Here is a 57,671-nt window from a genome sequence, read left to right as displayed (position 1 = left end):
TACCGCAGCAGCAATGGTACCACCTGCGCTATCTCCATATACTGCAACAGTATTAGTATCAACGTGCAATTCGTTTGCATGTGTCACAATATAATTAAGGGCCTCAAAACAATCATCAGTTACTGTTAATCCAGGATATTCGGGTGCAAATCTAAAATCAACGTTAAAGACTCGTAAATGAGCTTTTTGGGCGATATATTTACAAAAATTTTCATTTACCAAAACATTACCACCGATCCAACCGCCACCGTGATAGGCAATAAAAGCACCAATTTTTTCATCAGGATTCTTCAACTCTGGAGTATAAACACTGATTGGAATATTAGTCTTGTCAGTATAGATTTTACTGTTGATCACACCACCAGAAATATCTACGCCCATAGATCCCATATGGTCACGCCATTGAAAACAAAATTTAGCTGCTGAACTAGTCGGTTTTGGCCCTTTGAACCGTTTCATAATTTCAGATTCTGGCGCATAAGGACCACCATTATCTTGCATAAAGTGCAAATTAAAATCATCAACGGAATATTCGGCAACAACTGTAGGATCAGAAACTACTCTATTCATTATTCCATTTTCATCTTTTTTAAAATCCGGACTTTTACGTAAACGATTTAATTTATTGTAATAATCTTTTGTGGTTGGTGTCCAAGTTAACATAATAAAATCCCCCTCAATTTATTTACTATAATAATTTTAAACGATGCTTTAATAAATTTGGTATAATTTGCTTTCTATAAAGCATTGCAAAATCATAGTATTTTAAAAGCAAAATAAAAACAGCCAACTCTCATTAGGAATAGGCTGTTTTAAAGATTATTAGTTGATTTTTTTAATTAGTGAAAGACCATGCCGCCGTCTACAGTAATGGTTTGCCCAGTAATATAATCAGAATCAGGTCCAGCTAAGAATGATACTACAGCTGAAACATCTTCCGGTTTAGATACACGGCCTAAAGTAATATCTTTAGCGAAGGTTTGCATGCCCCATTCATCACTCTCACCAGCATTTTTACCAACTTCATGAGCAATATCTTCCATCATAGGAGTAATAACAATACCAGGAGCATAAGCATTGACAGTAATATCGTCAACAGCCAATTCCTTAGCAGTAGTTTGAGTAATCCCCCGAATTGCAAATTTAGTGGAACCATAGACAGTCAAATTGGGATTACCTACTTCACCGGCTTGAGAGGTAGCATTAATAATTTTACCGCCATGACCTAATTTCTTCATTGCAGCATGAGCAGCCTGTGTTCCCCAAACAACACCACCAGTATTAATCATAGTAACATTTTGTAATTGTTCAGGCGTAACTTCATCAATTGGAGTGGTAGGAGCAACACCGGCATTATTAACAATGACATTTAAATCGCCTAATTCATTAACAGTTTGATCAACAACTGCAAATACTTCGTCTCGATTAGAAACATCAGCAACTAATGAAATTGCTTGACCACCATTTTGCTTGATTTCATTAGCAACTCGATCAGTTTTTTCAACATGTCGACCCACTAAAGCGACTGCAAAACCATCATTAGCTAATCTTTTAGCAATGCTCTCTCCGATTCCTTGTCCGGCTCCAGTTACTAAAGCTACTTTTTTCATTATCTTTCTCTCTCTTCCATTGTGATTTTATTAACAATGGTATTGTATCACTTTTCAATCAATTGTCTGCATATAATTTTTATTATAGGCAGATATTTTCAGTATAATCATCATTTGTGTTTAATTAGTTTTATTAACCGGCTGCTAATCAACATCTTCTTTGTGAACAATTTATAATTATTTTAAATAAAACAATAAATAAAAAAGAGTTCTCAATGAGAACTCTTTTTTATTTAGTTGAATCCCGTTTCATTAGACCATAAGGAAGTAAAACATTTTTATCATCTAACTCTTCATTATCCATTAACTTGGTTAACATCCGCATTGAAACGGCACCAATATCATAAAGTGGTAATGTGATGGAAGACATCTTTGGTCGAACAATTTCAGTCAACTTAGTACCATTACTAGTAACTACTTCAAATTCGTCAGGCACCTTAATATCAGCATCTTGCATTCCATTCATGACTCCTGCTGCTAATTCATCATCTGAAACCATTGCAGCAGTAATTTTCATTGAAGTTAAGGCAGGTTGTAACAATAATCCTGATTTATAACTATTATTAGTTTCAAAAACTAGCTTATCATCAAAAGGAATTCCAGCACTCTTTAATGCCCGCTTATATCCTTCTAAACGATACTGACTGTTGATGGCTTGAGATAAAGGACCACAAATAAACGCAATTCGCTTATTACCACGATCAATAAGATTTTTGACCTCTTCTTGCACGGCAGCAATATAATCAATGTTAACGCTCGGGTTAATATTAGCTTCATCAACTGAACCAGCTAATACGATCGGAGTCTTAGTACGCTTAAACTCTTCTCTTAATTCATCGGTTATTTCGTTACCCATGAAAATAATTCCATCAACTTGTTTACTTAATAAAGTGTTTAACACTTGAATTTCTCGTTCACTGTTAGAATCAGAATTAGCCAAAATAATATTATATTTATACATTAAAGCCACATCATCAATTCCACGAGCTAATGATGAAAAATACATATTAGTTACATCAGGAATAATTACCCCAACAGTTGTCGTTTTCTTACTTGCTAGACCGCGAGCGACCGCATTTGGTCGGTAATCAAGTCGATCAATAACTTCTAAAACCTTTTTTCTAGTAGCTGGCTTAACGTTAGTATTACCGTTTACCACTCGAGAAACGGTTGCCATGGAAACTTTCGCTTCTCTTGCAACATCATAAATTGTAATCGTTTGTTTTTCCATTATGATAACCCTTTCTTTTAAGATATCATTCGTTTTCATAAATTTTCAAACCATTTTCAAATATACCAAAAACAACTTTCAAATGCAAACTGAAAACGCTTTCTTAGTAAAGAATAAACTATCTTTAAATTAGGTTCAAGTGAAACGAACTATAATTTATGCTATAATTATTTAAATTTTAAAAAGGAGTGTTAATCTGAATGGAAAAAATTGAACAGATTCAAAAATGGCTTGCAGAAAACAAAGGTGACTTTGCTTTAATTAGCGATCCGATGACAATCCAATATTTAACCGGATTTTATAGTGACCCAATTGAACGAGTTTTAATGTTGGTGGTTTTCAAACACCAAGATCCATTTATTTTTGCTCCTGCCCTTGAAGTAGAAGCTATCAAAGATACTGGTTGGACTAACCCAGTATATGGATACTTAGATCATGAAAATCCATGGAAGATGATTGCTGATCAAATTAGTGTTCGTGAAGTCGATGAAAAAGAAATCGCCATTGAAAAGGCTAATTTACCAGTAGATCGACTAGAAGCTCTCCAAGCTCAATTTCCTGCTTCAAGCTTCTCGCTTAACTTGACCCCTGAATTGGAAAAGATGCGACTTATTAAGTCAGCGGATGAAATAGAAAAGCTTAAGATTGCTGGTAAATGGGCTGATTTTGCTTTCCAAAAAGGATTTGAGGCTGCTCGCATTGGTGTTTCTGAACAACAAGTTGCCGCTGATCTAGAATATGCCTTAAAAGGTGAAGGTATCATGCAAATGAGTTTTGATACCTTAGTTCAAGCCGGTGCCCATGCTGCTGAACCTCACGGCGCTACTGGTGCTAACAAAATTCAAAATAATGAATTAGTATTGTTTGACTTGGGAACTGTTTGGGATGGTTATATTAGTGATGCATCTAGAACTGTTGCTATTGGCAAACCAGATGATAAATCATTAGATATTTACAAAGTTTGTTTAGAAGCACAACTGACAGCTCAAGCCGCTGCTAAGCCAGGTATGAAAGCATCTGATTTAGATAAAATTGCTAGAGACGTCATTGACAAAGCCGGCTATGGTGAATACTTCATTCATCGTTTAGGCCATGGCATGGGTATGAGTGAACATGAATTCCCTTCAATCATGGAAGGAAATGATATGTTACTTCAACCTGGCATGTGTTTTTCAATTGAACCCGGAATTTACATTCCAGGAGTAGCTGGTGTTCGTATCGAAGACTGTGTTTATATTACTGAAAATGGCGCTGAACCATTCACTCATACTTCAAAAGAACTTACAGTTGTTGACTAAATAAAAAAGGATTGAAATTAAATTTCAATCCTTTTTTTATTTACTTATATTACTTATTCGAATCAGTTTTATCTTCTTTAACTTCTTCTGCGGCTTTCTTTTCATCTAAATGTTGATTTTTTAAAGCCTCATCTGCGGTCATAACAATATCGTCTTCAGCTTTTTCAACTTTATCATCCACAATATCTGCAGATAATTCTTCACGAAGACGTTCTTGTGCAGCTCTAAATTGAGTTTGACTATCGGCATCACTATTATCAGCTTCTGCTTCGACCTTAGCTGCTTGCCAATCTTTAATTTGTTCTTTAGTAGAGTCGATTTGATCCATGACCACTTCTTTTAAATCATCTAATGCATCGCTAGCATAAAAGGCATAATCAGTAGCACGATCTTTTAAATCATTTGTTTTATTCATAACATCTTGTTGTAAGCGTGCCTTTTTTTCTGAATCCATTTTTTGGTAAGCTGCGTAAGCACCAGCCCCTAATGCTGCAATAAATAGTCCGCCAAATAATTTTTTACCCATGATTTATTACCCCTCTTTTTATTATTAGTAAGTACCAGTATTGTTTTTCTTAGCTCGGTGATTTTGGTACATACTCCAAGCTGTTTTGCCAACTTTACCAGCAACACCAGCCTTAGCACCAGTAGAAGCATTGTCTTTAACTTTTTGCGTTAAGTTTTGAGTAGCGGAATTTAAATCTGAAACACTTTCACCTAAATCAGCCGCCGCTTGAAAAACTGGTGTTAAAATATTAACTTTTTCATTCACATCTTTAATTAAGGTATTTGAAGTGGCCATAATTTGTTCCGTTTGCTTAGAAATAACCTCTACATCACTTGTTAAAGATTCCATCGTCTTATTAACTTCCGTCATTGTTCGACCAACCTTTAATAAGAATAATCCAATAAAAAATACTAGCAATAAAAATGCCACTGCCGCAATGATACCAGCGATTTGCCCTCCTGTCATTGCACGCCCTCCTTTTGTTGTAATTCAATATTAGCATAGCATTACAATTGTGGATTTACAATGAAATTGTTTTCAAAGAAGCTTTCCTATTAACCAATTTCTTTGCTAAAATTAAGAATAGTTATTTAGGAGGACCCAGCATGCAAAAAATTAATAAAACCGCCTCATTTAATTGGCATCAGTTTACCAAGTATTTTGATTTGGATAAATTACTAGCAAACCTAACTGAAAAAATCATTTGGATTGTCATTTTTTCCATTATGTTCATTATTTTGCGCCGTATTGGAAGAGCCATTATCAATCGCTCCTTCATTCGATATCGCCAAAAATATCAAGATACGATGGCGGAAAAACGAATTTCAACCTTTCATACTTTGACCCTTAATATTTTTTTATACTGCCTTTATTTTTTCTGGATTTACTCCATTTTATCAACGTTAGGCATTCCAGTCGGTACTTTAGTTGCCAGCGCTGGTATTTTTAGTTTAGCTATTGGGTTGGGGGCCCAAGGATTTGTTAGTGACTTGGTTAGTGGCTTCTTTTTGTTATTAGAAAAACAAATCGAGGTTGGTGAATATGTCCAAATTGGGCAAATTAAAGGTACCGTATCCGCTGTAGGATTGAGAACAACACAGGTTATTGGTGATGACGGTACCTTGAACTTTATTCCTAATCGAACTATTACCATTGTTTCTAATATGTCGCGCAACAACATGACTGCAATGATTCAAATTTCTATTTTGCCGGAAACTCCTATTAAAACTATTAAAAAAATCGTTCAACAAGTTAACGATGAAAATGTTCCTCAGTTTTCTGATATCATCGGTCAACCTAATATTATTGGTGCATTAACTCTGCCCAATGGTAAGCTAGTTTATCAGATCAATATTGTTACTAAAAATGGTGCTCAAGGAACCATTAATCATACTTTTTTGGCCCTTTATCTAGAAGCTATTAAAGCAGCTGGAATTAATTTACCAGCCAGTCCTACTATTATCTCATAACTAAATAAAAGGTACGCTTATTATAAATAATAAACGTACCTTTTTTATTTAGTAGAAATTTCATTGGGTTCAGCATGAAAATATTTATCAAAATTATGCGTTAAAAAATTAACCTCTTGCAAAATCTCTCGTCGAGTGATGATTCCAAGAAAATGATCATCTTTATCAACGTAAGGAAGGAAATTTTCGTCTACTAAATATCTTAAAATTACCTCTAAATTTTCTTTTTCATAAATCGTATGGACATCGGTTTGCATGATATCCTTCACCAAAATATTGCCCAATCGATCCGTATCTAATCCTTCATCAACCAGCATTTGATCGGTAATCATTGACAGAGAAATTAATCCTTTAAAATGATTATCTACATCTAAAACTGGGATTTTGGAATATTTAATTTTCGTTAGTACCAGAAATACATGTTGCAAGTTATTATTCTCATTTACGGTAGCAACTACGTCCGCCGGAATCACAATATCTCGATCACTATGATTCATAACCTCTTCAATTGGCTTATCAAGCATTTCTTGGTTCTCACTCCTTATTATATTTTAAATCTGAAAATGAAGTTCAGTCACGGGCATCAATTCCCGATCATAATACTGTATATCAGCAGTAACTAATTGATCATTTGATTCAACCACTGCATATGTACCACCTAAAGCTGCATATTGACCACGTGGTTGGGAAATGCTTCCTGGGTTAATAAATAGTATGCCATCTTCTCTAACAACGCTTAATTGGTGTGTATGTCCATATACAACCATTTTAGCTTTTTTCTCAATTGCTAACAGTTTTAGATTTAATAGACCATAATTAACGCCATAACGATGACCATGAGTAACAAGAACCCGATAGCCATTTTCGTCAAGCAAAATAGTTTGATTAAACTGGGCTATATCCATATTTCCTTCTACTAAATTCATCTGAGAAACCAGTGGATCAGAAAACTTCAATTCAGAATCACCGGCGTGAATAATTATCGCATCATTATGATAGTAATTGATAATTTGTCTAATAATATCTTGATCACCGTGATTATCACTTACAATTACAAATCTCATTAAAATCACCACTCATTCTTTGGACTTATAGTTTATTATCAACCATTAAAGCAATTGATTCAACAAATTGAATTAACAAGAGTCGGTTAATCCAAAAAGTATTGTATAATGTTTGTAACATGAATGATGGAGAAAATAAAATGGATAGCCAAACTTATAAAGATTTTTTAACTGATTCAACCGTTGCTCCCTTATTAGGGCAAGAAATGTTAAGAGACGACTTACTTCCAGCTTTATTGGGTAATAAGGTCCATGAACTATCATATTGGGCTGGTAAACGCCTTGCTAGATCGCATCAATTAAAGCAACTAGATGATTTACCGACCTTCTTTACTCAATTTAAACTAGGTAACTTAAAAAAAACTAAACAAACTAACACTGAAATCTTATGGCTACTAAATGGTCCAATCGTTGCTAGTCGAATTAGTCATGTTGAAGATATCGATTTTTACCTAGAGGCTGGTATTATTGCTCAAAATATTGGTTACGCTTTAAAATTACCGGCTGAAGCTCAGGTTGGTAAAATCAGTAAAGCCAAGGGTTCTGTCGTTATTGCTACGCAGTTGGGTAATGCTAATGACTATCGTAGTAGTATTAACGAAGTGGAATTAGAATTAATTAAACCTGAAAGTAATAATCAAGATTCTGCTACAGAAAATCAAAATAAAAAACCGATGGAATAAATCCATCGGTTTTTTTATTTAGTCTACATATTGACTCAAGATGTTTTTTAACTGACTCTTATCATGATAGCCAACAATAGTATCAACTACCTTACCATCTTTTTTAACCATTAAAGTTGGAATACTCATGATTCCAAATTCAGAAGCTGTTTTAGGATTAGCATCAACATCCATCTTATTGAATTTAACGTTGTTCATTTCTTCAGACAATTCTTCAACTACTGGAGATTGCATTCGACATGGACCACACCAAGTTGCCCAAAAATCAGTTAAAGTAACACCATTAGCAGTATCTGCCACAAAAGTACTATCAGTTGTTTCTGTAACCATAATTATCCCTCCTGCTTACTTTATAATAGTAGTTTACAGTAAATTTAAAATAAAGCAACTTTTAAGGTTACTTTATTTAAATTGTACAACAGTTGAGCCATCTCCACCCGCATTTGGTGCTGAATAACCAAACTTTTTAACCTGAGGATGACCTTTAAGATACTCAGTTACCCCTTTTCGTAAGGCGCCGGTACCTTTTCCATGGATAATAGTAACCGAAGGATAACCAGCTAAAATAGCTGCATCAATGTATTGATCGACCCGATTCATCGCCTCTTCATATCGTTGTCCCCGCAAATCAAGGGTTGTTGATAATCCTGAAGAACGGGTACGAGATACACGGGTGTGAGCAACTGGTTGACTATCTACTGAATTATTTTTCTCTAGATCATTTTCAGCAATCTTCATTTTCAAAATACCGATTTGAACTTCCCAATCGTGGTGGCCAGCCTTACGAATTAAAGTTCCTGGTTGCCCATATGACTTAACTAAAACATCATCGCCTTCATGGAAATCATGCTTGGCTTTTTCTCGTCGAAGGACTTTGTTTTTCTTAAGTTTAGGAGCTACTTCCAATGCATTAATAGCCCCTTTAGCATCCATTAATTCGTTTTCTTTCACCAGACTACTATTGGCTCGTTCCTGCTTAGTATGAATATCAGCGATTATCTGATCAGCCTTATCTTTTGTTTGACTGACAATTTCATTAGCCTGTTCCCGAGCTTTTTCGACCAATTTATCCTTATTATTCAAATACTTTTGGTATTCATTACTTAGATCGCCATGAAGTTGTTGGGCTTCATTTAATTGAATCTCTAGTTCATCTGCTTCATTACGTGCTTTTCTAGTTTGAGAAGTTAATTCATCAATCATATTATTAATATCTTGACTATCTTCATCAGTTAAATTACGAGCAGCTAGTACAACATCACTAGGTAATCCTAATTTTTCGGCAATATTTAAGGCATTACTTTGACCAGGAATACCTAATAATAATCGATAAGTTGGTCTTAATTGATCAAAATCAAACTCCATTGAAGCATTAATTGTATCCGGACGATTATAGGCAAACGCCTTTAATTCTGGATAGTGGGTAGTAGTTAGTAACTCACTGCCAATTTGGCCAACTTTGTCGATAATAGCCATTGCCAAAGCCGCCCCTTCTTTAGGATCCGTCCCTGAACCTAACTCATCTAATAAAATCAAACTACGACTAGTAGCCTGTTTCAAAATGGTAATGATATTATCCATATGAGAAGAGAAGGTACTAAGATTGGCTTCAATTGACTGATCGTCACCAATATCAGCAAATATTTGGTCAAAAACACCGATTTGACTGCCTTCTTGAGCCGAAATAAATAATCCAGCTTGCCCCATTAATTGTAATAGCCCTAAAGTTTTAATGGTAATAGTTTTACCACCCGTATTAGGTCCGGTAATAATAATAGTTCGATAATCTTTGCCAAGACTAATATCATTAGTAACCACAATATCTGGATCGATTAGTGGATGGCGTGCCTGCCTTAAATTAACTTGATTTTGAGAAGAAACGGTCGGCTCTGTACTTTTAGTATCGTGAGCAAACTTAGCTTTTGCATTGATAAAATCTAGGCGTCCCATTATCTGACCATTTCTTAACAAATCAGAGCGTACTGGACGTAACTCGTCCGTTAATTCAGCTAATATTTTACGTTCTTCAGCCCGTTCGGCTAATTGATCGCGACGTAGTTGGTTATTTTTTTCGACCACGTTATTCGGTTCGATATACAGAGTTTGCCCTGAAGCACTTTGATCATGAATAATGCCACCAAAACTCCCCTTGTACTCTGCGCGAACAGGTAAAACAAACCGATCATCACGCATTGTAATAATGGGTTCACTTAAATATTTAGCCGATGATCCCTTAATAAAATGATTCATAACCGTTCGAATATCAGTCTGAGTATTAGTAATTTGACGCCGAATGGCACGTAAATTACTAGATGCCGAATCTAAAACTCGCCCATCATCAGCAATCGAATTAATTAGTTTAGTGGTTAATTCAGGTTGTAATACTAAAGAATCCACTACCGATGGTAATACTGTTAATTCTATCTGTTCTGCTGTTAATTGATCAAAAAAATCAGTCACCGTTCGTGTAGCTCGCAATAATTTAGTAATTATTGCTAATTCTGTTCCGCTTAATGAAGCGTTAGCAATTCTTAGTCGTTTCATCATTGGTTGAATATCGGCCAATTGTGGAATAGGAATTTCACCTTTTAGTCTGACTACAGTAGCCCCGTCTGCCGTTTCAGTAATTAAATGCTTAACTTCCTTACTGGTCGTACTAGGCACTAATTTAGTAACTATTTCTTGTCCCTGATCGGTTACAAGATAAGCTTTTAACAATTGTTTTATTTTAGGAAATTCTAGTAAATTTAAAACTTTTTCATTCATAGGTAAATATCACCTCCATAATTTGCCAAATGATTTAAACCATACCTAAAAATTTGTGGTGTCTTGTCTAAGATAAATTGCGCTACTTCTGAATGTCTAATTGCTGCTTGCCAAGTTTCAATCGGCATTTGTGCAAAAATAAATAACAATACAAAAATAACTAAGTAAACAATAACAAAATTTACTGCGCCACCTAATAGACCATTCACCGTATTAATTACTGGTAATTTAGTTACCGGTATAATAACCTGTTTGATTAGCCGAAATACTTGCCAAATTAAACCAAAAACCACAAAAAACATAATATTTCTTAAAAAGAAGTTTAATAATGGTTGTTGTAAATTACTCTGGGTGTCGAGCCAATGTTGGATGGCGATATTGATCGGATGAGATAAAAAAATCCCTCCAACTAAAGCCACTAAGTAACCGACTAAATTCAACAGTTCAATAACTAGTCCAACTTGCATTCCGCGTCTAATGGCTAATGCTAAGACAACTAGAATTAAAATATTAATAATCAAAACTATTTATTCTCGCTCCTACCTTGTGTGGCTTTTTGGGTTTCCATATCTAATTGATTAGAAATTGCATTAAAAGCTAACAAAATCGCCCGGTCATCATTACTGGCACCAGGAGTTGCTTTAGTTAATTGTTCGAGTTGCTCATTTAATAATTTAGAAACAGCTTGCATATGCTCTTCGGTGCCTTCACCTACTAAGACATAATTTTTTTTACCAATTTTAGTCTTAAAGCGACGCTTATTATTGCCTGTCATTTATTTTCCTCCTTGAATAAAAAAGGACTGAGCCAACGTAGTTAGTCTCAATCCCCAATCATTTTTTTCGATAAACCGAGAGCTATTTCTCAGAGTCATCAGAATCGTCGTCACCATTTAAGAAGGTGTTCAAAACTGATTCGATCATATCCCATTCTTCATCACTTTCAATGGCTTCTAATTCGCCACCCTTAGGGTCACTAGGATTATCACCTTCTGGAAGTGCAAAAGCTAGGATTTCGATTTCTTCATCTTCGTCTTTTCCAGTAGGATAAACTAAGATGTATGAACGGTTATAGTCTTCAGATTGAAAAGTAAATAAGACATCATATAAAGTTTCGTCACCGTTTTCGTCTGCGATGGTAATTTGTTGTTGTACTGGTTCATCTGCCATAATAATTCCTCACTATCCTTGTGTTAGTTTTCCATGTCGGTCCAAATAATTCTGCAAAATTAAGCTTGCAGCCAATTTATCAATAACTTTTTTACGCTTTTTCCGAGAAACATCAGCTTGCTCTACTAACATTCTCTCGGCTTCAACAGTTGTCAAACGTTCATCTTCAAAGTCCACTGGCAAATTAAATAATTTTGTCAATTTATCTGCATAAGCCTTTGAAGCTTCAGCCCGAGGTCCCAAACTATTATTCATATTTTTGGGGAGGCCAACAACGAATCCCTGAATACCATGTTCAATCACTAGCTCTTTAACTCGATCCAACCCAAACACTGCATTTTCTTCATCAATCGGAATGATTTCAATGCCCTGTGAGGTCCAACCGAACGCATCACTTACTGCAATGCCGACTGTTTTTGAACCGACATCCAATCCCATTAACTTCATTATTCGCCTTTCCGATTCTTATCAGGATGATTTTCAATATAGAAACGAACTAATTCTTCAATAATTTCGTCTCGTTCATGTCGTCTGATAAGATTACGAGCATCTAAATTACGTGGAATGTATGCTGGATCGCCTGAGATTAAATAACCCACGATTTGATTATATGGGTTATATCCCTTTTCCTCTAATGCCTGATAAACAGTCAAGAGTGTGTCACGAACGTCTTTAGGTTGGTCAGCACCAAAATCAAAAAACATTGTCTTATCTAACGAACTCATATCATTTCACCCCTCAAACATAATTATCCTTGCTCTAATTTTAACTTATTGGTTCCTAAACTACAATTGATAAAATCAATGTAATCGTTATTTAATACTAGCCAACCAAGTATGAGCCTCGCTCATTGCTGCATCCAAACCTGCCGGATTTTTACCGCCTGCTTGAGCCATATTTGGTCGACCACCACCGCCACCGTTAATCTTAGGGGCAATAGCTTTAATTAGATCACCGGCCTTGATTCCAGCTTTAATCGCACTATCTGAAACTGCCACAATTAAATTAGCCTTATCGCCTTTGCCGGTACCCAATACTAACACGTCTGAGTAATTTTTATTACGCCAAGTATCTGCTAATTGTCGAAGTTGATCCATTCCTGCATCTTTAACCACTCCGGTAATCAAGGTAAATTCGCCAACCTTTTGCTTGTTATTGAAAATATCAGCAGCTTGTTCTGTAGCTAATTTAGCTTCTAAACTGTCATTTTTTTGACGAAGTTCTTTAATTTCATTTTGTAATTGATCAACTCTAGTGGACAAATCTTTTAATTGGCTAACTTTTAATTGGTTAGCAATCGCTTTTAATGATTTATCAGATTGATTTAGCAACTCATATGCTTCACTGGAAGTAACCGCCTCAATTCGGCGAACCCCAGCACCTACACCAGATTCAGAAACAATTTTAAATAAACCAATTTCATTAGTATTTTTAACGTGATCACCACCACAGAACTCAATGGAGAAGTCGCCAATATTGACTACTCGAACAACATCACCATATTTTTCACTGAACAAAGCAATAGCACCCATCTTTCGTCCAGTATCAGGATCCGTTTCCGTTGTCGTAACTTCAAGTTCTCTAAAAATTTGTTCATTCACTAAAGTTTCAACTTTAGCCAAATCTTCATCAGTAACTTGACCAAAGTGATTAAAATCAAAACGTAAGTAGTTAGGTTCTACTAGAGATCCTGCTTGTTGCGTATGATCACCTAAAATATTACGAAGAGATTGATCTAACAAATGAGTAGCTGTATGATTTTTTTCAATTTTACTATGACGATGACGATCTACTCGCAAAATATACTCATCGTCTGTAACCAGTGGCTTAATAACTTCCACAGTATGCAAGTTTTGACCATTTGGTGCATGTTGAACATCTGTCACTTTAGCCACTAATTCACCATTAGCATTTAAAATTTGACCTTGATCAGCCACTTGACCACCCATTTCTGCAAAAAATGGAGTTCTATCAAAAATGACTTCAGCAGTGCCATTAGCAACCGTTTCAACACGTTGCTCATCGGCCACAATAACTTCTAATTTAGCGCCATCAACGTCTAAATCAGTATAGCCGACATATTCACTAGGGTCCTTAATTTCAAGTAATAGATCTCGCTGCACTCCCATAGATTTAGCCCCGCTTCTAGCATTGCGGGCCCGATCTTTTTGTTGTTGCATTTCAGTGGCGAAGCCATCTTTATCAACTATAACTCCAGCATCGGTTGCAGCTTCAATCGTTAGTTCAAGAGGAAAGCCATAAGTGTCATATAACTTAAACGCTTCTGCTCCAGCAATAACACTGTTGTTGTCTGCCTTAGCACGCTTAATAGCATCATTTAATAGCTTTAATCCATCAGTTAATGTAGCGTTAAATCGTTCTTCTTCTGATTTAATTACTGAGGCAATATACTCGCTTTGTTCCAAGACTTCTGGATAATATGATTTTAAAATCTCACCAACAATGGGAGCGAATTTGTACAAGAAATCCTGATCAATTCCTAATTGTTGACCATTAACAATCGCCCGTCTAATTAGTCGTCGAATAACGTAACCACGACCTTCATTAGAAGGAAGAGCGCCGTCTCCAATTGCTACTGTAATTGCCCGTGCGTGGTCAGCAATAATGCGAAAACTAATGTCGTCTTTAGCATTTTTGCCATATGTTTTACCACTTAATTTTTCAGTTGCCTTAATAATGGGTAAGAACAAATCTGTTTCAAAATTGGTCCGAGCATTTTGGAAAATAGAAACTACTCGCTCTAATCCCATTCCCGTATCAATATTTTTTCGTGGTAATGGTTCATAAGTATCATCAGGAGTGTGATTAAATTGTGAGAACACAATATTCCAAACCTCTAAATAACGTTCATTTTCACCACCAGGATAATTTTCTGGATCATCTGCAGCCACGTTATTAAATTCTTCACCACGATCATAGAAAATTTCAGAATCGGGGCCGGATGGTCCTTGACCAATATCCCAAAAATTATCTTCGACTTCAATAATATGATCAGGTGCAACTCCAGTATCCAACCAAATTTGCTTAGCATCTTGATCCTTAGGATAAACAGTCACATAAAGTTTTTCTTTGTCCCAACCAAACCAATCTGGAGACGTTAGTAATTCGAATGCCCAAGGAATCGCTTCCTTTTTGAAATAATCACCCACAGAGAAGTTACCAAGCATTTCAAATAATGTTTGGTGACGTGGAGTCTTTCCAACATTTTCAATGTCGTTAGTTCGAATGCTTTTTTGAGAGCTAGTCATTCGCGGATTCTTAGGTACTACACTACCGTCAAAATATTTTTTCATTGTTGCTACACCAGAGTTAATCCAAAGCAATGTTGGATCATTGACCGGTATTAAAGATGCACTCGGTTCAATAGTGTGTCCCTTCTCTTGAAAAAAATCCAAGAACATTTGACGCACTTGACCGCTGCTCAATTTCTTCATCGAAAAACTCCACTCCTTAATAAATAAAACACCGTTACATTGTTATCCAATTAAATCGAATGACTCCGTTGTAACGATGCTTTGTTTTTATAAATTTTAGATTTTTATTACAGTAAACACCGATTAGATCAATAAAAGTATACTTTTAAAGCGGTTCAGTGTCAATAAAGTGCCTATTGATAACGATTTGAACTGCGCTTCTTTTGCTTTCGCTTAGCTCGTGATTCTTCCCGTTTCTTGATTCGACGATCCATTTCATCTTTGCGGGCAATATTTTGCTTAATTTTTCGTTTATAACCTGGCTTAACATGCTTTTTCTTTTTCTTAACCATTCCAATCATGGTTGGATCAAGCTTGTCATGTTTTTTACGATGGGTTTGACGACGATTACGATCATATGAATCTACTATTTCATGATTTTTGTAATCTTTAGCTGCAAATTTAATGCCCATTGCTTCTAATTCAACAATTTTTTGATCCTTACCAGGTTCATACAAGGTAATGGAAGTACCACTCATACCATTACGGCCGGTCCGGCCTACTCGATGAATAAAATATTCGAGATCATCAGGAATATCATCATTGATAACCATTGACACACCTTCAATATCAATTCCACGAGCAGCTAAATCAGTTGCAACTACATATTGATATTCCAAGTTCTTAACTCGTCGCATCAATCGTTTACGTTCACGTGGTTGAATATCACCATGAATGGTTGCAACCGTCAATCCTTGGCCTTTTAAATAATCGCTAATTTCAATAACGCGTTTTTTAGTATTAGCAAAAACTAACACTAAGTATGGTTCTCCCATTGTCAAAAGGCGATAAATTAATTGGTTTTTATCTCGCCCACGCGTAGAAATCAACCAATTATCAACGTTAGGATTAATTACCGTTGCTACAGGAATTTCTTCAATTAATGGATTAGTTAGGTACTTACGTAAGAAAACCCGCAATTGCTGTGGAACTGTTGCAGAAAAAATCATCGTTTGAACTTCTTTACCCAAATGATTAGCAATCTTATCCACAATATCCATAAAGCCCATATCCATTGTCATATCAGCTTCATCAACAACGAATTGACGAGCTGAATGGACATCTAATGAGCCATCCTCAATTAAATCCCAAATTCTACCAGGTGTTCCAATTATAATTTGTGGTTGTTCTCGGTGAAGTCGTTCAATTTGCCGTTTTTTATCCGTACCACCAACCATAGTAGCGATTCTAATATCATTATCAATATTTTTACGTAATGCTTTAGCTGCTTCGGTTATTTGGTATGCTAATTCCCGGCTAGGAGTAGTAATAACTGCTTGAACTTCTTTCTCAGCCAAATTTAAATTATTAAAAATTGGAATTAAGAAAGTATGGGTCTTGCCACTCCCAGTTGCTGACTGGCCAACAACATCTCTACCAGCTAAAATTTCTGGAATTAATTTAGCTTGGACAGCTGTTGGTGTTGTAAAATTAATGGCCGTTACGGCATCTAATACCGTTGGCTTTAAATTAAATTCTTTAAAACTCGTCATAAATTCTCCTATAAATTGTCTTGATATCGATCAACAACTATATCTAAATCTTCAATAAAACTGTCGATATCTTGTGATGATTCTACAATAGCCCCACTAGCTAGTGGATGGCCACCACCACCATATTTTTTAGCTAACTCATTAATTTGAGGTCCTTTTGACCGTAGCCGAACACGGAAAGTTTCATCTTTTTGTTCAACCAAAATAGCCCAAGAAACCACTTCTTTTAGGTTTCCAGGTAATGGAACCACTGCCGAAGTACTTTCATCGCCCAAATTAAATGGTTCGAGTACTTCGTTTGATAATACCACATAAGCAGCACCATTTTCATGAATAGTCAGATTGTTATAGACATAAGCAGCTAAGTGAGCCAATGGTAAATCTATTTCATCTTCAATTTGATTAATTGCGCTAGCATCAAAATCATACTCTGTTAATTTAGCTGCAATTGCAAACGTTCTAGACGTAGTGGCTGGATACTTAAAACGACCAGTATCGCCCACAATACCTGCATATAATACGCGAGCTGCATTATCAGTCATCTTTAGCTGGTCTTCAAACAGTTCATAAAAAACTGTAATTAGCTCTGATGTGCTAGAAGCCTCATCATCCACCCACATTAAATCACCAAATTGGTCATCATTTGGATGATGATCAATTTTAATTAACATTTTTCCCTGATTGTAACGATCATCAGAAACTCTTGGTTGGTTAGCAGTATCAACAACAATGACCAGAGCATTTTTATAAACATCATCATCAATTTCATCAGTTACGCCGAGCCATTCAAAACTTTTATATTGTTTACCAACACAAAATATTTTTTTCTCCGGAAAGGATGCCTTTAAAATTGCAGCTAGTCCCATTTGAGAACCAATTGCATCTGGATCTGGGCGTTTATGCCGATGAATAATGATTGTATCGTACTCTTTGATTGCACTAAAAATTTGCTCTTGAATTGTCACGTTGTCTCACTCCATCCACATTTTATCGAACACTTAAGTATACCTGTCTTAATCGTTAATATCAAAGATTATCGTATCAAAAGAGTTTGAGAGATAAATTTTCATATTCAATTTCATCTAAATTAGTAATTGTAATACCTAGTAATCTAATTCCAGCTGTAACTGCTGGCAAATCTTCTAACATTTCAGTTGCAATCATAGCAAAGTCATTAGCAGTATTTTGGATATAGTCATCATAAGTGGAACGCCTAGTTAAGGTTGTAAAATCACTATACCTGATTTTGATTACTAACGTCTTGCCATGCTTACGTTGCTTAATGACATCTTTTACCGTCATTTCTGCAATATGCTTTAATGCAGTTTCTACTTCTGTCACTGAGGTTAAAGTAGTGCCAAAAGTACGTTCCCGTCCAATTGATTTTCGAATTCGATCTGCTTGAACCGGTCGTAAATCAACACCACGAACTCGTCGATGAAGATAGTAACCAAACTTACCAAAGTATTTAATCAAATCCAGTTCAGAAAAGGCTAACAAATCTTCGCCATTATGAATTCCTAGTTCATGCATTTTAGGAACTGTTTTTTTACCTACTCCCCGAAATTTTTCAATCGGTAGTCGTTTTAAAAAGGCCAAACTATCTTCATGATTAATTAGCGTGAAGCCATTAGGTTTAGCATAATCTGAAGCCTCTTTGGCTAAAAATTTATTATAAGAAATCCCAATTGAACAGGTCAATTTCGTTACTTGATATATTTTTTGTTGAATTTCGCGACCAATTTTTACTGGATCATTTATGTTTAACTTGTTATCAGTTACGTCCAAATATGCCTCATCCAAGGCGTAGTATTCTACTACATCCGTATAGTGATGAAAGATATTATGAATTTGTTGTGAAACAGCTCGGTATAACTTAAAACCAGTAAAACGAAAAATGGCCTTAGGACATAATCGTAAGGCTTCCATAGAACTCATAGCAGAATGAACTCCATACTGTCTGGCCAAATAATTAGCAGTAGAAACGACTCCGCGTCCCCCAGTTTTTCTGGGATCTTTAACAACGATAAGCGGTTTGCCCTTTAACGAGGGATCTTCTCGTTCTTCAATTGCAGCGTAAAAAGCATCCATGTCTACGTGAATAACTACTCTATCTTGCATAATATAATCACCATTTTACGAACGTATGTTTTTATCAATGTCTAAAAAAAGAGCTGGATTACTCCAAGCCCTTTTTACTTAGTTTCAGAATCATCAGTTTTATCTTCAGTTGCTGGTTTATCACTATCAACTGGTTCTGATTTTTCTTCGGTTGGTGTTGTTGGTTCTGTTGGTGCAACTGAACGTTCTTTAACAGTGGCAATGGCATTCATATCAAATGTTAAGAAAATACCGTCACAATCAAGTGTAACTGTTTTTTCAGCAGTATGAATTTCGTCAACTACACCGTGCAAACGACCAATTGTAACAACTTTATCACCAACTTGTAGCTTTGATAGTTGTTCTCGATGTTGCTTGTCTCGCTTTTGTTGTGGTCGAATCATTAAAAAGTACATTACCGCAAACAAAACCAAAACCATGAAAATTGAATAAATCGAACTGTTCATCTTCTCACCCACTCTTTCCGTATAAAAATACTTTAACAAACTAAACGACCAACGTCTAGTACCTAAAAGTTTTTCGCGTTAGGTTTATTGTAGCCGTACATTTCAAATACTTCTTCACGTAATTCTAATAAGTTATCATCCATAATCGCTTGACGTACCCGCTTCATTAAGTGTAATAAGTAATATAGGTTATGATAACTTGCTAACCGCATTCCAAACGCTTCATCCGCCTTAAATAAATGACGAATATAGGCTCTAGTATAATTACGACAAGTATAGCAATTGCAATTATCATCTAATGGAGCAAAATCACGAGCATATTTAGCATTTTTAACAACTAAACGACCATGGGAGGTCATAACCGTACCGTTTCGCGCAATTCTGGTTGGCAAGACACAATCAAACATATCCACCCCGCGGATAACTCCATCAATTAACGAGTCAGTAGTTCCAACTCCCATCAAATAACGAGGCTTATTTTCCGGTAACAAAGGCGTTGTAAACTCTAGTACCCGGTTCATTTCTGCTTTAGATTCACCCACAGACAATCCACCAATAGAATATCCTGGAAAATCCATACTAACTAAATCAGCTGCTGATTGCCGACGTAAATCTTCAAAACCGGCCCCTTGAACAATACCAAAAAGAGCTTGCCAATCAGGATTTTTGTGAGCTTTTAATCCTCGTTCAGCCCAACGACTAGTTCGTTCTACTGAATGTTTTACATAGTCATAGCTTTCAAAATAAGGCGGACATTCATCAAAGCTCATCATGATATCGGGTCCTAAGGCATTTTCAATTGCAATGGCTTTTTCTGGTGATAGAAACATTTTTGAACCATTGATTTCATTTTTAAAAGTAACGCCTTCTTCAGTAATATTTCGATTACTGGCTAAGGAAAATACTTGAAATCCACCTGAATCAGTTAAAATACCTTTGTCCCAATTCATAAATTTATGCAGGCCACCGGCTTCTTCAACCAGATCCTCTCCTGGTCGTAACCAAAGATGATAGGTGTTAGCTAAAATAATACCAGCTCCCATTTCATCTAGTTCTTCAGGAGCCAAAGTTTTAACTGTAGCCTGGGTACCTACTGGCATAAACATTGGTGTTGGGAACGTTCCATGAGGAGTGATAATTTCTCCTAAACGCGCTCCCGTATGTTTTTCGGTTTTAATCAAGCGATACTTAATCGCTGGTTCCATAAATCAATCCTCCGTATTAATAAATATACATAGCGTCGCCAAAACTAAAGAAACGATAACGTTCATCAATTGCATGTTGATAGGCATTTAAAATATTATCTCGACCAGTGAATGAAGCCACCAACATTACTAACGTTGATTTAGGTAAGTGAAAATTAGTAATAAAAGCATTTACGACTTTCCATTCATATCCTGGTTTAATAAAGATATCAGTCCAACCGGAGTCGGCTTTAATTTGACCATTAAATTTACTACCAATGGTTTCTAAAGTTCGAATAGACGTGGTTCCCGTGGCCACAATGCGGCCACCAGCGTCCTTGACTTCGTTTAACGTCTTGGCTGCATCTTCTGTAAGTTGATAAAATTCACTATGCATTTTATGATCTTCAATATTTTCTTCATCAACTGGTCTAAATGTTCCTAAACCAACGTGCAGAGTTAAATATACTAATTTAATTCCTTTATCTTGAACTCGTTTTAATAATTCTGGAGTCCAATGAAGCCCCGCCGTTGGAGCTGCCGCTGAACCCATTTCTTTAGCATAAACGGTTTGATATCGATCTGGATCATCTAGTTTTTCTTTAATGTACGGTGGCAATGGGGTTTCCCCTAATTTTTCAACAATTTCAATGAAAATACCATCATATTTAAATTCAATTTCTCGACCACCGTGTTCCAATTCTTTAGTAACAACTGCCTTTAATTGACCATCGCCAAAGCTGACTTCGGTACCAACCTTGGCCTTTTTGGCAGGTTTCATCAAGGTTTCCCACTTATCACCTTCAATATTATGAAGTAATAAGATCTCCATGTGAGCACCAGTATCTACCTTAGTTCCGTACGATCTGGCTGGCATAACTTTAGAATTATTCATAACCAAAGCATCCCCAGGATTAAGATAATCAATAATGTCATAGAAATGTTTATCCTGAGTTGCCCCAGTTTCATGATTCATCACCAATAGTCTTGATTCATCTCGTTGCTTAATTGGTGTCTGGGCAATTAATTCATGTGGCAAATCATAGTCAAAATCTTCCAATGTATATTTTTGAGTCAACGTCAAACATCCCTTCTTATTTAGCTAAATCACCAGAATAGCCTAAATGTTCGTATCCTTTGGCGGTCACCATTCTACCTCTAGCCGTTCGTTTAATCATTCCAATTTGTAGTAAATATGGTTCATACATTTCAGCAATGGTTTCGGTTTCTTCGCCAATATTAGCGGCTAATGTGTTCAAGCCTACCGGACCGCCATTATAATAGTCAATCATTGTGGACAACAACTTGATATCCGTATCATCCAAGCCTAAATTATCCACCTTTAGTAAATTCAATGCATAACGCACAATTTCTAAATCGACGGTATCTTTATTGGCTACCTGCGCAAAGTCTCTAATCCGTTTTAACAGTCGATTGGCTACTCGGGGGGTTCCTCGCGAGCGTAATCCCACTTCTTTGGCGCCATCATCGTCAATTTCAATGGTAAAAATCTTAGCTGTTCGCTGAACGATTTTTTCTAAATCAGCAATATTATAGTAGTTCATGTGTTCAATAATCCCGAACCGATCTCTTAATGGTGCTGAAAGCATTCCTGCTTGCGTAGTAGCTCCAATTAAAGTAAATGGTGGCAAGGGAAAATGAACTGGGTGAGCGCCCTCTCCCTGACCAATAATAATATCGACAAAAAAATCTTCCATAGCTGAGTAAAGCATTTCTTCCACAATTTTAGGTAATCGGTGGATTTCATCAATAAATAAGACATCACCGGGTTGTAATTCATTGAGTAATGACAGTAAGTCACCCGGTTTATCGATAGCAGGTCCACTCGTTGTTCTAATGTTAACCCCTAATTCATTGGCAATTACCATCGCTAAGGTAGTTTTACCTAGTCCAGGTGGTCCGTATAACAAAACATGATCTAGAGATTCTTCTCGTTGCTTGGCTGCGGTAATATAGACTCCTAGTTCATTTTTGATATCAGTTTGACCAATGTATTGGGTTAGCCTTTGGGGACGAATAGATTGTTCTAACTTTTCTTCACCATCATTTATATTATCAGGTGAAATAATTCGCTCATCAGTTTCTGACACGTAACTCACCTTTTCTTATTTCATCAACAGTTTTAAGCCTAAGCTCAAGTATTCATCGGTTGATAGTCCAGTCTGTTGAACCAAATCATCTTTAATTTTGTTAACTTGTTTTTCTGAATATCCTAGTGCCGTGAGGGCTGCTAAAGCGTCATCAACTTCAGAAGTCACCTCAGCTTGTTGAGAGATATGAGGACTAGAAAATAAATCAGTCTCGAGGCTTAATTCGCCCAATTTACCTTGCAGATCCAAAATAATTTGTTGAGCTGTTTTCTTGCCCACTCCCGGAAATTTCGTTAAAAATTTAACATCTTCATTAGTAATCGCAGTCACTAAGCCTTTACGGTCATTACCAGCTAAAATAGCCAGCGCACTCTTGGGTCCAATTCCCGAAACCGCAATTAGCTTTAAAAATAAGCGTTTATCCTCTGCATCATGAAAACCGTACAATAGATTGGAATTTTCACTAACCGCTTGATACACGTAGATTCGTTGAACGTCTGCGCCAATATCAAATTTATAAGGATCTGGTGTATATACTAAAAAGCCTAAACCATTTACATTAATTACGATGGAATCCGGTCTCACATCAGTAATCGTACCTTCAAGAAATTCAAACATTTTATTCCTCTTTCTAAACGTATGTTTGCATACTTGATTGTATCATAAAACTTCTCCGAATTAGACCTATATTTAGCGCTGCTTGGTATCGTGAGCATCCTGAATGCGTTTAAACATTTTTTCAATTTCTAAATTAGAAATCTCAACTAACACTGGGCGACCATGCGGACAATTATAAGGATTTTCGCATTGTGGTAATTTCTTTAATAACGCCTCGGCTTGTTGACGATCTAAGTGATGGTTCGCCTTAATGGCTCGCTTACAACTCATCATAATGGCAGCTTTCTCTCTAAAAGCCGCCACTGAAAGTTGGTGATCACTCAAAACCCAATCAATCATTTCCTTAATAGTATCTTCTTCTTGCCCGGCCTTAAACCACGTTGGATGTTCTCGAATCACAAAACTATTTTGACCGAATTCTTCTAAATAAATTCCTAATTGCTCCAATAAACCGCGTTTTTCAGAAATTAATAAAAAGTCAGATGTGGAATAATCTAACACAATCGGTACCATTAGTCGTTGTTGATCAGCACTAACTTGACCAATCTGTTCTCGATAAAACTCATAATTCACCCGTTCCTGGGCCGCATGTTGATCCACCATGTACATCCCAGCCTCAGTTTCAGTAATCAAATAAGTACCATGAAGTTGACCAATATAATGAAGTGCCGGAAAGCCAGCGGTTTCTTCAGGAACTAATTCAATTTTATTTTGTAAAACAACGGGTTCAGTCTGGGGGACTGGAATTGGTGGCGTAGGTCTTAAAGCATTCATATTGGTAAATAATGCAACATAGTCTTCAAATTTTTTAACTTTTTCACTATTCAGTTGATCAGCACGCTGAATAATTACTGGTTCATCAAATTTATTAGCAGCTAATACATCTGACTGCAACTTCAATACTAGCTGTTCATCTTTAGTGCTAGCTTGGGGTTGAATTTGACCGTAATTAGTCACTGGAGATTTAGGTACTACCTTAGGAATTCTAACTTGTGGCGCCAGTTTAGCTTGAATAGCCGCCGTAATTAACTTACTAATCGCTTGCTCGTTAGAAATACGTACTTCTTGTTTAGTAGGATGAACGTTAACATCCACTAAGGCTGGATCGATATTAATTTTAATTACCGCAATGGGATAACGACCAACCATCAGTTTGGAACCATAACCATCCACTATGGCTCTAGTTAATTGATAGTTTCTAATATAACGACCATTTAAAATAATAGAGATATACTTTCTGGCTGAGCGAGTCACTTCCGGCAGACTGATTAACCCACTCACCTCAACATCCATTTCTGAAGTATTGACAGCCAACATTTTATCCATGACCTTATTACCATAAACTGCCGCCACCACTTGTTCCATATTACCTCTACCTGAAGTTCGTAATAACTCCTTGCCATTAGAGTTTAAAGAAAAGGATATTTCAGGGTAACTAACTGCAATTCGATTCACGATATCCGTAATTCGTGCTAATTCAGTACTGGGTGACTTTAAATATTTCAGTCGAGCTGGTGTGTTATAGAACAAATTTTTTACCATCACATTAGTTCCCTGACGCGGTGGTGCTACTGTTTGTGATTGAAATTGTCCACCTTTAAAAACCAATTCAGTACCGGCCATTGCTGTTTTCGTGGCCGTTTGAATCGTTAAATCTGAGACAGAATTAATACTGGGCAAAGCTTCTCCGCGAAATCCCAAGGTCTTAACTCGAAAAAGATCTCGTTGTTCACTGATCTTACTAGTAGCATGTCGTAAAAAGGCGGTTTTAACTTGATCTTCAGCAATACCATCGCCGTTGTCAATTACTTGAATTAACTGCGAACCAGCATTCAAAATGTTAATGATAATTTCTGAACTGTTGGCATCAACCGCGTTTTCAACTAATTCTTTAACTACTGATGCCGGTCTCTCTACCACTTCACCGGCCGCAATTTGGTCAGCTAATAAGACTGGTAATTCGTGAATTTTGGTCATTTAATCACCTGATTCTTTGTTTAACTTTTGTTGCCAACGATAAACCTGATTCATAATTTGCATAGGAGTTTTTGACATTAAATCTAATTGTTGCACTTGTTGGACTATTTCTAAATCTACATCACTAATAGGATCATCTTCAAAAAGTGATAATTGGTCTTTACCATGATTGCTTAACTCTGGCGTCGTCCCAGTATTAAGCTTAGCATCATCGGCCATCACTGAGATTTTTGGCTGATTTTCATCAACTACAGTTCGCTCGTTTGATTTTGCACCATTTTCCAAAGTAATTAAAATATCATTAGCTCGATTTAACAGGCTATCTGGCAACCCAGCCAATTTAGCAACGTGAATCCCATACGACTTGTCTACTGGACCTGGTTCCACCTTATGCAAAAAAACCAGCTCACCATTTTGTTCTGCAGCGCCAACATGCACATTTTGTAAATGTTGTAGTTGTTGGTCTAACGCTGTTAATTCGTGGTAATGAGTTGAAAATAAAGTTTTAGCTCCAATGTTATTATGATCAAATTCGATGATAGCCTGTGCTAATGCCATACCATCGTAAGTAGCCGTTCCTCGACCGATTTCATCAAATAAAATCAAACTATTTTTCGTAGCGTGTTGCAAAGCATTATTAGCTTCCTTCATTTCTACCATAAAGGTACTTTCGCCCGAAATAAGATCATCAGCAGCCCCAATTCTGGTAAAAATTTGGTCAAACACGGGTAATTTAGCTGAATCTGCTGGCACAAAACAACCAATTTGATTCATAATCACCGTCAAAGCTAACTGACGCATGAAGGTACTTTTACCAGACATATTAGGACCAGTAATCAATAAAATATTCGTATCCTGGTTCATAACGATATCATTAGGCACATATTGCTGATGTCCCATGACTTTTTCAACCACTGGATGCCGGCCATTAATTACTTCAATTTCGTGCTGGTCAGTTAATTCTGGTTTAACAAAACGATATTCTTCGCTAACACTAGCAAAACTTTGTAAAACATCTATTTCGGCAATAACATCAGCCAGTTCTTGAATACGTTTAATCGCGTTTTTGATTACATCACGAACTTTAGTGAATAATTCATATTCTAGGGTTTGACTCTTATCTTGCGCTTCTAAAATAAGTTCTTCATGTTCTTTTAATTCAGGAGTTGAAAAACGTTCTGAATTCGTCAAAGTTTGTTTACGTTGATAACGATTTTCTGGCAATTTATTAATGTTAGCCTTAGTAACTTCAATATAATAGCCAAAAATCCGATTATAACCTATTTTTAAATTGTTAATACCAGTTAGTTCTCGTTCTTGTGCTTCTAAATTAGCCATCCAGGTTTTACCATTTTGAGTAGCATTTCGATATTTGTCTAACTGATCATTAAACCCAGGCTTAATGACCCCTCCATCGGTTACAGAAATGGGTGGCTCTTCTACAATAGCTTCTTCAATTACTGAAACAATATCGTCCATCAAGTTAATTCGAGCATTTAGTTCATCAAAATGAGGCGTTTCTAAGCTATTTAGCGTATGTTGGATCAAAGGTACTTGCTTGAGGGATGTTTTTAATTGAATCAGGTCTCTACCATTAACACTTCCAAAAGCAATACGACCAGCTAGCCGTTCTAAATCATAGACACTAACTAAATCATTTTGCAGTTGTCTTCGTTCAAAATAATGATCTAATAATTCATTGACCATTAATTGTCGTTTTTCAATAACGGTTTTATCCATCAAGGGTCGTTCAATCCATTGTTTTAACTTGCGTCCCCCCATGGCTGTCTTGGTTTGGTCTAACAACCACAATAAAGTACCACTTTTCTTGCTAGTTCTAATGTTTTTAATTAATTCTAAATTATATTGGGTATTATGATCAATCTCTAAGAAATTTTTAGGTTGATAAGCTACCGCTCGTTTTAAATGATCCAAACTACGTTTTTGAGTTTCTTCTACATAACTAATTAGTAAGGCTAGTACTTTTTGTTGTGGCTCAGATTCAATATCTTGAGTTAAATAACTCATTGTTGAATTAATTGGTTTTAACTCAATCGTTGAAGCTAAAATACCTAATTTATTTAACAATTCACTTAATTTAGTTGAATTATCTTTAAGTACAACCGTTTCTTTGGTTTGCAGATTAATTATTTCGTTCGTTAATTCATCAAAATTAGCTAACGTAGTCACTTTTAATTCACCGGTAGATAAATCCACATAGGCCAATTGAAAATTATCATCTGTCGCTAAAACAGCAGTTAAATAATTATTATCTTTGGCACCTTCAGAGCCAGTATCTACTTGAGTACCGGGAGTAATCAATTGAATAACTGCTCGTTTTACCATGCCTTTAGTTAGTGCTGGATCTTCCATCTGTTCACAGATAGCTACTTTATATCCTTGATCTACCAAGATATCAATATAGTTTTGAGCTGCTTTATGGGGGACACCACACATTGGAATTGGATTTTCAGCATTTTTATTTCGATTAGTTAACGTTAATTCCAGGATTTGAGATCCCTTAATGGCATCTTCATTGAACAATTCATAAAAATCACCCAACCGGTAAAATAAAAAAGCATCTGGATACTGATCTTTTATCTTTTGATATTGAACCATCATGGGTGTAGTTTCATTCTTCGCCAAAAATATTCCTCCTCCAAACTACATTCCTAATAAATCATCTTTTTTCACGATAATATTTTTTATTTTACGAGCTCGACCATTCTTGTCATCAATATCAATGACACATCCTGATAAAATCGCATTACCACTGTCAACCACACTATAACGAACTGGTCTAGCATTTAAAAATCGTTCAATAACGGTATCTGACTTCATGCCTAAAACACCGTCAATCGGACCAGTCATTCCTACATCACTTAAAAAGGCAGTTCCGTTAGGCAAAATTCGACCATCATTAGTTTGTACATGCGTATGAGTACCAACTAAAGCCGAGATTCGACCGTCTAAATAAAGTGCTAGTGCTAACTTTTCACTGGTAGCCTCGGCATGACAATCCACAAAAATTGCATCAACTTGATCGGTTAAATCAGTTACCAGTTGATCCAATTGAGAGAACGGGTCATCAATATTATCCATAAAGACTCTCCCCTGAATGTTAATTACCGCTAATTTTTTACCATTAACGTTAATAATGGTATAACCGTGACCAGGAACTACTTTACCAGGATAATTGGCTGGACGGACTAGCTTAGGAGTATCATCAATAAAATTATAGATATCCTCGTTATTCCAGGCATGATTACCTAAGGTTACAACGTCCACTCCACTTCTCATCATCGTTTTGAAAATATTTTCAGTAATACCACGTCCCATTGCAGTAGAGTTTTCTCCATTAACAATGGTTACTTGTGGCCGATACTCTTGTTTAATTGAAGCTAATTTAGAGGTAATCATCTCAACCCCCATGTTACCAACTACATCACCAATAAATAAAATTCGCATTTTTTAATTTCCAATTCTTTTTTGTTTTAATACAGGCTATTGTACCCGTATCTGAGAAAATAAAAAAGACCAGAAAATCTGATCTTTTTACTTAGCATATTCTACCGATCGTTTTTCCCGAATCACTGTCACTTTAATGTGACCAGGATATTTCATATCAGCTTCAATCTTCTTTTTTATCTTTCGAGCTAACACTATTGCTTCAGTGTCAGAAATCATACCAGGTTTTGCAATCACCCGAATTTCACGACCTGCTTGAATTGCGTAACTCTTTTCAACATCTTCGAAACTATCTGAAATTTTTTCAAGACTATCAAGTCGGTGAACATAACTTTCTAATGATTCACTATGTTCTCCCGGACGAGAGAAGGTAATTTTTTCTGCTACTGACACTAACTCAGAAATAATAAATTCTGGTTCATGCCCTGCATGATAAGCTTCAATTGCGTCAATAACAATCGAACTCTCATGGTACTTCTTAACAAGATCAACTCCTAATTCAACAGAAGAACCTTCTGTTCCATTAGTTACTGATTTGCCAATGTCGTGTAATAATCCCGCGCGTTTTGCTAATGTAACGTCCTCACCAAGCTCAGCAGCAAATGCCCCTGTTAGCTTAGCTACTTCAATAGAATGAGCCAATAGGTTTTGGCCGTGCCCGATCTTGAAGTTCAGCATTCCTACGTGCTTTGTCAATTCTGGACTCATTGAATGAATACCTAACTCAAACAATGTTTCTTCACCAATCTCTTGAATTCGTTGGTCGAGTTCTTTTTTACTTTTCTCAACCATTTCTTCAATTCGAGCTGGGTGAATTCTTCCATCCTTGATAAGCTTCTCTAGGGCCAGCTTTGCCACTTCTCTTCGAATGGGATCAAACCCACTTAATACTACGGCTTCAGGAGTATCGTCAATAATCAAATCAATACCAGTTAAGGTTTCAAAGGTTCTAATATTTCGGCCTTCACGACCAATAATACGCCCTTTCATATCTTCATTTGGTAAAGCTACAACAGAAACAGTGGTTTCAGAAACCACATCAGCTGAACTTTGTTGAATCGCCTGAACAATTAAGTTTTTGGCATTATCGTTAGCTTCTTCTTGAGCTTGTAAGTAACTTTGTTTAACCATCTTAGCTCGTTCGCTAGCCAATTTCTCACTAGTTTCTTGTAATAACAAGTCACGAGCCTCCTCTTGGGAAAGCGCAGCTACTCGTTGAATTTCTTCTTGACGCTCCTGAATAAGTGCATTGACACTGTCTTGTTGCTTAGAAAGATTTTGTTGTTCACGATTTAACTTTTGCTCTTTTCGATTCAATGAAGACTCCCGTTTTTGGTAAGCAGAATCCTTATTGTCTAAGGTTTCTTCTCTTTGAGCCAAACGGTTTTCTTGTTTTTGAATCTCGCTTCGACGTTGTTTTAATTCTGTTTCGACATCAGAACGATATTTATGAGCTTCCTCTTGAGCGGCTAATGATGCTTCTTTAACCGTATTTTGAGCCTTTTTATTAGCTTCGTTAATGATTCCTTCTGCAGAATCATGAGCAGCATTTATATTACGCTCAAAAGTCTTAGTTTGAACAGCTTTTCCAGCAACAAAACTCACAACAATAGCGATGATTGCGAGGATTATAATAACCATTTCCATGGTTTCACCTCCACATCATCAAAAAGATTAATTTCTTAATCGGTTCTTCAGATTTTTATTGATTATTGACACATTCCTTATTGTAATGTTTACGCGTTTAAGTGTCAATGATTGCGTAGCGCAAATCCGCAGATTTAAGCGGATTCTCCCTCATTTTAGTTAAAAGAAAACCAACAAAAAAAGAGGGCCAATTTAGTCCTCTTTTTTATCTGATTGAGCTTGTTTATTTTCCGCTGCATCATCACCATCAGCATCTGGAATGCCATAAGCTGTTCGCACTTTTTTAAGTACTTCACTATACATGTCTGGATGGTCTTCAACATATTTCTTGGCGTTTTCGCGACCTTGACCAATTCGATCCTCACCATATGAGTACCATGAACCGGATTTGTCAATAATATCCTTTTCCACAGCCATGTCTACTAATTCACCTGATTGTGAAATTCCTTTTCCATACATAATATCAACTTCGGCTTTTTTAAATGGTGGAGCAACCTTGTTCTTTACCACTTTAATGCGAGCACGATTACCAATAATATTTGTACCATCTTTGATTTGTTCAGCACGACGTACTTCTAAACGAATCGTTGAGTAAAATTTAAGTGCCCGACCACCTGGTGTGGTTTCAGGATTACCAAACATAACTCCCACTTTTTCACGAATTTGATTAATAAAAATTGCAATGGTTTTAGTTTTATTAATAGTTCCAGATAGTTTTCTGAGTGCTTGTGACATTAACCGGGCTTGTAAACCAACATGTTGGTCACCCATTTCGCCTTCAATTTCTGCTCGTGGAACTAAAGCAGCAACTGAATCAACAACCACAATATCGACGGCACCACTAGATACTAATGCATCCGTAATTTGCAGTCCTTGTTCACCAGTATCTGGTTGAGATAATAGCAAATCATCGATGCTAACCCCTAAATTAGTTGCGTAAGCAGGATCTAACGCATTTTCAGCATCAATATAAGCAGCCGTTCCACCACGACGTTGCACTTCAGCTACCGCATGAAGAGCTACCGTAGTTTTACCAGAACTTTCAGGTCCGTATACTTCAACAATTCGTCCTCGTGGATATCCACCAACTCCAAGTGCTTCATCTAACGCAAGTGAACCAGTTGGAATGGTTGAAATTTGAGTATCTACTTTATCGCCCATTCGCATAATGGACCCTTTACCAAATTCTTTTTCAATACTTTTGAGCGCTTTATCTAAAGCGGCTTTTCTTTCATCAGCCATTAAGTTCCTCCGTCTTCCTTATGGAAAAGTCTACAACAGCAACTATACAAATAAATTTAATAAAAAGCAAGAAAAAAGTCGAACTTTTGTTCGCCTTTTTTATTCGAGCATTTTCCGCTCTTATTATTTAATTACGTAAGATTTAATTCTTTTTTTCAAAAGAATCAGCAAAAACATTTCTGTTCTTAATGAAATAATCAGCACCTGAGTAAACCGTAAAGAATAGGCAAATATACAATAAAATTTGATCCATTGGAATATGAATTAAATTAAAGAAAATATTATTCATTAACAAGAAAAAGACTGCAAACATTTGTGAAACAGTTTTAATTTTACCTGGCATTTCAGCAGCCATCACTTCTCCATCACTTTGAACAATGATTAATCGTAATCCAGTTACCGCTAATTCACGACAAGCAATAATCGCAGCTACCCAAGCTGGTACCGTATGTGAAGCTACCAAGAAGAAAAAGGCAGTGGTCATCAACATCTTATCAGCTAGTGGATCAGCAAATTTACCAAAATTAGTAATTAAATGATTTTTTCTTGCAATTTTACCATCCAACACATCAGTTAATGAAGCTACTACAAAAATTATCGTTGCAACTAATCGTGCCACAGTAATTGTAGTACCTGCAATAGTGACACTTCCCCAATTAAAAGGTATTGCCAGAATAATAATAAAAACCGGAATTAATATAATTCGAAAAAAAGTTAATTTGTTTGGCAAATTCATAGCTCAAACTCCCCTTCACACATAAAATATTTTTATTTAAAATCAATAGTTACAGTTCGCACTTGATCACTTGATCCTGCAGCTGGGGCAGCTAACTTAAGTGCTTTACCATTGATGCTTAGTTTAGTACCTTTAGCATTTCCCATTTGAATAGACGCAGCTGTGGTATCTGCTGGCAACGAAATGGTCTTTTTTTGTCCCGTAGTTTGAGAACCTTGCCACTTGCTAGCACCATCGACAGTTACTGAAGTCCAGGCGCTTTCAGTTGCTGAAATTTTAATTAATTTCTTTTCTTTAGCAATGCCACTAACCGAATAAGTTAAGTTGCTACCAGAAACCGTTGTTTTCTTAAAACTAATTTCAGTATTTTTCTTAGCCTTAGTTTTTTTAGCAGCTTTTTTAGTTTTAGTATCAACAATTTCAGTTTTAGCCTTTTTGGTCTTGGCGGAGCTGGATGAAACGGTGACACTGCTACTATCAATTTTAGTTTGCGACGCATTATGCGTATTACGCGAAGCAGCGACCCAAATAGCAATCAAAATTAAAATTACAATCAAAGACACCGCAACGATTGGTATGTATCGTTTAAAATCAAAATCCCGTTCCTCAGTAAAAGGTCGTTGTTCCGAACGCTTTTCAGAACCCGCAACACCATTACTATCATTAGGTAGTTCTGCTGTTTTAGCGTTAGGAAGCTTATCGTTTGCTTGACTCAATAATTCATTGCCATCCAAACCTACTGAATCTGCATACTGTTTTACAAACGCCCGCACATAAAATTCACCAGGTAATTCATCAAACTTATCTTCTTCGATAGCAATAAGATAACGTTTTTGAATTTTAGTATTTTTTTGTAAGTCATCAAGTGTATAGCCATTGGCAACTCGCGCTTCCTTTAGCGTTTTACCAATTGAAGCCTTTGTCAAATTTTCATTCTCTTCGGTCATAGCTCTCTCCACACATTCACAATAGTCGTTAATTTCAGTATATCATATCCTACCAAGCTAAATAACATAAGGATTGTTTAAAAATTATTATGGTTCAACAATTGTTACCGTATAGCTCGCATTCTGCCAAAATGGCTGGGTGATAGTTACGAAATCGGTAAAATTAAGTTCATTAATTATACTTAATTCGTCAAAAATAGTTGAACTAAAATCATCATTATTATCAAATTGCGAAACAATCGCATTTTCAGAATCCATCATAGCTAAATAATTCCCAATTAATTCCTTTTTTTGCAATTCAAATTCATTTTTCATTTGCGGTAATTTTTGGTTAATTTCAGTCAAAACAGATTTTAGGGCAGTAATGGTTTGTTTAGGATCATCCGCATTCCCCATTAGTATCGCAAAATGAAATCCGACTTCATTTTCAAATTCATAGTTAAAGGAATCGTCTAACAGGTTTTGGTGAAATAACTGATTATACGTGGTTGCTGTTTCGGCAAAAAATAAATCCAATGCCATGGACACCGCAATCTCATATTTTAGACCTGTTCGTTTTGATTCAACTATATCATTTCCCCGAATGCCAATGGCAAATTTAGGATAAAAAATTGGTTTATGCATCGTAGTAATATTTGATTCTGGCATCAAATCAGCAATCTTTTTAGTATAAATATGTTGACCGACCTCATTTGCTACTTCGGAATTAAAATTTTGTGATACTACTTCAAAAACCTTTTCTGGCGCTAAGTTGCCAGTAACAAATAAATTCATATTAGTTGGTCGATAAAAACTTGTATATGCCAACTTTAAATCATTTTTAGTAATTTGCTGAATAGATTCCACACTACCCGCTACATCATCTGCTAATGTCGTCTTTGAATACATATTTTGAATAGTTTTAACATACAACTGGTTTTCTGGATCATCTTGATACATTCCAATTTCTTGAGTAATAATCCCTTTTTCCTTTGAAATATTATCATCCGTAAAATATGGACTGGTAACAAAGGACACTAAAGTCGCTAAATTTTGGTACCCATTCACAGTTGTCGCCATGGTGTAGCTGGTTTTAGTATAGGAAGTAAAAGCATTAACGTCAGCACCATTATTTGCAAAGATTTGTGAAACATCATATCCCTTTTTATCAAATAATTGATGCTCCAAAAAATGAGCAATTCCAGCAGGTTGTTGAATTAATCGATCACCTAACATAAATTCCGAATCTAACGAACCAAAATGAACATTCATTGCCGCCGAAATTTTAGCAAATCCTGGCTTAGGTAGCACAAATATTTGAAATCCATTTGGGAGTGTCTGCGTATATAATACTTCATCATATTTTGAATATTTAATTTCTTTCATTATTACTTCCTTTAGTAGCCAAACCAACATAAATTGCTTGGATGGAAATCTTTTTAAAAGCGTCGGCAACGTCAGTCATCGTTACTTTGGCCAAATTACGTTGCCACTGTGCTTCTGACATTTCATTTTGCTTAAACTCATTTATAAGCGCACGATTAGTTAGTGTTCTAAGGTAATCAGTACCGGCGATTCTACCGCCTGCCAAACCTTTTTTGGTAGCTGTTAATAATTGCTTGTCATAATCTGCTGTTTGTAATTTTTTTAATTGCGCCTTAATCAATTGCGTAACTCGTTCTACGTTTTTAGCATCAATACCCGTTTGAATAGTAATTCTGCCTTCTAAAGCATCATAGGTACTATGAGCATCATATGCCAAACTTTCTTTTTCTCGAATATTAGTAAACAATAACGACTGCATCGAACCACCTAAAATACTGTTCCCCACTAAGGCCGCAAAATATTGCATATCATTTAAATAAATTGGTAAATAAGCCCCCATTGTTAAAATAGTCTGATCACCTTCATACTTTTTAACTTGTTTACGTGGACCATGAACTTGATATGGTACCTTTAAAGCCGGCCACTGAAACGAAGTATCCATATACTCAGCTAGTGGTGTCTCGAGAAATGCTTTACGAATCGTAGCCAATTCTAAATTACCGGCTGTTGTAATAATAACCGCATCATTTTCAATAACCGATTGATAATATTCAAATAAACTTTGACTGGACACCGCTTCGATTTGATTTTTACTTCCTAAAATATAATCACCATATTGACTCTGATTATCATAAAATAATTTGCGTAAAGCAATAATACTATCATACGCATGATCTTCTTGAATACTATTCACATATCTAATCATATTGTCTTGGTGAAGCCTAAAAAAGTGAGGTTCAAACTGACTATCAATAACTTGTGGGGCATAAAGCATTTCTATTAAAAAATCAATTATTTCTGGTAATAACTTAGTCTGATTGGGTAAATATTTATCATTAGGAAAGGTAATGTTTACTTGCAAAATACTTTGAGTACCTAAACGAATAACTGTAGCCCCATAGCTAGCCCCATATAAATTAGATAGTTTTTTTGCTACTGCCTGTTCGCTATCATATTTACGTGAACCATTCCCAATTAATTCAGCTAATAAAGCCCGCTTACTCAATTCATCAGCAACTAATGGGCGCACAAAATTAATTGTGATTTTATTATTTTTAAATTTATCATCCGAAATTACCTTAATGGTACGAAATTGCTGTTTTTTTATCTTCATTTTATATCCTATTACCTTTTAATTTACTAATGGTGATTCTTCTTGAGTGCCAAACCACTTTTGATTAATTCTTTTTAGTTTGCCGCTCTTCGCTAGTCTATTTAACCCCTTATTGACTTTTGTTGTCAATTCTTGATTACCTTTTTTAACACCAACTCCATAATATTCTTTAGGAAATGGGCTTGCTATGATTCGATATTGATTACGATTGGCCTGATGTTTAACGTAATAATTGGCATAAACACTATCAATTAACAATCCTTGAATTCGATTGGCCTTTAAATCCAAAAAACCATCCGTAAATGAATCATACAAAACTGGTTGTTGATCCTTAATTTTTTGCTTCAATATCTGGGGATATTTATCAATATCATTCGCTCCTGCTGATCCAGACTGAACCCCTAATCTTTGATTACTCATACCAGCGAAATCTTTAATGTGACTGCTAGTTTGGGTGACCAGAACCTGCTTATTTTGTAAATACGGCTCACTAAAATTAATTTTTTGTTGCCGCTGTTCGTTAATGGATAATCCATTCCAAATCAAATCGGTAGTTCCATTTCGTAATTCGGTAACGTTCATTGACCAATCAATCGGTTGAAAATCAACTTTAAGATGATACTGTTTAAAGACTGCTCTAGCTAAATCAACATCATAACCGGTAATTTTACCATTTTTTTGTTGAAATCCCATTGGAACAAAACTATCATCTAAACCAATTATAATTGTTCCTCGTTGTTTTATTTTTTGCCAATTTATTTGAGATTGAGTTAAATTAGATTGATTGTTTTTCGTACAACCTGTTAAGAAAATAACGCTGGCCATGAGTACCGTTATTATAAGTGTTAAATAATTAAATCTACGTTTAAATTTCATTGATCTACCTACCGTTTCAAAGCAGTAACTTGAATCATTTTATTAGCAATTTTTTGAGCAAAATCTATATCATGAGTAACAACAATTTGAGTCATACCACTCGTTTGCAGGTCTAAGATAACATCAGCTACCTCATCTCGTAATCCTGGGTCTAGTGCTGAAGTTGGTTCATCATAACAAAGAATTTTGGGATTCATCGCTAATGCCCTAACGATTGCCACTCGTTGTTTTTGACCGCCAGAAAGTTGATAAGGATAAAGATTTTTTTGTTCACCTAATCCTAATCTAATCAGTAGTCGTTCCGCCTTTTGAGTAACTAATTCAAGTGATTCATGGTGAACTAACGTAGGTGCCAAAGTAATATTTTTTAATACTGTTAAATTAGGAAATAGTTGAAAATCTTGAAATACTGATCCAATAATAGCGTTCTGACTGTGATGATCAGTAGGATCAAAAATCTGATTTTGCCATAAAAATTGACCACTATCGGGTTTTACTAAACCAGTAATACAGCGAAGTAATGTGGTTTTACCTGCTCCTGAAGGACCTACAATAGCCGTAATAGACTGATCAGGTACTATCATTGAAAAATCGTTAATAATCATCTGACCGTCAAATTGTTTAGTTAAATTTTTGATTTCTAACATTATTATTCCTTCCTAACGCCAAACTCGAAAGTGGTTTTCAATTTGTTTCAAGACAAAGGTACAAATGGCAGTTAATAACAAATAAATGATACCTACCAAGATCAGTGGCACTAACGTAACATCACGAGACGTGGCCACGTTACCAGCTCGTAATAAATCACCTAACCCAATAACATAAACTAATGATGAATCTTTAATTAAATTAATAATTTCGTTGCCTAATGATGGCAAAACTATTTTAAAAACTTGCGGAGCAATAATGTTTTTAATTGTTTGCCAATAACTAAGATGTAACATTTCAGCTGCTTCAAATTGACCAGCTGGTATTGCCTGAAAACCTCCTCTAAAAATTTCACCAAAATAAGCCGTGTAATTTAAAATAAAAGCCAATAAGGCTGCATCTAATCTAGGAAAAACAATACCAATTAGTGGTAAGCCGTAAAAAACAAAAATCAATTGTAATAATAGCGGTGTTCCTCGCATTAGCCAAACATAAACATTAAGTATCCCCACTAACGGCTTAAAGTGACTGATTAATCCCAGACCGACCAGAACACCCAATAAAATAGAACCAATACCCGTAATTATAAAAATAGTCAATGTCATCTTTGTTCCTGATAATAAAGCCGGTAAAATCGAAATAATGTAGTCCAAAATATTCATCTCCTTATAAAAAAAGTCCTCTTGAACTTTAACGTTCAAGAGGACGAGTCAACGTGGTGCCACCTCAATTTATAGTTAATTCACATTAACTATCTTAATAAGTTTAGTAATAAAAAAATCCTCTTGGTTAATCATGATTAACCAAGAGGACGATTTTGACATCGTGGTGCCACCCCAATTTATTGATTTGTTCATACAAATCAAACTCAATGAGTTTATTACTAAACTTCAACAATAACGTGTTCAACGATTTTTCCTACTAAATAACCATAGTTATACTTTCAGAAAAATTACTCCCGGATGTGCAAACTCAAGTGTAATTTTCCTCTTCTCACCCAACGAGGTTCTCTTTAAATCACCGCTTAAATCTATCCGATCATCGTAGATTATATATATAATTAAGATAGCAGAATTTTAAACTACTTTAATCAATCCGTCAAGTGGTTTAGCTTCGTTTAAACCAACCGGTAACTCGTTGCCAAAATCCTGGTTTTGCAGTTTCCGTTTCTAAATTCATTAGTGGTACTGATTCACCCTCTAATCGTCGAGCGATATCACGATAACCTTGACCAGCCAAACTATCTGTATCCAAAACTACCGGTTCACCATGATTAGATGTTGAAATAACTTCGTCATCATCAACAATAACTCCCAATAAATCTACTCCCAAATGATGAGTGATTTCATCAATATCCATCACTGAACCATCATCCATCATGTGTTTTCTAATTCTGTTAATGATAAGTTGAGGTTGTTCTTGTAATGGATTTTGTTCCAATAATCCGACTACTCGATCAGCATCACGAACGGCTGATATTTCCGGAGTTGTAACAATAATTGCACTATCTGCTCCAGCAATGGCATTCATAAATCCTTGTTCGATTCCAGCTGGGCAATCAATTAAAACATAATCAAATTCTGGTTTTAATTCTTCAACAATATCCATTACTTGATTTTCATTTAATGCATCTTTATCAGTATTTTGGGCTGCTGGTAAAAGATAAAGTAAATCATCAAATCGCTTATCTTTGACCAATGCTTGCGCCAACTTAGCTCGACCATCTGCGACATCGACAATATCGTACATAATTCGATTGTCCAAACCTAATACTACATCTAAGTTTCTTAACCCCAAATCCAAATCCATTAAACATACTTTTTTGCCCATCATTGCCAAGGCAGTACCAATATTTGCGGTCGAAGTTGTTTTACCAACTCCTCCTTTACCTGAAGTAATCACGTATGCTTTACCCATTGGTAATTCCTCCGATCTGATTAAAGAACTTTGGACTAATTTGTTTTAGTTCATTAAGTTCCCCAAATTCTAATGTATGTAAGTCATTAATATACATAATTGTTCTGCTATTTATTTTAGCACGCATATCGTCGTCCATAACGGCAAATTGCTCCCCAATTCTAACCTGTTGTGCACTTCTAACGTCACCAATAATAAATTTGTTTTCTACATTAGGAAAACCAGCTTGAATAATTCCCTCGACGTTTCCCATTACAAAGATATTGCCACTAACCAATAATTTGCCACCTTGGTGAATCTGGCCTAGAAATAACACATCACCTTCTACGGTAACATCTTGACCATTTCTAATAGTTCGAGCCATCACATGAACATTTTCTTGTTCCTTGATACTTTTGGCCTTTTCTTTTGTAATTGCGTCAGAAACGATTTTATGGATTGAAAAAGTATCATAATTAGCAAATACCGTTTCCAATCGTTGTCGATCATTAGCAGTAATAATTCGATTACCAGCCATAATATCAAAAGAAATTTGTTTATTTGAGGTGATAGTTTGTGTTTTGAGACTATCTAGTAATTTTTCTAAAGTACTAAATACATCCTCCATGGCTGCTCGATCATCAAAAATTAGTTCATATCCGTTTTGGGTACCCTTAAGAACCGCTGCTTCCATTCCAAAAACTCCTTCTTATCGGCTAACTGCTCGATACAATCCATCAACTGGAAAATATAGCAGTGCAAACAACACTAGGTTGAGTGCTAAAGTGGGCGCTAAAGTTTCAACTAAAAAATCAGCCATATTAACTGAAGCTGTGCCCACAATCACGTTAGCAAAACAGCTTAGCCCTTCTACTAACGTGATCATAATGAAGTAAACCAAAAAGCCACTTAAAAAATTGGCCGGTAATGCTTCGTAAATTATTCGACTTAAATAAATTACCAAAGGCAAAATGAAGACAAATACTCCAAGTAAGCCCATGTAATACATATCAAATATAAATCCTACTACAGCCGCCCAAAACATTAAATGTAATGATTTTCGGTCAGCAAAAATTAACGTTAACTCTAGCCATAACACCGTTAAGCACGGTACAGCAGAATTAGGAAAATTAAATAATTCTGGTGAAAAAACAAAACTAATGGAACCATCTAAGAAAAACATTAAAATCAAGCCAATTGCAAAGACCCAACCAGCCGAAATTTTTTTAAACACAGGCTAATTCACCCCCGTGTCTCTAACAGCAACCGATACAATTTCAATGTCATTCAGGTTAGCTGCTGGTTTAATATAAACTTTTTTAGCCAAGCCATAGTCATCAGCACTTACCTTAGAAACTTGTCCAACATAAATTCCCTTAGGCATAACGCCACCTAAACCACTAGTAGCAACCCTATCGCCTTTTTTAATTTTAGCTTTTGAAGTAATATTACCCATCGTAATCTCATTTTTTGAAGCATCATACGATGAAATAATACCATTAACCACTTTGTTTGATGAACTAACAATTTGAACAGCAAAACGATTAGAGTTTTGCGCAGTATTAGATACTAACACCACTTTACTATTAGTCTTATTAACTTCTGAAATAGTACCGATTAACCCTTTGCCAGCAATCACCGGCATATTCTTTTTAATACCGGCATTTTCACCTTTGTTAATTACTACTTGGCTATTCCAAGAAGATGGTGAACGTGTAATAACGGCTGCATTAATCTTACTGTAGCTAGTAAGCGTTTTACCAACTTTTAATTGACGTTTTAATTGCTTGTTTTCACGAGTCAAGGTTTCATCCTTAACTTTGGTTTGGGTTAAATCATTAACTTTTGATTTAAGCCGTTCATTTTCTTCATATGTGTTCAGTAAATTTTTAATAGAAACAAAACCATGTCGAACCCCATTCATTGGCATCGCCACTGCTCTATCAGCAAAGCCGACAATATCATTGCCGGCTTGTTGGATTACTGGTGGAGTATTACTTTTATCTCTAATGGCAACTGATACACCCATCAACCCACCGCTAATAATCAAGCAAACAATAACAATTACTAGTTTTCGGTTTGAGAAAAATTTTTGCATGGTTGCCTCCATCCATAAATAATCAAAATTTTTGCAAACGAAAAAGAAGCTTATCGTTGCTTCTTCTTCATTACCTCAATACTCTTTAATGATTCACCAGTACCGATTGCTACACAATCCATTGGTTCAGCAGCAATTGACGCTGGTACTTGAGTAGCATCAGAAATAACTTCAGCTAAGTTGCGTAACAAAGCACCACCACCAGTTAACACAATACCATGATCAATTACGTCAGCGGCAATTTCAGGCGAGGTTTCTTCTAGCGTATCCTTAACGGTTGCAATAATTTCAGCAACCCCTTCGCTGATAGCGTTATTGACATCTTCAGCAGTAACCTCAACTGTCGTTGGAAGTCCTGATACTAAATCACGTCCACGTACAGATACTGATTCAAGTTCTTTGGCAGCTTCCTTTGAAGCAGAGCCAATATCCCACTTTAACTGTTCTGATGTTCGTTCACCAATTAACAAGTTATAATGTTGCCGAACGTACTGAGCAATAGATTCATTTAACTTGTCACCAGCCATTCGTACTGAACGACTAGAAACAATGCCACCTAAAGAAATTGTAGCAACATCGGTAGTTCCACCACCAATATCAACCACCATACTTCCAGTTGGATCCATAACAGGTAGTCCAGCACCTACAGCAGCAGCAAAAGGTTCTTCAATAACATATGCATCTCTGGCTCCAGCCACTCTAGTAGCATCAATAACTGCCCGTTTTTCTACGGCAGTAATCCCGGTTGGTACACAAACCATAACGTATGGTTTACCATTACCGTGCCCAATCGCTTTTTCAATGAAATATTTCATCATTGACACAGTGGTATCATAATCAGCAATAACCCCATCTTTCATAGGTCTAACTGCTTCGATACTTTCTGGAGTTCTACCAATCATATCTCGTGCTTCTGTACCAACGGCAATTACTGCTCCGGTTTTTGTATTTTTGGCTACAACTGATGGTTCACGAAGAACAATTCCCTTCCCATCAACATAGACAATGGTATTGGCCGTCCCTAAGTCAATCCCAATATTTTTAGTCCCTAGTCCGAACAAAGTATTCATCCCTTCTTAAACACATTAATAACAACATTTTTTAATCTGATTTTTATTAGTTTAACGAAACAAGTATATCATAATGACGCGATAAATAAATAGAACAACCGAAAAGTCCCTGCTATTTAAGGTATTATTTAACTACTGCACGTCTAACATCCGAAATAAAATAAAGTGATCCCGTTACTAACACTAAATCTCCGTTTTTAGAATGATTCATTGCCGTTTTTAAAGCAGCCGACCAATTCTGAATAAAGCGAACTTGCGGGTGGGTCAAATCTATTAATTTTGACATATCAGCATTTTGTCGATTATGTGGTGTCCCAAAGGTAGTTAAATAAATCTCAACATCAGGAACCGTTAAAAGCAGCTCTATCATTTTTTGATATTGCTTATCAGCTAATGCTGCAAATACGATTCTAAATTTTTGGTGATTAAACTGTTTTTTTAAAGTAGTAACCAATTCAGTAACGGCCGGTACATTATGAGCACCGTCAATCACCACTGTGGGATTATTATGAATTCGTTCAAATCTCCCCGGCCACGTCGTTTGCAAAATACCTTGTTTAATTATGGAAGTATTAATCAATTCATGGGCTAGTTGCTTATAAACTAAATAAGCGGTTATGGCTGTGGCTGCATTTTGTGCTTGATAATCACCCAATAAAGTAGTACTTAAATCATTTATGTTTAATTGTTCACTACAATAATTGAAGTGTTCTTCCCAATTAAATTGCTTAATATTTTCCACTTTGAAATCTCGATTAAATATCAATGAGTCAGCGTGGTTTTTGTTGGCTGTATTTAAAATAACTTTTAAGGCAGCTGCATCAGAAACATTGCCAATCACTACTGGAACTGTTTGTTTAATAATTCCTGCCTTTTGTTGTGCTATTTCACTCAAAGTATTACCTAAAATTCTCATGTGATCATAACCAATTGTAGTAATCACTGATACTTGAGGTTTGACAACATTAGTAGAATCCCATAAACCGCCCAAACCAACTTCGATCAAAACAACATCAACAGGATTTTGAGCAAAATAAACGAACATCATTGCGGTTATGATTTCAAATTCAGTCGGGCCACCTTCAGCTAAAGTGGCATCCAAATGGTCCGCCTTAGGTTTAACTTGATTAACTAATTCCAAGATAGTTGCATCACTAATAGGATTACCGTTAACACTAATTCGTTCGTTAAAAGTGATTAAAAAGGGTGACGTAAACGTGCCCACCGTTTTTCCTTCTGCTTGAAATAAATTACGTAAATATGCTACCGTTGATCCCTTTCCATTGGTACCAGCCACATGAATTGCATTGATTTTATCCTGTGGGCTATCAAGTAATGCCAATAATTTTTGCATTCGTTGTAATGTGGGAATTTTTTTAAATTGACCACGATTATGAATATAACTTACTGCGGCTTCATAGGTTTCAATCATTATTAATTTCCTCCTAAAAAAGCTGTACGATGAGTAATCGTACAGCTTTTTGTGTGCAGATTATGAACGTTGTGCTTTAATCTCAGCCAATCGCTCATTAGTAGCACTTAATTTAGCTTCATAATCGGCTAATTTATTTTGTTGTTCAGTAACCACTGACTCAGGAGCATTATCGACAAACTTAGGATTGCCTAATTTCTTTTTAGCGCGAGTTACTTCACTTTCATACTTCTTAGCTTCTTTATCAAGTCGTTTCATTTCATCATCTAAATTAACTAATTCTTCCAATGGAATGTAAATTGTAGCGTCACTAATAACACTGGATAATGACAAAGTAGGAATAGTTAAATCATTACCAATTTCAATTTTTTCAGTATGACAGAATCGATCAACATAATCTCGATTTTCATTTAAAACAGTAACCACACTGTCACTATCAGTTTGAACCAATAAATTAATTGGTGATGACATTGGCGCATTAGCTTCAGAACGAATATTTCGCACGGCTTTAATCAATTCAATTAAAGTTTTCATATCCTTTTGAGCCACATCATCATTAAATTCTGGATGATCTACCGGATAATCTGCCACCACCAGTGATTTACCAACATGAGGCATACTTAACCAAACTTTTTCAGTAACAAACGGCATAATTGGGTGTAATAATCTCAGAGTTTGATCTAATACATATGCTAACACGTTTTGAGTATTACGCTTTTGTTGTTCATTATCACCAGTTAAAGTAGCCTTACTCATTTCGATATACCAATCACAGAAATCATTCCAAATGAAATCATAAAGAGCTCGACCAGCTTCACCAAAGTTATACTTATCAAATTCACGAGTAACGTGGTTAACTGTTTCGTTTAAACGACCCAAAATCCATTTGTCAGACAATTGCCATTCTGATTTTGCAGGTAATTCTGGTTTATCAATGCCATCTAAATTCATGATGACGTAACGACTAGCATTCCAAATTTTATTAATAAAATTCCATGCTGCATCCATTTTATCGTAACTAAAACGAAGATCTTGACCCGGAGTTGTACCAGTTGATAAGAACCAACGCAAAGCATCAGCACCATATTTTTCAATGACATCCATTGGATCAATTCCATTACCCAATGATTTAGACATCTTACGACCTTGTTCATCGCGAATTAGCCCATGCAATAAAACATCTTTAAATGGTCGTTCACCAGTAAAGTTTAAACTTTGGAAAATCATCCGAGAAACCCAGAAGAAAATAATATCGTAACCAGTTACTAAAGTGTTAGTTGGGAAATAACGCTTATAATCTTGTGACTCTACGTCTGGCCAACCCATTGTTGAAAATGGCCATAATGCTGATGAGAACCAGGTATCTAAAACATCTGGATCTTGTTCCCAGTTTTCAATATCTGCCGGTGCTTTCTCACCAACATAGGTTTCTCCCGTTTGTTTATTGTACCAAGCCGGGATTTGGTGTCCCCACCATAATTGCCGTGAAATTACCCAATCATGAATATTTTCCATCCAGTGATCAAAGGTACCTTCAAATCGTTCTGGAACAAAGTTTACTTTATCATCAGTTTCTTGATTTTTTAAAGCCATATCGGCTAGTGGCTTCATCTTAACAAACCATTGAGTTGAAAGACGTGATTCTACTTGAACTCCAGTTCGTTCAGAATGACCAACTGAATGAACGACTGGATCAATTTTAATCATGAGGTCTTGATCTTGAAGATCTTTAACAATGGCCTTTCGTGCTTCAAATCTATCCATTCCGTTATACTTACCGGCTTTTTCGTTCATAGTAGCATCATCATTCATTGTATTAATTCTTTCCAAATTATGACGATTACCTACTTGAAAATCGTTAGGATCATGAGCCGGTGTAATTTTAACCATCCCGGTTCCAAATTCCGGATCAACGTATTGATCAGCAATGATTGGTACTGCGCGATTAACTAGTGGCACAATTACTTCCTTACCAACTAATTCTTTATATCGTTCATCACTAGGATGTACGGCCACAGCCACGTCTCCCATCATGGTTTCTGGTCGCGTAGTGGCAATTTCAATATAGTGTTGGCCATTATAGGCAACATCCTTATCAGCAAACGGATATTTAACGTGATAAAAAGCACCTTGATCATCTTTATGAATCACTTCAATATCTGATAAAGCAGTTCTAGCTTGTGGATCCCAATTAATAATATATTCACCACGATAAATTAGACCCTTGTTATACATATCCACAAAAACCTTAGTGACTGCTTTTGATAGTCCTTCGTCTAAGGTAAAACGTTCATGACCATAATCTAATGAAAGTCCCATCTTGGCCCATTGAGCGTGAATGGTACGAGCGTATTCGTCCTTCCATTCCCAAACTGTATCTACAAACTTTTCGCGTCCTAAATCATAACGAGAAATTCCTTGTTCACGTAAACGAGCTTCTACTTTGGCTTGAGTAGCAATTCCTGCATGATCCATTCCGGGAACCCAAAGAGTATCAAATCCTTGCATTCTTTTTTGTCGAATAATCATATCTTGTAACGTCGTGTCCCAAGCATGTCCTAAATGTAGCTTACCAGTAACATTTGGTGGGGGTAATACAATTGAATACGGTTTAGCTTTTTTATCACCACTGGGTTTAAATAATCCTTCATCCAACCATTGTTGATATTGTCCTTTTTCAACGTCAGTTGGGTTGTACTTAGTTGACATTTCAATTTCTTTAGTCAAATTAGTCACTTCCCTTTCAAAAATAAAAAGCATTCCTCCTAAACTAATAGGACGAATGCTCGCGGTACCACCTAAATTGAGTTATTAAACTCCACTTAATATTTTATTCATATTGGCCCAAATAGGCCTAAAAGCTCTCAAGCAACCTTCAATGTTTTTCTAGAAAAACTTTCAGCAAATGTTTTTTCTCTTTAGCTAGAAAAGACCATCTAATCCTCTTGATCAACGCTTCATTACCTTACTATCTTATCTAATAAATAATTAATCGTCAACACGTCGTTGAGCAATTTTATTTAAAGCAGCTAAAGCTTTGGCATAATCGGGTTCATCACTTAAATCAGCAACAATTTCTCGATAAACAATTTTACCCGTTTGATCAATAATAAAAATTGTTCGAGCCAATTCACCATCGTTTGGTAAATAAACCTTCATGGCATATCCTAATGATAACTCTTCATCAGAAAGTAATTGCAAGTTAGCAACACCTTCAGCGGCACACCAATTCCGTTGTTGATCAACAGTATTATTTGAAACAGTAATAAAACGGGCATCAGGATACCTATCTGCTTCTTGATTAAACCGCTTAGTTTCGATATTGCAAGTGGGCGTATTGATATCAGGAACTGTAGTTAAAACAGTGATTCTACCAATAATATCAGCTGTTTTAACCCATTCATGTTTATCCGATTCCAATTTGAACTTTGGTAATTGATCCCCTACTTCAGGCGGATTGCCGTATAGGGATTCTTGTTTTCCATCAATTGTAATTTGCATCCAAGATCACTCCTTTGGCTATTCTTAACCATACAATATCCTAATTTAATCAGTTAAGCAAATAAGTAATCTTTATTTTTATAATAGTTCTGCGAACGCTTCTACATCAGTATTCATAAATTCATCACCGGGATGAATATCAGTAATTTTCATTCTCGCAATAGATTTTTCTACTAAATCATCCACATCGATATTTCCTTCAAAAAGTCTTGACTTTTCTAGGCTAGGCCGCGTTTTGGGCGAAGGTGGTGTAAAAATAGTACAGCAATCCTCATATGGCAAAATAGATAAATCATAAGTATCAATTTTTTCAGCAATTTTAATAATATCTGTTTTATCCATTGAAATTAGTGGTCGTAATACCGGCATATTAGTCACATCGTTAATAGCCATCATACTTTCCAAAGTTTGGGAAGCCACTTGACCTAATGCTTCACCGTTAAAAATCCCTGTGCAGTGCCGTCGTTTTGTGATTTCAGCGGCAATTCGTAACATCATTCGTCTTTGAATGGTCATCAAGTAACCCTCTGGAATCTGCTCTTTAATGGTTTCTTGGGCTTCAGTAAACGGCACTTGAATAAATTGGATGCTGCCACCGAATTTAGTTAATTTAGCTGTCAGTTCTTTGGCTTTGGCTAAAGCTTGTTCACTGGTATATGGTGGACTATAAAAATGAATCATATCAATTTTAACGCCCCGTTTCATAGCCATATAAGCAGCCACCGGTGAATCAATTCCCCCAGAAAGCATCATAGTTGCTCGACCACCAGTACCAACTGGAAGTCCACCGGCTCCATGAATGGTTTCTGACGATAAAAAGACCCCATTCAAGCGAACTTCGACCCGCATTTCGATGTCTGGATTATGAACTGAAACTGTAATTCCAGGAACATTATCTAAAACATAATCACCCAACATATTATTAATTTGATTAGTATTAAATTCAAAGTTTTTATCTTGCCGTTTAGTGGTAATTTTGAAAGTCATCCCTGGCCTAAATTGTTCTTTGATCATGGCCACAACCATTTCAGAAATGGTTGGCATATCCTTTTCCACTTGAATCGATGGTGAAAAATTCTCAATACCAAAGACATCTTTCAAGCGGTTCATTACTACTTTATCGTCAGCACCATTTAAATCAACGTGCATCCGATCGCGTTGTGCTTTAACTTCAACCATTGGAAAATCTTTTAATACCGCCTTAGTATTTCGTCCCAATTGGCGAATAAAGTCTTTTCGGTTTTTACCTTTAGTTGATAGTTCGCCATAGCGAACCATGATTTCTGAATATTGCATAAAAACTCCTTAACTTAACTTGTCAAATTCCGTATATAACTTATCAAACACTTCATTAAACCGTTTTGCTTCAGCTACTGTATTTTGATCTCCTAATGAAACCCGAATAGCACTCGTAGAAATATCACTAGGAACGTCCATAGCAGCTAACGTACTGGAAGCAAGGTGTTTTTTAGAAGAACAAGCGCTAGTAGTAGAAATGTAAATACTATATTCTTCAAATGCATGCACAATAGTTTCACCTCGGACTCCCTTAACGGCAAAACATAAAATATGTGGAGCGAAGTTATCAGTGTTTTTAGAAAACATCACCACTTTATCAAACTGGCTTACATGCTCTCCAATAATTTGCCGTACTTTGCGTTCATTATCGTTTGTGGCCTGCTCATTACTTAATAGCAATCTAAGCGCCTTGGCCATTGCCGCAATGGCTGGTACATTTTCAGTTCCACTTCTTTGATTTTTTTCTTGCCCGCCACCAGCCAATAATGGTGTTAACCGACGTCCCCGTCGACCATACATAAAGCCAATTCCTCTTGGTGCATGAAATTTATGACCAGAAAAAGTAACAAAATCTACTCGATCATTAAAAATACTGTCCATTATCCCTTTACCAATTCCTTGGACTGCATCAATATGAAAATGAATTTTAGGATATTGCTTCAATAATTCCGCTACTTCTTTTAATGGTTCAATAGTACCGATTTCATTATTGACTGCCATTACGGATACTAAGATAGTATCTGGACGAATAGCTTCCTTTAAATCAGCAATGGAAATTTGACCATTATCATCAACTGGTAAGTAGGTAACGTCAAATCCTAATTTTTTCAGTTGTTCCATGGAATTATGAACCGCTGGATGTTCCACGGCCGTTGTAATCAAATGCTTGCCATATTCTTGTTTTTCGAATGCGGTGCCTTTAATCACCCAATTATCGCCTTCAGTACCACCACTAGTAAAATAAATTTCATCGGGATTAACCCCAACTAGTTCGGCAATTTGTTTACGCGATTGTTCTAATAAATTAAAGGCTTGTCCACCAAAATTATGCAAACTTGAGGGATTGCCCCAAATCGATTGGCTTACCTTAGCGTAAGTATCCACCACTTCAGGTAATGCCTGAGTAGTAGCACTATTATCAAAATAAATCATTTTAGCAACCTCTTTTTAAATTATTGGTTCGACTCCAATAACTATATCAAAGTAGAATAATACACCAATTCTAACAAAATAAAAAGCCGATGCTTTTAATCATCGGCTTTAGGACTAGGATCATCAGTGGATTTTATTTTAGCTTGTGTTTCCTTATTAGTAAAATAATCTTGTTCGATTTTTTGATACGACCCTTTTTGAACTGTTTCTAGCGCAGTAGAAATGATTGCTAGGCTCCGGGCATAATCATAGTTATTAAACGCTTCATATGCATCCCGACGAGCCGTCGCCACTGCACTATCGATATTAATGTATCGATTGGCATATTGCATACTTTGTTCCGCTAATAATGCCTCATCAATTAATTGATCGGTAGCTTCCTCTAAGGTATCCATATCGGATTGAATCATTACCTGTTGCTTTGAAACTTCTTCAATATCTACTTTAGGTGATGTCATGGCCTGATTCATCCGTTCGATTTCTTTAACCACATCATTAAAAAGTGCCGTGTAGTCCTTAGGAGTTCCTGGTAAATTCAAATTATGAATTCGTCGTTTCTTATTTCGCATTTCAACGTCAAATTCTTTTAAAGCTTGATTGGCTAACCGCTCTTCTTCTGGAAAACCTTTTACCCGTTCATACAAATCCAATTGTAAGTTTTCAATTTGCTCTAAATTTTTTAAAATTTGTTTTTGTTGTACTTTGACTTGGCTATAAACCGCTTCTCCCCGTTGTACGGATTCTTTTTGACGGATTACTTCTGTTCCTAGGGATCTGATTTGTTCAGTATACTGCCGGTTATTTTCGATTTCTTGATGATCTAATACGTAATCGATATTCAACCGTTCTAAGCGTCTTGATAAATCAACGTTTTGTTTTTTCAAATGATCTAAATATTTATCAATTACCTTAGTATTCTTATCAACATCCTGTTTATCAGCCATTGCGTTTTCAAATACCTGATACATTCGATCGATTCGTCTGGAAATATCACCATTAACTTCAGTCGCTACATCTATTTTTAGGGTTTTGATATTATCATGATTTTGTTTGATTTGAGTTTCAACGTGCGAAATATTACTATCAAATTTATCATTAGGAAAATTAAAACCCCGTTGCGTAAATGATTGATAAGCCTTTTTTAATTCGCTCACCTGTTGTGGAAAAACCGTTTTTAGTTCATTGTAAAGTCCTGGGATAACTTCCATATAAGTTTCTAGCTGTTTTGTATCTTCATTTAATTCAGCCAAAACTGTTTCAGCGCTGTCATGGTCACCTTGTTTAGATAAATTATTAAAATCATCAAACTTCGCTTCAATTCCAGCTAACATTTTTTCTAAAGCATCTAAGCTATCGCCTAGTTCTTCGTTTTGTTTTAATAATTGCTGTCTTAATTGCCCATAGCGATCGTTTAATTCATCAGTAGCCAAACTGTGTTGTTTGTTTAAATCTTGCAAAGAAACTAATTCCGCTTGAATATTTTTAATGCGACTATCGACTGAACTGATGGCCTTTTTTAACTCAGTTCGATCTTGGTTAGTTTTAATAAAATTAATGCCCTTAGTATCTTCTTGTACTTTTTGAATTTGTTTATCAATATGTGGGATTTCTTCTTCACGAATATCACGATAGTCATCTAATAGTTGTTCATATCGTTTCTGTGATTCCCCCGTTAAGTTAAGTTTTTGCGACAGCTCGAACTCTTCATCTAAAGGGATGGAAAATAATTTTTTCTTATCTTCATAGGATTGAGTGACCTTTTTTCCTAATTGACGTTGATAAATAAAAAAGCCTAAAAATCCTAGTAAACAAACTGCAACTATAATTATTAAAAAAGTTAGCATCCTTGATTCCCATCCTTCAATCAAAAGTTTTTCTTGAAAGTTACTAATGAAAGCAACTATTATGTATGAATATCATATTTTCTCTTTAGCAGTATCTAAAAAGCATTATATCATAGGAAACCGTATTCTTCGTACCAAATTTAAGGGAGTGACCAGATATATGAAGAAACTTAATAATTTATTGAGCAAGCAATTGTCAGCACTATTGACTGGTGAAAATGACGTGATCGCAAACATGGCCAATACTAGTGCTTTAATTAAGGATGCATTAACAGACACAAACTGGGTTGGCTTTTATCGCTATCAAAAAGATAAGGACGAATTAATCTTAGGTCCCTTTCAAGGTAAAGTAGCTTGCATGCACATTAAAAATGGTGACGGTGTTTGTGGTACCGCATTAAAGCAAAATAAATCTCAACTGGTGGCTAATGTACACCAATTTCCCGGACATATTGCATGCGATGCTGCCAGTAATTCAGAATTGGTAGTACCTCTTTATCTCAATGGTCAACCATTTGGAGTAATCGACATTGACTCTCCTTTGCTTGATCGTTTTTCAGTAACAGATTTAGCTTTAGTTGAAGAATTAGCCGAGGTCTTTCTTGATTCTATTGACAATGTTGCTAAATACTAATACAATGCTCTATGTGTAAAATAATGCAGCAGTAAGCGGTAAGCTCGTCAACATGTTGTTGCCTGTTTAAAGGTTCAATTAGTAACTCAACGGCTGCTTGAGCGAACATTGCAAAGCAACATGCACGAATACTAAACTTACATTGGATTATTTTACTCCAACAAAATATTGGAGGAATTTATTTATGTCAAGATATACAGGTCCAAGTTGGCGTCTTTCACGTCGTTTAGGTATTTCTTTAACCGGTACTGGTAAAGAATTGGCTCGTCGCCCTTATGCACCAGGTGAACATGGTCAAGGTCGTCGTTCAAAGCTTTCTGAATATGGTATGCAACTTCGCGAAAAGCAAAAGTTACGTTTCATGTACGGTTTGACTGAACGCCAATTCTCAAACACTTTCGTTCGTGCCGGTAAGATTCGTCAAGGTAAACTTGGTGTTAACTTTATGATTCTTTTGGAACGTCGTTTGGACAATGTGGTTTACCGTTTAGGTTTGGCTACTACTCGTCGTCAAGCTCGTCAATTAGTAAACCATGGTCACATCACTGTTGATGGCAAACGTGTTGATATTCCTTCATACGAAGTGAAAATTGGCCAAGTTATCAGCGTTCGTGACAAATCAAAAGATATGCAAGTAATTAAGGATGCCGTTGATGCTGTTGTTGGTCGTCCTCAATACGTTAACTTTGATGCTGATAAGCTTGAAGGTTCACTTGTTCGTTTACCAGAACGTGATGAACTTGAAGCAGATATCGACGAATCATTAATCGTTGAATACTACAACAAGCTTTAATTTCAAGGTTTACAAAGCGTTTTGCTTTTTAGCAAAGCGCTTTTTTTGTATTTTGAAAATGATATAATTAAGCTATCAATTAGCAAACTAAGGAGGTGTTTTAGTGCAGCAACCATTAGCATTTAGAATGCGACCAACCAAAATTGAAGAGATAGTCGGTCAGCAACATCTGGTTGGACCGGGTAAAATCATTAACCGAATGGTTAAAGCAAAGCTACTCTCATCCATGATTTTATATGGACCACCAGGAACCGGTAAAACTAGTATCGCTAGTGCCATTGCTGGCTCTTCTAAATATGCTTTTAGAACTCTAAACGCAGCAACTGACAGTAAAAAAGATCTACAAATTGTGGCCGAAGAAGCCAAAATGAGCGGCACCGTAGTTTTGTTACTAGATGAAATTCATCGCTTAGATAAAACTAAACAAGATTTCTTATTACCATTACTAGAAAATGGCTCAATTATTTTAATCGGTGCCACTACTGAAAATCCTTACATCAGTATTAACCCCGCCATTCGTAGCAGAACCCAAATTTTTGAAGTATATCCCCTTTCTTCAGCTGATATCGCTGACGCAATTAATCGAGCATTAACTGATAAAAATAAGGGATTAGGTGAATATAATGTTCAACTAGCAGATAATGCTCTAGATTTTTTGAGTAGTGCCACTAACGGCGATTTACGGTCCTCGTTAAATGCCTTAGAATTAGCGGTTAAATCAACTGAACCAAGTAATAATGTAATAAAAATTGATCTCCCTATCGTTGAAGAGTGCTTACAACGCAAATCATTAAATCAAGACAAAAATGGCGACGCCCATTACGATGTTATTTCAGCTTTGCAAAAATCAATTCGTGGCTCTGATACTGATGCTGCTTTACATTATGCGGCTCGCTTAATTGAAGGCGGCGATTTAATTAGTCTAATGAGACGGTTATTAGTTATTGCGTATGAAGATGTTGGTTTAGCTAATCCAGCGGCCTGCCAACGCACTGTTGCTGCAGTAGATGCAGCTAAAAATTTGGGATTGCCGGAGGCTCGCATCCCTTTAGCTGATACAATTATCGAACTATGTTTAAGCCCCAAATCTAATTCGGGAATTAGTGCCATTGATAATGCCTTAACTGTTATTAAAAAAGGAAATTATGGTGATATTCCACTATCATTAAAAGACGCTCATTATAAAGGTGCCAAAGAATTAGGGCGCGGCATCACCTATCAATATCCTCATGACTTTCCTAATGATTGGGTTCAGCAACAATACTTACCAAATAAAATTAAACACGATCAATATTATTTTCCAAAGAATAATGGTAAATACGAAACTGCTTTAGGTAATCAATATCTAAAATTAAGACAAGCTCAACAAAAAAATAATTAAGGAGAATCAACGTGCTAATTAACATTTTAGTTTGTATTTTTATTATCATTACCCTCTTCATTGGTGGATATTTGCTGACGCATCGCAATAATATTTTCATGACCATGAATCCTAAAGAAAACCCCACTTTACACAACATCATGTTTTACGGTGGTATTTTATGTTTAATTATTGGCATTTTAGAAATCATTGCCTTAATCAGTCAAAATTCAATTTTCATCATTATTTCTTTAATCTTAGCGATGGTTTCAGTAACAATCATTCAATTTATAATCTTTAATCAGTTAAAAATTAAATAAAGAACGTAAAATTTTGTTTTTCATCAAAAGTAACTTATAATGGAGAAAACAAATACTATAGGGGTGAGTACTATGTTACAGAATTATAAACAAATTTTAGTACCAGTCGATGGATCTTATGAATCAGAATTGGCCTTTAAAAAAGCTACAGCCATTGCGATTCGGAACCATGCCTCACTACACTTAGTCCACGTTATTGATACCAGAGCCTATCAAAATATTTCTAGCTTCGATACTTCAATGGTTGAACAAGTTAGTGATACTGCTAAGGAGACTCTTGAAAACTATGTTCAAGAAGCTCATGCTGCCGGGTTGGAAGATATTGATTACTCGATTGAATATGGTGCTCCTAAGTCTGTTATCGCCAAAGATTTACCAATCAATCTCAAAATTGATCTAATCATTATTGGCGCCACCGGTTTAAATGCCGTCGAACGATTATTAATTGGCTCTGTTACTGAATACGTAACTCGTATCGCACCATGTGATGTATTAGTGGTTAGAACTAACTTAGATAATGAACCTGCTAAAGATCCTAACAAATAAATTTAATTAACCAAAAAGCACAGCCGTCATGGCTGTGCTTTTATTTTCATTTTATGAAATTAATAATGGCAAAATTTCTTGTTAAAAAGGATCATTTTTGGAAAAAGTTTCTACTGTTTCACAAGTAAACTCATCCATTTTGGCCAAAACGTTCCCAAAAATGTTCTTATAATCTAATTTTTGATCTTTCAAAATATTCAAATCAAAACTACCCTTTTTTTGTAATTCTGAAGCGCGAAAGAAGCTTTGAATTCCTATATTAAAATCTCCAATTTTAGTTGCTGAAAATCCATAGAATAAATACATTAAACAAATAGCCTTAGTTTTATCATTATCAATCAGTTTATTAATACAATGGTCGGCTACTGTTTTAGTTAACTCAAAGTTTTCTATGGAGAAAACTTCTAAAACTAACAAAATATATGTATCTGTTACTTTTTTAACATCATATTTTTTAAGTTCCATAATCGCTTTTAATTGGTCAAACGCCAATTCAAAAAATGTTTGAGCTCGTTTTATTTGATTTTTTTGACTATAGGCCATCCCCAAGCCAATCATCGTTAATGTCCGACGATAATCCAATTCATCAAAAAAATCACCATTTAAAATCGTGTTAAATGTATAAATAGCATCATCCGCATCCTTAGACAGACCAAAATCAGCAGTGGCGACACAAAGATCATACCAACCTTTCATTTTTCTACTTTCTAGGTTCAAAATATTTATTTTCTTTAATCGATCCAATGCCTGTTGCCATTCTTTGTTATGAATGTAATCTTCAACCTCAATCAAACTACGCTCACCATGACTTTTTAGATCCACAACTTCATCTAACTCTAAATTTAATTTAGAACAAATTTTTTCCATTATTTTAATATTAGAACAATGGTTAGAATTTTCAATCAAACTAATGGTAGCTTGAGTACACGCGCCTTTGGCGAGTTCACTTTGAGACATACCCTTTTTCAAGCGAGTTCTTCTAATCTTGTTACCAGTTATCTTCATGCATTGGTCTCCGTTATAGTTATTTCCCCCAAAGCTAATGAAACCGGTTTCTTAAGCTTGTAATGTTAAGACTACGTGATAAAGTTGCCCATGTCAACTATTTTTTATATTTAAATTCAGTTATATTTATAATCACAATAAATGAAATGATCATTAACCACACCAACTGCTTGTAAATAACTATAAACGGTAACGGGGCCCATTCTTTTAAAACCTATCTTTTTTAATGCTTGTACATACGGTATAACAAAATCATAGTAATCACTACTTAAGATAGGTTCATCAATAAAATGATCGATAACAGTTCGATTAGTCGGTTTCCAGGTAATTTCAAATAAATTTTGCTGACTATTTTGTAATTGCTTCGCATTATTAATAACTGCTTGCACTTTAGCCGCATTCCGGATAATTCTGTCATCTCGTAACCAGTTCTTCACTGTTGACTGACTTACCTGAGCTAACTTAGGATAATCATCTAGTAACATAATTTTAGTTAATGCCGGCTCAAACTTTAAAACGGTCTCCCAAGATAAACCTGCCTGAAAAACTTCTAAACTAAGAACTTGAAATAATTTCTTTTCATCAAATACCGGAATTCCCCAACAAGTATCATGATAATAAAGTAATGCTGGACTTCTTTCCGCCCATTGACACCTTGTCATATTCAATCACCTCTAAATAGTAATTACGGATTTCAAAGATAATTTATTCCGGTATTAATTAATAAAGCTACTCGATTAAGACGATAATCTTTTGTAAGATAACGGTTTTGGCCACCATAATCACTGATTTGTCCAGCAATAGCTGATGAATTTAAAATGGCCATTGTTAATTTACGTTTTGCAGTCCAAACGTAAACTGGTCTTTGAGTTCTTTTTGCTTGGGCCAAAAATGGTAATGTCGTGCCAAAATATTGAACTGAATAAAAATCAGTTGTAAATTTAGTTAAATCACCAATATTAACGGTCATGATAATACCAGCAGAAATATCATTTAAACCATATTTTACTTGCTTTACGTAGTCCGGATTCATAGATTCAATTACGCTTTTATTTTTCAATAATTCATTTTTATATCGCTGAACAAATAACCGACCAACTTGATTTAATTTACCAGGTTTTAATTCAATCATTAATTTTTGTCCTTGTTCATTAGCTACCTTTAAATAATCAGTAAATTTTATAATTCGATGCTGTAGTTGCAATTGCTTTAATGATTGATCTTCAATCGGTTTTTGTCCCAGCACATCATCATGAACAACAATGAACTGATGATCT

57 protein-coding genes and 1 other annotated feature (2 of these 58 cut by a window edge) are annotated in these 57,671 nt (G+C 35.8%); of the genes, 8 read left to right on the top strand and 49 right to left on the bottom strand.

Translation table 11 applies throughout. From position 1 onward, the window contains the following. The 3 genes from HII32_RS06175 to ccpA all read right to left on the bottom strand — a co-directional run. Positions 1-663: the 5' portion of an alpha/beta hydrolase gene (locus HII32_RS06175; protein ID WP_172189399.1), read on the bottom strand. It extends 471 nt beyond the left edge of the window; 663 of the gene's 1,134 nt are visible here — the first part of the coding sequence; it begins with the start codon at positions 661-663; the stop codon falls past the left edge of the window. Positions 664-839: 176 nt separating this feature from the next. Further along, complete coding sequence (locus HII32_RS06170; protein WP_172190020.1) at positions 840-1,613, bottom strand: (S)-acetoin forming diacetyl reductase; 774 nt, start codon at positions 1,611-1,613, stop codon at positions 840-842. Positions 1,614-1,839: 226 nt separating this feature from the next. Then, entirely contained in the window at positions 1,840-2,841 is a 1,002-nt protein-coding gene (gene ccpA, locus HII32_RS06165; protein WP_172189397.1) for a catabolite control protein A, read from the bottom strand. A gap of 200 nt (positions 2,842-3,041) precedes the next feature. Here ccpA and HII32_RS06160 point away from each other — a divergent pair, with 200 nt between their 5' ends. Next, entirely contained in the window at positions 3,042-4,139 is a 1,098-nt protein-coding gene (locus tag HII32_RS06160; RefSeq protein WP_172189395.1) for a M24 family metallopeptidase, read from the top strand. Between the two features lie 49 nt (positions 4,140-4,188). On the opposite strand, the gene HII32_RS06155 is transcribed toward HII32_RS06160, so the two are convergent. Then, complete coding sequence (locus tag HII32_RS06155) at positions 4,189-4,665, bottom strand: YtxH domain-containing protein (protein ID WP_172189393.1); 477 nt, start codon at positions 4,663-4,665, stop codon at positions 4,189-4,191. Positions 4,666-4,689: 24 nt separating this feature from the next. Next, positions 4,690-5,112, bottom strand: coding sequence for a DUF948 domain-containing protein (locus tag HII32_RS06150; RefSeq protein WP_172189391.1), 423 nt, complete (start codon positions 5,110-5,112; stop codon positions 4,690-4,692). A gap of 140 nt (positions 5,113-5,252) precedes the next feature. Here HII32_RS06150 and HII32_RS06145 point away from each other — a divergent pair, with 140 nt between their 5' ends. After that, on the top strand, positions 5,253-6,116 hold the full coding sequence (locus HII32_RS06145; protein ID WP_172189389.1) for a mechanosensitive ion channel family protein: 864 nt from the start codon (positions 5,253-5,255) through the stop codon (positions 6,114-6,116). 44 nt (positions 6,117-6,160) lie between these two features. On the opposite strand, the gene cbpB is transcribed toward HII32_RS06145, so the two are convergent. Together cbpB and HII32_RS06135 are read right to left on the bottom strand one after the other, a co-directional pair. Then, positions 6,161-6,640: a cyclic-di-AMP-binding protein CbpB gene (gene cbpB / locus HII32_RS06140; RefSeq protein ID WP_172189387.1), complete on the bottom strand. Its 480-nt coding sequence runs from the start codon at positions 6,638-6,640 to the stop codon at positions 6,161-6,163. A gap of 27 nt (positions 6,641-6,667) precedes the next feature. Continuing rightward, positions 6,668-7,180, bottom strand: coding sequence for a YfcE family phosphodiesterase (locus HII32_RS06135; protein ID WP_172189385.1), 513 nt, complete (start codon positions 7,178-7,180; stop codon positions 6,668-6,670). Positions 7,181-7,299: 119 nt separating this feature from the next. Between HII32_RS06135 and HII32_RS06130 the strand changes: the two genes are divergently transcribed. Next, positions 7,300-7,863: a DUF2507 domain-containing protein gene (locus HII32_RS06130; RefSeq protein WP_172189383.1), complete on the top strand. Its 564-nt coding sequence runs from the start codon at positions 7,300-7,302 to the stop codon at positions 7,861-7,863. A gap of 18 nt (positions 7,864-7,881) precedes the next feature. On the opposite strand, the gene trxA is transcribed toward HII32_RS06130, so the two are convergent. The 39 genes from trxA to HII32_RS05935 all read right to left on the bottom strand — a co-directional run bounded on the left by trxA (position 7,882) and on the right by HII32_RS05935 (position 51,736). Beyond that, positions 7,882-8,193, bottom strand: coding sequence for a thioredoxin (gene trxA / locus HII32_RS06125; RefSeq protein ID WP_172189381.1), 312 nt, complete (start codon positions 8,191-8,193; stop codon positions 7,882-7,884). A gap of 72 nt (positions 8,194-8,265) precedes the next feature. Beyond that, positions 8,266-10,629, bottom strand: a complete 2,364-nt coding sequence (locus HII32_RS06120; RefSeq protein WP_172189379.1) for an endonuclease MutS2 — start codon at positions 10,627-10,629, stop codon at positions 8,266-8,268. Continuing rightward, on the bottom strand, positions 10,626-11,150 hold the full coding sequence (locus tag HII32_RS06115) for a CvpA family protein (RefSeq protein WP_172189377.1): 525 nt from the start codon (positions 11,148-11,150) through the stop codon (positions 10,626-10,628). Before HII32_RS06115 ends, HII32_RS06120 begins: the two co-directional genes overlap by 4 nt. A 2-nt stretch (positions 11,151-11,152) precedes the next feature. After that, positions 11,153-11,404 carry a cell division protein ZapA gene (locus tag HII32_RS06110; RefSeq protein WP_172189375.1) on the bottom strand — a complete coding sequence of 84 codons (252 nt, stop codon included), beginning with the start codon at positions 11,402-11,404 and terminating at the stop codon, positions 11,153-11,155. An 82-nt stretch (positions 11,405-11,486) separates the two neighbouring features. Beyond that, entirely contained in the window at positions 11,487-11,798 is a 312-nt protein-coding gene (locus HII32_RS06105) for a DUF1292 domain-containing protein (RefSeq protein WP_172189373.1), read from the bottom strand. Positions 11,799-11,810: 12 nt separating this feature from the next. After that, a complete protein-coding gene (gene ruvX / locus HII32_RS06100) occupies positions 11,811-12,245 on the bottom strand; it encodes a Holliday junction resolvase RuvX (protein WP_172189371.1) in 435 nt (144 codons plus the stop codon). Next, the gene (locus tag HII32_RS06095) at positions 12,245-12,523 is read right to left on the bottom strand and encodes an IreB family regulatory phosphoprotein (RefSeq protein WP_172189369.1); all 279 of its coding nucleotides are present in this window, start codon (positions 12,521-12,523) and stop codon (positions 12,245-12,247) included. The genes ruvX and HII32_RS06095 overlap by 1 nt, the downstream gene beginning before the upstream one ends. A gap of 87 nt (positions 12,524-12,610) precedes the next feature. Next, on the bottom strand, positions 12,611-15,253 hold the full coding sequence (gene alaS, locus HII32_RS06090; protein WP_172189367.1) for an alanine--tRNA ligase: 2,643 nt from the start codon (positions 15,251-15,253) through the stop codon (positions 12,611-12,613). 173 nt (positions 15,254-15,426) lie between these two features. Next, complete coding sequence (locus HII32_RS06085) at positions 15,427-16,785, bottom strand: DEAD/DEAH box helicase (RefSeq protein ID WP_172189365.1); 1,359 nt, start codon at positions 16,783-16,785, stop codon at positions 15,427-15,429. An 8-nt stretch (positions 16,786-16,793) separates the two neighbouring features. Next, complete coding sequence (locus tag HII32_RS06080; RefSeq protein WP_172189363.1) at positions 16,794-17,750, bottom strand: DHH family phosphoesterase; 957 nt, start codon at positions 17,748-17,750, stop codon at positions 16,794-16,796. Positions 17,751-17,826: 76 nt separating this feature from the next. Continuing rightward, positions 17,827-18,906, bottom strand: coding sequence for a DNA polymerase IV (dinB, locus tag HII32_RS06075; protein ID WP_172189361.1), 1,080 nt, complete (start codon positions 18,904-18,906; stop codon positions 17,827-17,829). A 74-nt stretch (positions 18,907-18,980) separates the two neighbouring features. Next, positions 18,981-19,352 carry a preprotein translocase subunit YajC gene (gene yajC, locus HII32_RS06070; RefSeq protein ID WP_216655656.1) on the bottom strand — a complete coding sequence of 124 codons (372 nt, stop codon included), beginning with the start codon at positions 19,350-19,352 and terminating at the stop codon, positions 18,981-18,983. A 62-nt stretch (positions 19,353-19,414) separates the two neighbouring features. After that, positions 19,415-20,557, bottom strand: coding sequence for a tRNA guanosine(34) transglycosylase Tgt (gene tgt / locus HII32_RS06065; RefSeq protein WP_172189359.1), 1,143 nt, complete (start codon positions 20,555-20,557; stop codon positions 19,415-19,417). Positions 20,558-20,573: 16 nt separating this feature from the next. Then, positions 20,574-21,614, bottom strand: coding sequence for a tRNA preQ1(34) S-adenosylmethionine ribosyltransferase-isomerase QueA (queA, locus tag HII32_RS06060; protein WP_172189357.1), 1,041 nt, complete (start codon positions 21,612-21,614; stop codon positions 20,574-20,576). 16 nt (positions 21,615-21,630) lie between these two features. Further along, the gene (gene ruvB / locus HII32_RS06055) at positions 21,631-22,647 is read right to left on the bottom strand and encodes a Holliday junction branch migration DNA helicase RuvB (RefSeq protein ID WP_172189355.1); all 1,017 of its coding nucleotides are present in this window, start codon (positions 22,645-22,647) and stop codon (positions 21,631-21,633) included. Between the two features lie 15 nt (positions 22,648-22,662). After that, positions 22,663-23,265: a Holliday junction branch migration protein RuvA gene (ruvA, locus tag HII32_RS06050; protein WP_172189353.1), complete on the bottom strand. Its 603-nt coding sequence runs from the start codon at positions 23,263-23,265 to the stop codon at positions 22,663-22,665. 72 nt (positions 23,266-23,337) lie between these two features. Beyond that, on the bottom strand, positions 23,338-25,242 hold the full coding sequence (gene mutL, locus HII32_RS06045) for a DNA mismatch repair endonuclease MutL (protein WP_172189351.1): 1,905 nt from the start codon (positions 25,240-25,242) through the stop codon (positions 23,338-23,340). Beyond that, positions 25,243-27,888 (bottom strand): DNA mismatch repair protein MutS, encoded by a 2,646-nt coding sequence (gene mutS / locus HII32_RS06040; protein ID WP_172189349.1) that lies wholly within the window; start codon positions 27,886-27,888, stop codon positions 25,243-25,245. An 18-nt stretch (positions 27,889-27,906) separates the two neighbouring features. After that, entirely contained in the window at positions 27,907-28,710 is an 804-nt protein-coding gene (locus HII32_RS06035) for a TIGR00282 family metallophosphoesterase (protein WP_172189347.1), read from the bottom strand. A gap of 87 nt (positions 28,711-28,797) precedes the next feature. Beyond that, positions 28,798-30,357 (bottom strand): ribonuclease Y, encoded by a 1,560-nt coding sequence (rny, locus tag HII32_RS06030; RefSeq protein WP_172189345.1) that lies wholly within the window; start codon positions 30,355-30,357, stop codon positions 28,798-28,800. 192 nt (positions 30,358-30,549) lie between these two features. Beyond that, the gene (recA, locus tag HII32_RS06025) at positions 30,550-31,599 is read right to left on the bottom strand and encodes a recombinase RecA (protein WP_172189343.1); all 1,050 of its coding nucleotides are present in this window, start codon (positions 31,597-31,599) and stop codon (positions 30,550-30,552) included. 142 nt (positions 31,600-31,741) lie between these two features. After that, positions 31,742-32,335 (bottom strand): CDP-diacylglycerol--glycerol-3-phosphate 3-phosphatidyltransferase, encoded by a 594-nt coding sequence (gene pgsA, locus HII32_RS06020; protein ID WP_172189341.1) that lies wholly within the window; start codon positions 32,333-32,335, stop codon positions 31,742-31,744. A gap of 32 nt (positions 32,336-32,367) precedes the next feature. Next, positions 32,368-33,282: a helix-turn-helix domain-containing protein gene (locus HII32_RS06015; RefSeq protein WP_172189339.1), complete on the bottom strand. Its 915-nt coding sequence runs from the start codon at positions 33,280-33,282 to the stop codon at positions 32,368-32,370. Between the two features lie 87 nt (positions 33,283-33,369). Further along, positions 33,370-34,647, bottom strand: coding sequence for an EF-P 5-aminopentanol modification-associated protein YfmH (gene yfmH, locus HII32_RS06010; protein ID WP_172189337.1), 1,278 nt, complete (start codon positions 34,645-34,647; stop codon positions 33,370-33,372). Beyond that, entirely contained in the window at positions 34,634-35,920 is a 1,287-nt protein-coding gene (yfmF, locus tag HII32_RS06005) for an EF-P 5-aminopentanol modification-associated protein YfmF (protein ID WP_172189335.1), read from the bottom strand. Before yfmF ends, yfmH begins: the two co-directional genes overlap by 14 nt. 18 nt (positions 35,921-35,938) lie before the next feature. After that, on the bottom strand, positions 35,939-36,796 hold the full coding sequence (locus HII32_RS06000; RefSeq protein ID WP_172189333.1) for an amino acid ABC transporter substrate-binding protein: 858 nt from the start codon (positions 36,794-36,796) through the stop codon (positions 35,939-35,941). Between the two features lie 8 nt (positions 36,797-36,804). Beyond that, positions 36,805-37,443 (bottom strand): amino acid ABC transporter ATP-binding protein, encoded by a 639-nt coding sequence (locus HII32_RS05995; protein WP_172189331.1) that lies wholly within the window; start codon positions 37,441-37,443, stop codon positions 36,805-36,807. 12 nt (positions 37,444-37,455) lie between these two features. Beyond that, positions 37,456-38,097, bottom strand: coding sequence for an amino acid ABC transporter permease (locus HII32_RS05990; RefSeq protein ID WP_172189329.1), 642 nt, complete (start codon positions 38,095-38,097; stop codon positions 37,456-37,458). A 454-nt stretch (positions 38,098-38,551) separates the two neighbouring features. Beyond that, positions 38,552-39,361 (bottom strand): septum site-determining protein MinD, encoded by an 810-nt coding sequence (gene minD / locus HII32_RS05985; RefSeq protein ID WP_172189327.1) that lies wholly within the window; start codon positions 39,359-39,361, stop codon positions 38,552-38,554. Continuing rightward, positions 39,354-40,034 (bottom strand): septum site-determining protein MinC, encoded by a 681-nt coding sequence (locus HII32_RS05980; RefSeq protein ID WP_172189325.1) that lies wholly within the window; start codon positions 40,032-40,034, stop codon positions 39,354-39,356. Before HII32_RS05980 ends, minD begins: the two co-directional genes overlap by 8 nt. A gap of 15 nt (positions 40,035-40,049) precedes the next feature. Continuing rightward, positions 40,050-40,574: a rod shape-determining protein MreD gene (gene mreD, locus HII32_RS05975; RefSeq protein ID WP_343034669.1), complete on the bottom strand. Its 525-nt coding sequence runs from the start codon at positions 40,572-40,574 to the stop codon at positions 40,050-40,052. A gap of 3 nt (positions 40,575-40,577) precedes the next feature. Beyond that, positions 40,578-41,438 carry a rod shape-determining protein MreC gene (gene mreC, locus HII32_RS05970; RefSeq protein ID WP_172189323.1) on the bottom strand — a complete coding sequence of 287 codons (861 nt, stop codon included), beginning with the start codon at positions 41,436-41,438 and terminating at the stop codon, positions 40,578-40,580. Positions 41,439-41,488: 50 nt separating this feature from the next. After that, entirely contained in the window at positions 41,489-42,499 is a 1,011-nt protein-coding gene (locus HII32_RS05965; RefSeq protein ID WP_281355393.1) for a rod shape-determining protein, read from the bottom strand. A 133-nt stretch (positions 42,500-42,632) separates the two neighbouring features. Continuing rightward, positions 42,633-43,940, bottom strand: a complete 1,308-nt coding sequence (locus HII32_RS05960) for a bifunctional folylpolyglutamate synthase/dihydrofolate synthase (protein ID WP_172189319.1) — start codon at positions 43,938-43,940, stop codon at positions 42,633-42,635. A 60-nt stretch (positions 43,941-44,000) separates the two neighbouring features. After that, the gene (locus HII32_RS05955) at positions 44,001-46,649 is read right to left on the bottom strand and encodes a valine--tRNA ligase (RefSeq protein ID WP_425483283.1); all 2,649 of its coding nucleotides are present in this window, start codon (positions 46,647-46,649) and stop codon (positions 44,001-44,003) included. A 62-nt stretch (positions 46,650-46,711) separates the two neighbouring features. Then, positions 46,712-46,902, bottom strand: a binding site (T-box leader). 26 nt (positions 46,903-46,928) lie between these two features. Beyond that, complete coding sequence (locus tag HII32_RS05950) at positions 46,929-47,441, bottom strand: thiol peroxidase (protein WP_172189315.1); 513 nt, start codon at positions 47,439-47,441, stop codon at positions 46,929-46,931. Positions 47,442-47,519: 78 nt separating this feature from the next. Next, positions 47,520-48,737 carry a tRNA uracil 4-sulfurtransferase ThiI gene (thiI, locus tag HII32_RS05945; protein WP_172189313.1) on the bottom strand — a complete coding sequence of 406 codons (1,218 nt, stop codon included), beginning with the start codon at positions 48,735-48,737 and terminating at the stop codon, positions 47,520-47,522. 9 nt (positions 48,738-48,746) lie between these two features. Then, a complete protein-coding gene (locus HII32_RS05940) occupies positions 48,747-49,892 on the bottom strand; it encodes a cysteine desulfurase family protein (RefSeq protein WP_172189311.1) in 1,146 nt (381 codons plus the stop codon). A 95-nt stretch (positions 49,893-49,987) separates the two neighbouring features. Next, complete coding sequence (locus HII32_RS05935; RefSeq protein ID WP_172189309.1) at positions 49,988-51,736, bottom strand: septation ring formation regulator EzrA; 1,749 nt, start codon at positions 51,734-51,736, stop codon at positions 49,988-49,990. A gap of 160 nt (positions 51,737-51,896) precedes the next feature. Between HII32_RS05935 and HII32_RS05930 the strand changes: the two genes are divergently transcribed. The 5 genes from HII32_RS05930 (at position 51,897) to HII32_RS05910 (ending at position 55,389) form a co-directional block, all read left to right on the top strand. Further along, complete coding sequence (locus tag HII32_RS05930; protein ID WP_172189307.1) at positions 51,897-52,370, top strand: GAF domain-containing protein; 474 nt, start codon at positions 51,897-51,899, stop codon at positions 52,368-52,370. A 184-nt stretch (positions 52,371-52,554) separates the two neighbouring features. Further along, positions 52,555-53,163 carry a 30S ribosomal protein S4 gene (rpsD, locus tag HII32_RS05925; RefSeq protein WP_172189305.1) on the top strand — a complete coding sequence of 203 codons (609 nt, stop codon included), beginning with the start codon at positions 52,555-52,557 and terminating at the stop codon, positions 53,161-53,163. Positions 53,164-53,266: 103 nt separating this feature from the next. Then, the gene (locus HII32_RS05920; protein ID WP_172189303.1) at positions 53,267-54,544 is read left to right on the top strand and encodes an AAA family ATPase; all 1,278 of its coding nucleotides are present in this window, start codon (positions 53,267-53,269) and stop codon (positions 54,542-54,544) included. Between the two features lie 11 nt (positions 54,545-54,555). Beyond that, entirely contained in the window at positions 54,556-54,843 is a 288-nt protein-coding gene (locus HII32_RS05915; protein ID WP_172189301.1) for a hypothetical protein, read from the top strand. A gap of 72 nt (positions 54,844-54,915) precedes the next feature. Continuing rightward, positions 54,916-55,389 carry a universal stress protein gene (locus HII32_RS05910; RefSeq protein WP_172189299.1) on the top strand — a complete coding sequence of 158 codons (474 nt, stop codon included), beginning with the start codon at positions 54,916-54,918 and terminating at the stop codon, positions 55,387-55,389. Between the two features lie 81 nt (positions 55,390-55,470). Here the strand turns inward: HII32_RS05910 and HII32_RS05905 are convergent, their stop codons facing one another. The 3 genes from HII32_RS05905 to HII32_RS05895 form a co-directional block, all read right to left on the bottom strand. After that, positions 55,471-56,394: a helix-turn-helix transcriptional regulator gene (locus tag HII32_RS05905; RefSeq protein ID WP_172189297.1), complete on the bottom strand. Its 924-nt coding sequence runs from the start codon at positions 56,392-56,394 to the stop codon at positions 55,471-55,473. A gap of 116 nt (positions 56,395-56,510) precedes the next feature. Further along, entirely contained in the window at positions 56,511-57,056 is a 546-nt protein-coding gene (locus HII32_RS05900; protein ID WP_172189295.1) for a DNA-3-methyladenine glycosylase I, read from the bottom strand. A 32-nt stretch (positions 57,057-57,088) separates the two neighbouring features. Further along, a protein-coding gene (locus tag HII32_RS05895; RefSeq protein ID WP_172189293.1) for a glycerophosphodiester phosphodiesterase family protein crosses the window boundary here: on the bottom strand, positions 57,089-57,671 show its 3' portion. The gene runs 638 nt beyond the window's last position; only the last 583 of its 1,221 coding nucleotides appear in the window; the start codon falls outside the window, past its right edge; its stop codon occupies positions 57,089-57,091.

Source organism: Lentilactobacillus kribbianus (genome assembly GCF_013184075.1).
Taxonomy (GTDB): domain Bacteria; phylum Bacillota; class Bacilli; order Lactobacillales; family Lactobacillaceae; genus Lentilactobacillus; species Lentilactobacillus kribbianus.
The sequence above is the reverse complement of the archived record's forward strand: the minus strand, read 5'-3'. Positions and strand labels throughout refer to the sequence as shown.

What these genes read in the sequence shown, in the direction of transcription:
- rny (WP_172189345.1), bottom strand. Translation starts at nt 30,357, where the DNA reads ATGGAAATGGTTATTATAATCCTCGCAATCATCGCTATTGTTGTGAGT.
- HII32_RS06110 (WP_172189375.1), bottom strand. Translation starts at nt 11,404, where the DNA reads ATGACAGGCAATAATAAGCGTCGCTTTAAGACTAAAATTGGTAAAAAA.
- HII32_RS05995 (WP_172189331.1), bottom strand. Translation starts at nt 37,443, where the DNA reads ATGTTAGAAATCAAAAATTTAACTAAACAATTTGACGGTCAGATGATT.
- HII32_RS05950 (WP_172189315.1), bottom strand. Translation starts at nt 47,441, where the DNA reads ATGCAAATTACAATTGATGGAAAACAAGAATCCCTATACGGCAATCCG.
- HII32_RS06035 (WP_172189347.1), bottom strand. Translation starts at nt 28,710, where the DNA reads ATGCGAATTTTATTTATTGGTGATGTAGTTGGTAACATGGGGGTTGAG.
- HII32_RS06135 (WP_172189385.1), bottom strand. Translation starts at nt 7,180, where the DNA reads ATGAGATTTGTAATTGTAAGTGATAATCACGGTGATCAAGATATTATT.
- HII32_RS05910 (WP_172189299.1), top strand. Translation starts at nt 54,916, where the DNA reads ATGTTACAGAATTATAAACAAATTTTAGTACCAGTCGATGGATCTTAT.
- HII32_RS06155 (WP_172189393.1), bottom strand. Translation starts at nt 4,665, where the DNA reads ATGGGTAAAAAATTATTTGGCGGACTATTTATTGCAGCATTAGGGGCT.
- yfmF (WP_172189335.1), bottom strand. Translation starts at nt 35,920, where the DNA reads ATGAAGATAAAAAAACAGCAATTTCGTACCATTAAGGTAATTTCGGAT.
- HII32_RS05935 (WP_172189309.1), bottom strand. Translation starts at nt 51,736, where the DNA reads ATGCTAACTTTTTTAATAATTATAGTTGCAGTTTGTTTACTAGGATTT.
- HII32_RS06000 (WP_172189333.1), bottom strand. Translation starts at nt 36,796, where the DNA reads ATGAAATTTAAACGTAGATTTAATTATTTAACACTTATAATAACGGTA.
- HII32_RS06160 (WP_172189395.1), top strand. Translation starts at nt 3,042, where the DNA reads ATGGAAAAAATTGAACAGATTCAAAAATGGCTTGCAGAAAACAAAGGT.
- trxA (WP_172189381.1), bottom strand. Translation starts at nt 8,193, where the DNA reads ATGGTTACAGAAACAACTGATAGTACTTTTGTGGCAGATACTGCTAAT.
- HII32_RS06130 (WP_172189383.1), top strand. Translation starts at nt 7,300, where the DNA reads ATGAATGATGGAGAAAATAAAATGGATAGCCAAACTTATAAAGATTTT.
- yfmH (WP_172189337.1), bottom strand. Translation starts at nt 34,647, where the DNA reads ATGAAAGAAATTAAATATTCAAAATATGATGAAGTATTATATACGCAG.
- HII32_RS05940 (WP_172189311.1), bottom strand. Translation starts at nt 49,892, where the DNA reads ATGATTTATTTTGATAATAGTGCTACTACTCAGGCATTACCTGAAGTG.
- HII32_RS05930 (WP_172189307.1), top strand. Translation starts at nt 51,897, where the DNA reads ATGAAGAAACTTAATAATTTATTGAGCAAGCAATTGTCAGCACTATTG.
- pgsA (WP_172189341.1), bottom strand. Translation starts at nt 32,335, where the DNA reads ATGAATTTGCCAAACAAATTAACTTTTTTTCGAATTATATTAATTCCG.
- HII32_RS06095 (WP_172189369.1), bottom strand. Translation starts at nt 12,523, where the DNA reads ATGAGTTCGTTAGATAAGACAATGTTTTTTGATTTTGGTGCTGACCAA.
- mutL (WP_172189351.1), bottom strand. Translation starts at nt 25,242, where the DNA reads ATGACCAAAATTCACGAATTACCAGTCTTATTAGCTGACCAAATTGCG.
- tgt (WP_172189359.1), bottom strand. Translation starts at nt 20,557, where the DNA reads ATGGAACCAGCGATTAAGTATCGCTTGATTAAAACCGAAAAACATACG.
- rpsD (WP_172189305.1), top strand. Translation starts at nt 52,555, where the DNA reads ATGTCAAGATATACAGGTCCAAGTTGGCGTCTTTCACGTCGTTTAGGT.
- HII32_RS05900 (WP_172189295.1), bottom strand. Translation starts at nt 57,056, where the DNA reads ATGACAAGGTGTCAATGGGCGGAAAGAAGTCCAGCATTACTTTATTAT.
- ruvX (WP_172189371.1), bottom strand. Translation starts at nt 12,245, where the DNA reads ATGAAGTTAATGGGATTGGATGTCGGTTCAAAAACAGTCGGCATTGCA.
- HII32_RS06150 (WP_172189391.1), bottom strand. Translation starts at nt 5,112, where the DNA reads ATGACAGGAGGGCAAATCGCTGGTATCATTGCGGCAGTGGCATTTTTA.
- minD (WP_172189327.1), bottom strand. Translation starts at nt 39,361, where the DNA reads ATGGGTAAAGCATACGTGATTACTTCAGGTAAAGGAGGAGTTGGTAAA.
- dinB (WP_172189361.1), bottom strand. Translation starts at nt 18,906, where the DNA reads ATGCAAGATAGAGTAGTTATTCACGTAGACATGGATGCTTTTTACGCT.
- HII32_RS05905 (WP_172189297.1), bottom strand. Translation starts at nt 56,394, where the DNA reads ATGAAGATAACTGGTAACAAGATTAGAAGAACTCGCTTGAAAAAGGGT.
- HII32_RS06085 (WP_172189365.1), bottom strand. Translation starts at nt 16,785, where the DNA reads ATGACGAGTTTTAAAGAATTTAATTTAAAGCCAACGGTATTAGATGCC.
- mreC (WP_172189323.1), bottom strand. Translation starts at nt 41,438, where the DNA reads ATGCAAAAATTTTTCTCAAACCGAAAACTAGTAATTGTTATTGTTTGC.
- recA (WP_172189343.1), bottom strand. Translation starts at nt 31,599, where the DNA reads ATGGCTGATGAAAGAAAAGCCGCTTTAGATAAAGCGCTCAAAAGTATT.
- HII32_RS06120 (WP_172189379.1), bottom strand. Translation starts at nt 10,629, where the DNA reads ATGAATGAAAAAGTTTTAAATTTACTAGAATTTCCTAAAATAAAACAA.
- HII32_RS06105 (WP_172189373.1), bottom strand. Translation starts at nt 11,798, where the DNA reads ATGGCAGATGAACCAGTACAACAACAAATTACCATCGCAGACGAAAAC.
- thiI (WP_172189313.1), bottom strand. Translation starts at nt 48,737, where the DNA reads ATGCAATATTCAGAAATCATGGTTCGCTATGGCGAACTATCAACTAAA.
- HII32_RS06145 (WP_172189389.1), top strand. Translation starts at nt 5,253, where the DNA reads ATGCAAAAAATTAATAAAACCGCCTCATTTAATTGGCATCAGTTTACC.
- HII32_RS05955 (WP_425483283.1), bottom strand. Translation starts at nt 46,649, where the DNA reads ATGTCAACTAAGTACAACCCAACTGACGTTGAAAAAGGACAATATCAA.
- cbpB (WP_172189387.1), bottom strand. Translation starts at nt 6,640, where the DNA reads ATGCTTGATAAGCCAATTGAAGAGGTTATGAATCATAGTGATCGAGAT.
- alaS (WP_172189367.1), bottom strand. Translation starts at nt 15,253, where the DNA reads ATGAAGAAATTGAGCAGCGGTCAAGTGCGTCAAATGTTCTTGGATTTT.
- HII32_RS06015 (WP_172189339.1), bottom strand. Translation starts at nt 33,282, where the DNA reads ATGACCGAAGAGAATGAAAATTTGACAAAGGCTTCAATTGGTAAAACG.
- ruvA (WP_172189353.1), bottom strand. Translation starts at nt 23,265, where the DNA reads ATGTTTGAATTTCTTGAAGGTACGATTACTGATGTGAGACCGGATTCC.
- HII32_RS05960 (WP_172189319.1), bottom strand. Translation starts at nt 43,940, where the DNA reads ATGATTGAAACCTATGAAGCCGCAGTAAGTTATATTCATAATCGTGGT.
- yajC (WP_216655656.1), bottom strand. Translation starts at nt 19,352, where the DNA reads ATGAACAGTTCGATTTATTCAATTTTCATGGTTTTGGTTTTGTTTGCG.
- ccpA (WP_172189397.1), bottom strand. Translation starts at nt 2,841, where the DNA reads ATGGAAAAACAAACGATTACAATTTATGATGTTGCAAGAGAAGCGAAA.
- HII32_RS05980 (WP_172189325.1), bottom strand. Translation starts at nt 40,034, where the DNA reads ATGGAAGCAGCGGTTCTTAAGGGTACCCAAAACGGATATGAACTAATT.